General features: G+C 53.4%; 52 protein-coding genes and 1 tRNA gene (1 of these 53 running past the window's edge). 19 read left to right on the top strand and 34 right to left on the bottom strand.

Features of this window, described 5'->3' with window-relative positions; all coding sequences use genetic code 11:
• Window positions 1–606 precede the first annotated feature (606 nt).
• From Q1L85_RS06700 to Q1L85_RS06750, 11 genes are all read right to left on the bottom strand, one after another.
• A complete protein-coding gene (locus Q1L85_RS06700; protein WP_300432660.1) occupies window positions 607–897 on the bottom strand; it encodes a hypothetical protein in 291 nt (96 codons plus the stop codon).
• Window positions 894–1,994, bottom strand: a complete 1,101-nt coding sequence (locus Q1L85_RS06705) for a flagellar basal body P-ring protein FlgI (RefSeq protein WP_300432662.1) — start codon at window positions 1,992–1,994, stop codon at window positions 894–896. Before Q1L85_RS06705 ends, Q1L85_RS06700 begins: the two co-directional genes overlap by 4 nt.
• A gap of 334 nt (window positions 1,995–2,328) precedes the next feature.
• The gene (gene flgH / locus Q1L85_RS06710; protein ID WP_300432664.1) at window positions 2,329–3,012 is read right to left on the bottom strand and encodes a flagellar basal body L-ring protein FlgH; all 684 of its coding nucleotides are present in this window, start codon (window positions 3,010–3,012) and stop codon (window positions 2,329–2,331) included.
• Window positions 3,013–3,024: 12 nt separating this feature from the next.
• A complete protein-coding gene (flgG, locus tag Q1L85_RS06715; protein WP_300432666.1) occupies window positions 3,025–3,810 on the bottom strand; it encodes a flagellar basal-body rod protein FlgG in 786 nt (261 codons plus the stop codon).
• 14 nt (window positions 3,811–3,824) lie between these two features.
• Window positions 3,825–4,571 (bottom strand): flagellar basal body rod protein FlgF, encoded by a 747-nt coding sequence (locus Q1L85_RS06720; protein WP_300432668.1) that lies wholly within the window; start codon window positions 4,569–4,571, stop codon window positions 3,825–3,827.
• Between the two features lie 269 nt (window positions 4,572–4,840).
• Window positions 4,841–8,464, bottom strand: a complete 3,624-nt coding sequence (locus Q1L85_RS06725; RefSeq protein WP_300432670.1) for a flagellar hook-basal body complex protein — start codon at window positions 8,462–8,464, stop codon at window positions 4,841–4,843.
• A 20-nt stretch (window positions 8,465–8,484) separates the two neighbouring features.
• Entirely contained in the window at window positions 8,485–9,270 is a 786-nt protein-coding gene (locus tag Q1L85_RS06730) for a flagellar hook assembly protein FlgD (protein ID WP_300432672.1), read from the bottom strand.
• 11 nt (window positions 9,271–9,281) lie between these two features.
• Complete coding sequence (flgC, locus tag Q1L85_RS06735) at window positions 9,282–9,731, bottom strand: flagellar basal body rod protein FlgC (RefSeq protein ID WP_300432673.1); 450 nt, start codon at window positions 9,729–9,731, stop codon at window positions 9,282–9,284.
• A 2-nt stretch (window positions 9,732–9,733) separates the two neighbouring features.
• The gene (gene flgB, locus Q1L85_RS06740; RefSeq protein WP_300432674.1) at window positions 9,734–10,144 is read right to left on the bottom strand and encodes a flagellar basal body rod protein FlgB; all 411 of its coding nucleotides are present in this window, start codon (window positions 10,142–10,144) and stop codon (window positions 9,734–9,736) included.
• A gap of 160 nt (window positions 10,145–10,304) precedes the next feature.
• Entirely contained in the window at window positions 10,305–11,147 is an 843-nt protein-coding gene (locus tag Q1L85_RS06745) for a protein-glutamate O-methyltransferase CheR (RefSeq protein ID WP_300432676.1), read from the bottom strand.
• Between the two features lie 10 nt (window positions 11,148–11,157).
• Entirely contained in the window at window positions 11,158–12,081 is a 924-nt protein-coding gene (locus tag Q1L85_RS06750) for a chemotaxis protein CheV (protein ID WP_300426019.1), read from the bottom strand.
• A 159-nt stretch (window positions 12,082–12,240) separates the two neighbouring features.
• On the opposite strand from Q1L85_RS06750, the gene flgA reads away from it, so the two are divergent.
• The 5 genes from flgA (at window position 12,241) to Q1L85_RS06775 (ending at window position 14,642) form a co-directional block, all read left to right on the top strand.
• Window positions 12,241–12,888, top strand: coding sequence for a flagellar basal body P-ring formation chaperone FlgA (gene flgA / locus Q1L85_RS06755; protein ID WP_300426020.1), 648 nt, complete (start codon window positions 12,241–12,243; stop codon window positions 12,886–12,888).
• A gap of 62 nt (window positions 12,889–12,950) precedes the next feature.
• Complete coding sequence (gene flgM, locus Q1L85_RS06760; RefSeq protein ID WP_300426021.1) at window positions 12,951–13,280, top strand: flagellar biosynthesis anti-sigma factor FlgM; 330 nt, start codon at window positions 12,951–12,953, stop codon at window positions 13,278–13,280.
• Between the two features lie 11 nt (window positions 13,281–13,291).
• Window positions 13,292–13,762, top strand: coding sequence for a flagella synthesis protein FlgN (locus tag Q1L85_RS06765; RefSeq protein ID WP_300426022.1), 471 nt, complete (start codon window positions 13,292–13,294; stop codon window positions 13,760–13,762).
• 13 nt (window positions 13,763–13,775) lie between these two features.
• Entirely contained in the window at window positions 13,776–14,516 is a 741-nt protein-coding gene (locus Q1L85_RS06770) for a flagellar brake protein (RefSeq protein ID WP_300426023.1), read from the top strand.
• Between the two features lie 50 nt (window positions 14,517–14,566).
• Window positions 14,567–14,642 (top strand) — tRNA-Arg (locus Q1L85_RS06775).
• Window positions 14,643–14,805: 163 nt separating this feature from the next.
• Here Q1L85_RS06775 and Q1L85_RS06780 read toward each other — a convergent pair.
• From Q1L85_RS06780 to Q1L85_RS06790, 3 genes are all read right to left on the bottom strand, one after another.
• Window positions 14,806–15,468 (bottom strand): hypothetical protein, encoded by a 663-nt coding sequence (locus Q1L85_RS06780; protein ID WP_300426024.1) that lies wholly within the window; start codon window positions 15,466–15,468, stop codon window positions 14,806–14,808.
• Window positions 15,469–15,643: 175 nt separating this feature from the next.
• Window positions 15,644–17,683, bottom strand: coding sequence for a carboxylesterase family protein (locus Q1L85_RS06785; protein WP_300426025.1), 2,040 nt, complete (start codon window positions 17,681–17,683; stop codon window positions 15,644–15,646).
• Between the two features lie 31 nt (window positions 17,684–17,714).
• A complete protein-coding gene (locus tag Q1L85_RS06790) occupies window positions 17,715–18,362 on the bottom strand; it encodes a TetR/AcrR family transcriptional regulator (RefSeq protein ID WP_300432681.1) in 648 nt (215 codons plus the stop codon).
• A 198-nt stretch (window positions 18,363–18,560) separates the two neighbouring features.
• Here Q1L85_RS06790 and Q1L85_RS06795 point away from each other — a divergent pair, with 198 nt between their 5' ends.
• Complete coding sequence (locus Q1L85_RS06795) at window positions 18,561–19,445, top strand: alpha/beta hydrolase (protein WP_289143547.1); 885 nt, start codon at window positions 18,561–18,563, stop codon at window positions 19,443–19,445.
• Between the two features lie 4 nt (window positions 19,446–19,449).
• Here the strand turns inward: Q1L85_RS06795 and Q1L85_RS06800 are convergent, their stop codons facing one another.
• Window positions 19,450–21,627: a membrane dipeptidase gene (locus tag Q1L85_RS06800; RefSeq protein WP_300426029.1), complete on the bottom strand. Its 2,178-nt coding sequence runs from the start codon at window positions 21,625–21,627 to the stop codon at window positions 19,450–19,452.
• Between the two features lie 192 nt (window positions 21,628–21,819).
• Between Q1L85_RS06800 and Q1L85_RS06805 the strand changes: the two genes are divergently transcribed.
• On the top strand, window positions 21,820–22,677 hold the full coding sequence (locus Q1L85_RS06805) for an LEA type 2 family protein (RefSeq protein WP_300426030.1): 858 nt from the start codon (window positions 21,820–21,822) through the stop codon (window positions 22,675–22,677).
• On the opposite strand, the gene Q1L85_RS06810 is transcribed toward Q1L85_RS06805, so the two are convergent.
• Genes Q1L85_RS06810 through Q1L85_RS06820 form a run of 3 tightly spaced genes read right to left on the bottom strand, consistent with a single transcriptional unit; the run spans window position 22,667 to window position 25,088 of the window.
• Window positions 22,667–23,131 (bottom strand): hypothetical protein, encoded by a 465-nt coding sequence (locus Q1L85_RS06810; protein ID WP_300426031.1) that lies wholly within the window; start codon window positions 23,129–23,131, stop codon window positions 22,667–22,669. The two genes, Q1L85_RS06805 and Q1L85_RS06810, sit on opposite strands and share 11 nt — an antisense overlap.
• Window positions 23,131–23,847 (bottom strand): OmpA family protein, encoded by a 717-nt coding sequence (locus tag Q1L85_RS06815; protein WP_300426032.1) that lies wholly within the window; start codon window positions 23,845–23,847, stop codon window positions 23,131–23,133. The genes Q1L85_RS06810 and Q1L85_RS06815 overlap by 1 nt, the downstream gene beginning before the upstream one ends.
• The gene (locus tag Q1L85_RS06820; protein ID WP_300426033.1) at window positions 23,847–25,088 is read right to left on the bottom strand and encodes a hypothetical protein; all 1,242 of its coding nucleotides are present in this window, start codon (window positions 25,086–25,088) and stop codon (window positions 23,847–23,849) included. The genes Q1L85_RS06815 and Q1L85_RS06820 overlap by 1 nt, the downstream gene beginning before the upstream one ends.
• 341 nt (window positions 25,089–25,429) lie before the next feature.
• Between Q1L85_RS06820 and Q1L85_RS06825 the strand changes: the two genes are divergently transcribed.
• From Q1L85_RS06825 to Q1L85_RS06840, 4 genes are all read left to right on the top strand, one after another.
• Entirely contained in the window at window positions 25,430–27,937 is a 2,508-nt protein-coding gene (locus Q1L85_RS06825; protein ID WP_300432685.1) for an acyl-CoA dehydrogenase, read from the top strand.
• Window positions 27,938–28,025: 88 nt separating this feature from the next.
• Window positions 28,026–28,346 (top strand): YbjQ family protein, encoded by a 321-nt coding sequence (locus Q1L85_RS06830; RefSeq protein ID WP_300426036.1) that lies wholly within the window; start codon window positions 28,026–28,028, stop codon window positions 28,344–28,346.
• The gene (locus tag Q1L85_RS06835) at window positions 28,346–28,792 is read left to right on the top strand and encodes a YbjQ family protein (RefSeq protein ID WP_300426037.1); all 447 of its coding nucleotides are present in this window, start codon (window positions 28,346–28,348) and stop codon (window positions 28,790–28,792) included. The genes Q1L85_RS06830 and Q1L85_RS06835 overlap by 1 nt, the downstream gene beginning before the upstream one ends.
• Window positions 28,793–28,817: 25 nt before the next feature.
• On the top strand, window positions 28,818–29,648 hold the full coding sequence (locus tag Q1L85_RS06840) for a M48 family metallopeptidase (RefSeq protein ID WP_300426038.1): 831 nt from the start codon (window positions 28,818–28,820) through the stop codon (window positions 29,646–29,648).
• 30 nt (window positions 29,649–29,678) lie between these two features.
• Here the strand turns inward: Q1L85_RS06840 and trxB are convergent, their stop codons facing one another.
• Window positions 29,679–30,632 carry a thioredoxin-disulfide reductase gene (gene trxB / locus Q1L85_RS06845; protein ID WP_300426039.1) on the bottom strand — a complete coding sequence of 318 codons (954 nt, stop codon included), beginning with the start codon at window positions 30,630–30,632 and terminating at the stop codon, window positions 29,679–29,681.
• Between the two features lie 407 nt (window positions 30,633–31,039).
• Between trxB and Q1L85_RS06850 the strand changes: the two genes are divergently transcribed.
• Both Q1L85_RS06850 and Q1L85_RS06855 read left to right on the top strand, forming a co-directional pair.
• Window positions 31,040–31,753, top strand: a complete 714-nt coding sequence (locus Q1L85_RS06850) for a hypothetical protein (protein ID WP_300426040.1) — start codon at window positions 31,040–31,042, stop codon at window positions 31,751–31,753.
• A 249-nt stretch (window positions 31,754–32,002) separates the two neighbouring features.
• Window positions 32,003–32,551: a hypothetical protein gene (locus tag Q1L85_RS06855; protein ID WP_300426041.1), complete on the top strand. Its 549-nt coding sequence runs from the start codon at window positions 32,003–32,005 to the stop codon at window positions 32,549–32,551.
• A gap of 45 nt (window positions 32,552–32,596) precedes the next feature.
• Here the strand turns inward: Q1L85_RS06855 and Q1L85_RS06860 are convergent, their stop codons facing one another.
• The 3 genes from Q1L85_RS06860 to Q1L85_RS06870 form a co-directional block, all read right to left on the bottom strand.
• Window positions 32,597–34,726, bottom strand: coding sequence for a TRAP transporter large permease subunit (locus tag Q1L85_RS06860; protein ID WP_300426042.1), 2,130 nt, complete (start codon window positions 34,724–34,726; stop codon window positions 32,597–32,599).
• Window positions 34,727–34,843: 117 nt separating this feature from the next.
• On the bottom strand, window positions 34,844–35,833 hold the full coding sequence (locus Q1L85_RS06865) for a putative solute-binding protein (RefSeq protein WP_300426043.1): 990 nt from the start codon (window positions 35,831–35,833) through the stop codon (window positions 34,844–34,846).
• A gap of 9 nt (window positions 35,834–35,842) precedes the next feature.
• Window positions 35,843–36,853, bottom strand: a complete 1,011-nt coding sequence (locus Q1L85_RS06870) for a hypothetical protein (protein ID WP_300426044.1) — start codon at window positions 36,851–36,853, stop codon at window positions 35,843–35,845.
• Between the two features lie 797 nt (window positions 36,854–37,650).
• On the opposite strand from Q1L85_RS06870, the gene Q1L85_RS06875 reads away from it, so the two are divergent.
• Together Q1L85_RS06875 and Q1L85_RS06880 are read left to right on the top strand one after the other, a co-directional pair.
• Window positions 37,651–39,030, top strand: a complete 1,380-nt coding sequence (locus Q1L85_RS06875) for a PhoH family protein (RefSeq protein ID WP_300426045.1) — start codon at window positions 37,651–37,653, stop codon at window positions 39,028–39,030.
• A gap of 88 nt (window positions 39,031–39,118) precedes the next feature.
• A complete protein-coding gene (locus Q1L85_RS06880) occupies window positions 39,119–39,529 on the top strand; it encodes a hypothetical protein (protein ID WP_300426046.1) in 411 nt (136 codons plus the stop codon).
• On the opposite strand, the gene Q1L85_RS06885 is transcribed toward Q1L85_RS06880, so the two are convergent.
• Together Q1L85_RS06885 and Q1L85_RS06890 are read right to left on the bottom strand one after the other, a co-directional pair.
• Complete coding sequence (locus Q1L85_RS06885) at window positions 39,530–41,098, bottom strand: cation:proton antiporter family protein (RefSeq protein WP_300426047.1); 1,569 nt, start codon at window positions 41,096–41,098, stop codon at window positions 39,530–39,532.
• 17 nt (window positions 41,099–41,115) lie between these two features.
• The gene (locus Q1L85_RS06890; protein WP_300432690.1) at window positions 41,116–43,896 is read right to left on the bottom strand and encodes a hypothetical protein; all 2,781 of its coding nucleotides are present in this window, start codon (window positions 43,894–43,896) and stop codon (window positions 41,116–41,118) included.
• Between the two features lie 123 nt (window positions 43,897–44,019).
• Between Q1L85_RS06890 and Q1L85_RS06895 the strand changes: the two genes are divergently transcribed.
• Window positions 44,020–44,829, top strand: a complete 810-nt coding sequence (locus Q1L85_RS06895; RefSeq protein WP_300428502.1) for a pseudouridine synthase — start codon at window positions 44,020–44,022, stop codon at window positions 44,827–44,829.
• 806 nt (window positions 44,830–45,635) lie between these two features.
• On the opposite strand, the gene Q1L85_RS06900 is transcribed toward Q1L85_RS06895, so the two are convergent.
• From Q1L85_RS06900 to rpsP, 5 genes are all read right to left on the bottom strand, one after another.
• Window positions 45,636–46,490 carry a DsbC family protein gene (locus tag Q1L85_RS06900; RefSeq protein WP_300428503.1) on the bottom strand — a complete coding sequence of 285 codons (855 nt, stop codon included), beginning with the start codon at window positions 46,488–46,490 and terminating at the stop codon, window positions 45,636–45,638.
• Window positions 46,491–46,607: 117 nt separating this feature from the next.
• Window positions 46,608–46,961 (bottom strand): 50S ribosomal protein L19, encoded by a 354-nt coding sequence (gene rplS / locus Q1L85_RS06905; RefSeq protein ID WP_300432693.1) that lies wholly within the window; start codon window positions 46,959–46,961, stop codon window positions 46,608–46,610.
• Between the two features lie 10 nt (window positions 46,962–46,971).
• Window positions 46,972–47,727: a tRNA (guanosine(37)-N1)-methyltransferase TrmD gene (gene trmD, locus Q1L85_RS06910; RefSeq protein WP_300432695.1), complete on the bottom strand. Its 756-nt coding sequence runs from the start codon at window positions 47,725–47,727 to the stop codon at window positions 46,972–46,974.
• A gap of 36 nt (window positions 47,728–47,763) precedes the next feature.
• On the bottom strand, window positions 47,764–48,288 hold the full coding sequence (gene rimM / locus Q1L85_RS06915; RefSeq protein WP_300428633.1) for a ribosome maturation factor RimM: 525 nt from the start codon (window positions 48,286–48,288) through the stop codon (window positions 47,764–47,766).
• 24 nt (window positions 48,289–48,312) lie between these two features.
• The gene (gene rpsP / locus Q1L85_RS06920; RefSeq protein ID WP_300428632.1) at window positions 48,313–48,564 is read right to left on the bottom strand and encodes a 30S ribosomal protein S16; all 252 of its coding nucleotides are present in this window, start codon (window positions 48,562–48,564) and stop codon (window positions 48,313–48,315) included.
• Window positions 48,565–48,865: 301 nt separating this feature from the next.
• On the opposite strand from rpsP, the gene Q1L85_RS06925 reads away from it, so the two are divergent.
• Together Q1L85_RS06925 and Q1L85_RS06930 are read left to right on the top strand one after the other, a co-directional pair.
• Window positions 48,866–50,419 carry a HAMP domain-containing sensor histidine kinase gene (locus Q1L85_RS06925; RefSeq protein ID WP_300424460.1) on the top strand — a complete coding sequence of 518 codons (1,554 nt, stop codon included), beginning with the start codon at window positions 48,866–48,868 and terminating at the stop codon, window positions 50,417–50,419.
• Window positions 50,416–51,102, top strand: a complete 687-nt coding sequence (locus tag Q1L85_RS06930; protein ID WP_300432698.1) for a response regulator transcription factor — start codon at window positions 50,416–50,418, stop codon at window positions 51,100–51,102. Before Q1L85_RS06925 ends, Q1L85_RS06930 begins: the two co-directional genes overlap by 4 nt.
• A 23-nt stretch (window positions 51,103–51,125) precedes the next feature.
• Here the strand turns inward: Q1L85_RS06930 and Q1L85_RS06935 are convergent, their stop codons facing one another.
• Window positions 51,126–51,977: a delta-class carbonic anhydrase gene (locus tag Q1L85_RS06935; protein WP_300424464.1), complete on the bottom strand. Its 852-nt coding sequence runs from the start codon at window positions 51,975–51,977 to the stop codon at window positions 51,126–51,128.
• A gap of 139 nt (window positions 51,978–52,116) precedes the next feature.
• A complete protein-coding gene (locus Q1L85_RS06940) occupies window positions 52,117–53,145 on the bottom strand; it encodes a helix-turn-helix transcriptional regulator (RefSeq protein ID WP_300424466.1) in 1,029 nt (342 codons plus the stop codon).
• A gap of 113 nt (window positions 53,146–53,258) precedes the next feature.
• Here Q1L85_RS06940 and Q1L85_RS06945 point away from each other — a divergent pair, with 113 nt between their 5' ends.
• Window positions 53,259–55,358, top strand: a complete 2,100-nt coding sequence (locus tag Q1L85_RS06945) for a TonB-dependent receptor plug domain-containing protein (protein ID WP_300424467.1) — start codon at window positions 53,259–53,261, stop codon at window positions 55,356–55,358.
• A 46-nt stretch (window positions 55,359–55,404) separates the two neighbouring features.
• On the opposite strand, the gene Q1L85_RS06950 is transcribed toward Q1L85_RS06945, so the two are convergent.
• The 3 genes in view from Q1L85_RS06950 to Q1L85_RS06960 are tightly spaced (each overlapping or abutting the next) and all read right to left on the bottom strand, a layout consistent with a single transcriptional unit that may run on beyond the window.
• A complete protein-coding gene (locus tag Q1L85_RS06950) occupies window positions 55,405–56,235 on the bottom strand; it encodes a heme ABC transporter ATP-binding protein (RefSeq protein ID WP_300424469.1) in 831 nt (276 codons plus the stop codon).
• Complete coding sequence (locus Q1L85_RS06955; RefSeq protein ID WP_300424471.1) at window positions 56,232–57,305, bottom strand: iron ABC transporter permease; 1,074 nt, start codon at window positions 57,303–57,305, stop codon at window positions 56,232–56,234. Before Q1L85_RS06955 ends, Q1L85_RS06950 begins: the two co-directional genes overlap by 4 nt.
• A protein-coding gene (locus Q1L85_RS06960; protein WP_300424473.1) for a hemin ABC transporter substrate-binding protein crosses the window boundary here: on the bottom strand, window positions 57,302–57,671 show its 3' end. 476 nt of this gene lie beyond the right edge of the window; 370 of the gene's 846 nt are visible here — the last part of the coding sequence; the start codon falls outside the window, past its right edge; the stop codon is at window positions 57,302–57,304. The genes Q1L85_RS06955 and Q1L85_RS06960 overlap by 4 nt, the downstream gene beginning before the upstream one ends.

Genomic DNA, 57,671 nt, shown 5'->3' on the forward strand with positions numbered 1-57,671 from the left:
ATCCTCGCGCATGCGGGGATCCATACTGAAGTTATTACAGGGCGCTGGATCTCCACGTTCGTGGAGATGACAAATATGCAGTGGAGATGACATCGTATCTGTCATCTTCGCGCATGCGGGGATCCATGCTGAAGTTATTACAGGGCGCTGGATCTCCACGTTCGTGGAGATGACAAATATGCAGTGGAGATGACATCGTATCTGTCATCCTCGCGCATGCGGGGATCCATACTGAAGTTATTACAGAACGCTGGATCTCCACGTTCGTGGAGATGACAGATATACAGTGGCGATGACAGAGCTCCTGTAGAGGAGACATCTCATATGTCATCCTCGCGCATGCGGGGATCCATACTGAAGTTATTACAGGGCGCTGGATCTCCACGTTCGTGGAGATGACAGATATGGAGTGGTGATGACAAATATGCAATGGAGATGACATCGTATCTGTCATCCTCGCGCATGCGGGGATCCATACTGAAGTTATTACAGGGCGCTGGATCTCCACGTTCGTGGAGATGACAAATATCCAGTGGAGATGACAGATAGGAGATTGAGGTGACAAATATGAAGCGCCGACGACTGAGTTAAGCGCGAGCCCAGAACTCAGATCAGATATTTTTTCACGTTCTGCTGACCGCGCTGCTGACCGGCAATACCGTTCTGCTCATTCTGTAGCTGCTCGAGTAATGCCTGCTCTTCCTGCAGCAGGTTTTCGAGAAATTGTTGTTGGTCATTGGTCAGGCTGATCAAGTCAGATACCTGCGAAAACCAGGCCTGCATGACTTCGTTGCGTTTCTGAATGCGCTCTTCCACCCCTTCACGCACACCCTGCCGGATGAGGGAGCGGATTTCTTCTGACAGGTTTTTTACTTCAGTAAACAGGTCATTATTCATATTACGATCAGTTCCGCTTTTAGCGCTCCAGCTTGTTTCATTGCTTCAAGTATCGCCATCAGATCGCCAGGCGCTGCGCCGACTTCATTTACTGCTTTCACGATATCGTCGAGAGTTACGCCGGGACCAAATTTAAACATCCGGCTGTCTCCGCCGTCGTCCACATTAATATTCGTCTGTGGCACGACAACGGTTTCTCCTTCTGCCAGCGCATTGGGCTGCGCTACCTGAAAATCTTCGTTAATGGTGACTGTGAGGCTGCCGTGGGTAACGGCCACAGGCTCGATCATCACGTTCTGCCCCATAACAATGGTGCCAGTGCGTGAGTTAATAATGACTTTTGCCCGCTCTTTTCCGGTCTCAATCTCGAGATTTTCTATCAGAGAAAGATAGGCCACCCGCTGACTGGTGTCCCGTGGCGCACTGACGCGAATGCTGGTTGCATCCAGCGCTTCTGCCGTATTTGGCCCGAGAAGGTCGTTTATTTTTTCTGTCATCGCACGTGCGGTAGTGAAATCAGGCTGATCAAGGTTGAATATCAGGCTGTCACCACGACCGAAGGTGCTGGGCACAGAGGCTTCGACACTCGCCCCATTAGGTATTCTTCCCACGCTGGGAACATTGACCGTAATGCTGGAGCCATCGTTGCCTTCTGCACCGAAGCCACCTACGACCAGGTTACCCTGAGCAACGGCGTAGATATTGCCATCTGCGCCTTTCATTGGGGTGAACAGCAGAGAACCACCACGAAGACTTTTGGCATTACCCAAAGACGAGACCGTGACATCAACCCGCTGCCCGGGCTTGGCAAACGGAGGAAGCTCGGCGGTGACAGATACCGCGGCGACATTTTTCAGCTTAGGGTCGGTTCCCGCCGGCAAGGTGATTCCGAACTCGTTCATCATGTTACGGAAGGTCTGAGTGGTGAACGGCGCTTTATCACCGGTGCCATCCAGGCCTACGACCAGACCGTAACCAATCAGCTGGTTACTGCGGACGCCCGCAATGCTGGTGATGTCTTTTATGCGCTCTGCATATGCGGCGGTTGTCAGGCCGCCGAACAGCACAATGACAAGTAATTGACGCCAGATTTTCATCATTTTTGCCTGTTTTACACAGTTTCTGCGAAATATAGAGAGGGTAATGCAGGGGGTGTGCCAAGAGCTGCGGTCTGAAGTACAAGCAGGACGCTGGATCTCCACATTCGTGGAGATGACATCCCACCTGTCATCCTCGCGTATGCGGGGATCCATTCTGAAGCACAAGTAGGACGCTGGATCTCCACGTTCGTGGAGATGACATCCCAGCTGTCATCCTCGCGTATGCGGGGATCCATTCTGAAATATAAGCAGGACGCTGGGTCTCCACGTTCGTGAAGATGACATCCCAGCTGTCATCCTCGCGAACGCGGGGATCCACTAGAAACTGACGTCAGAACGGCCACCAGGGGGACATAAAGATACGGTCAGCCCAGCCCTGCTTCGTGCTGTTGTTGAGGTTGCCACGGCCACCAAAAGATATACGCGCATCAGCGACTTTGCTGGACGCCACTGTGTTGTCAGGAGTGATGTCCTGCGGGCGAACCAGACCACTGATGCGGATGTACTCGTCGCCCTCACTGAGGGTGAGCCACTTTTCGCCGCGAATGCGCAGAATCCCGTTGGGAAGAATATCAGCCACCGTGACACTGATCTGACCACTCAGGCTATTGGAGCGGTCGGCCTCACCTTTGCCGCTGAATTGCCGGTCGTTGGCCGTCTCGCTGTCGAGTGTCAGGTTTTTCCAGCCAGGGATCGTGCCCATTACGCTCGGGGCTGACAGGCTGTTGTTCGAAGATTTATCCGCACTGGTTTCTGCCGATTTCGACGATTGATATTCTTCATCGAAGATGACCGTAATAATGTCTCCGACCCGGGTGGCCTGTTGATCTGTGTATAAGCCGAAGCTGTAGCGTGGCTGAAACAGAGATCCATCGTTACTCGGGGGTGCCTGCAGACTCTGAGCCGAGACCGGGGCAAACGCCGGGTCGTCAGGAAACACATTGCGCTCTGGGTCGATTGTTGCGCAGGATGCAGTCACGAATGCAAAAATCACAGCGATGCTAAGACGTATCATCTTACACCTCCATCAAGTGTTCTGAGTCAGGAACTGCAGCATCTGATCGGCAGCAGAGACGACTTTAGAGTTCATTTCGTAGGCGCGCTGAACGGTAATCATCTTCACCAGTTCTTCCACCACCTCAACATTGGAGTTTTCCAGTGCGCCCTGGATGACTGGACCGAAGCCGTCTTCTCCGGGAACACCCGCATTAGGTGCCCCACTGGCTGCGGTTTCGAGGAAGATGTTTCCCCCTGCAGCCTGAAGCCCTGCCGGGTTAATAAAGTCGATGGTTTCAATCTGGCCGAGCTGCTGCGGGTTCGGATCGCCGAACATAGTAGCCTGCACAATGCCGTCCTGACTGATGGTCAGCTGATTGGTCAGCTCAGGGATGGTGATCTGAGGCTCCAGCGGATAGCCATTAACGTTAACCACCACGCCTTCATTGTTGATGTGGAACGTACCGTCCCGGGTGTAACCGATGTTGCCGTCAGGCAGAACAATCTGAAAGAAACCACGACCATTCACTGCAATGTCGAGTGGTTGGTCTGTGATTTCCAGCGAGCCGGTGGTGAACACCTTCTGGGTTCCGGCGGTACGAACGCCTGTTCCCAATTGCAGACCTGATGGCAGACGGCTGTCTGCAGAGCTGTTCGCCCCCGGCTGTCGCTGGATCTGGTAGATCAGGTCTTCAAATACCGGACGGTCTTTTTTGAAGCCTGTTGTGGCCACGTTGGCCAGGTTATTCGATACGGTGGTCAGTGCCAGGTCCTGTGCTTCGAGTCCTGTTTTACTGACCCAGAGTGCGTTCATCATAATTCAGACTCCTGTTACTGATTCGACATGATCTGTGTGGTGGCGGACGCCAGCTCATCCACACGCTTCATCATTTTCACCTGCATTTCATACTGACGATTCAGCTGAATCAGGCTGGTAAGTTCGGTGACTGCATTAACATTGCTGCCTTCTGTGAAGCCGCCGATAACGCTGATGGCTGGATCTGGCTGTGCCGGCGGAGTGCCAGCCTCGCGGAAGCGGAAAAGACCGTCTTCTCCTTTCTCCAGTGTTTCAGGGTCCGGGTTTACCAGTTTCAGCTGCACAGGCTCGGCCACTTCTGCCGGGACTTCACCTTTCGGGCGGATAGTAATGATGCCGGCCTTGCTGATATCGATCTGCTCGTATTCCGGTAACGTCACCGGACCACCATCTCCGATCAATTGCAGACCACTGCCGTTAACTACACGGCCCAGTGCATCCACACTGAGGTCACCCCGGCGGGTATAAGCTTCCTGACCGTCCGGGCCGACGACCGCAAACCAGCCGTCGCCTTCGATAGAGAGATCCAGATTGTTGCCGGTCTGAACCAGCGGCCCCATGCTCATGTCACTGGCTGGGCGCTCGGTCATCGCGTATGCACGAGTAGGAAAATGCTCGCCAAATACGCCCTGAGCACGGCTCTGGGTGTAGTCGGAGCGGAAACCCGTGGTGGCAACGTTAGCGAGGTTGTTGGCGTGTGCTGCCTGCCCCCAGGTGTTCTGTTTGGCGCCAGACATGGCAATGTAGAGTGCGCGGTCCATAACGGATACCTTTGCAATTCGTTCAGTTAGTCAGAACATTGCGAAGGGTGTGCCAACTATTGAAAATCTATATTTTTCAATAACTTATGGATTTATATCGCCAAAGTTAGGCGGCAAGCCGCTATGCCGCCAACGGATGGCGGCAACGGCTTGCCGGTAAAAAAGGATCTGTCATCCGTACTGTGACCTGTCATCTCCGCGAATGCGGAGATCCAGCGCTGTTCTGATCATGGACTCCCGCGTTCGCGGGAGTGACAAATTCGCCATCATCAGATATTCAGAATCGTCTGTGTCACCTGATCGACGGTTTCAATCGTCTTCGCACTCGCCTGGAAGTTCCGCTGCGCGATGATCAGCCCCACCAGCTCTTCAGACAGGTCGACGTTAGAGTCTTCCAGTGCTGATGACCTGATCTGCCCGAACGACGCGGTTCGTGGCGAGCCAACGGTCGGGATGCCAGACTCGAACGATTCTGCCCAGGCCGTATCACCCACCGGGGTCAGTCCTTCAGGGTTACGGAAGTTCGCCAGAGCGACCTGTCCCAGTGTCTGCGCCTGTCCGTTGGTGAATCGGGCGAAGATAATCCCCTCCTCATCCACTTCCAGACCTGTCAGACGACCTGTGGCATACCCGTTCTGATTGAGCTCGTTGACCGAGAACTCACTGCCAAACTGGGTGGAGCCCGCCAGACTGATCTGGAAGTTTGAGTTAGTTGGTGGATCAGTCAGAGGCAGACCACCTTCCAGCACGTTCACTGATGTCTGAGCACCGGTGGCATCGCCATTCTCATCCACCGGATCCCAGTTGGTGATAAAGATGTCTCCGGTGGCGATGTCGTCCAGCGTACCGTCCTGGTTAAAGAAGAGTTCATAGCGCGCTGCTGTTGGCTCCAGGTTTTCCGGGAATGGCAGAGCCGGATCCGGATCACCGACGTTATTGCCGTCGATAAGCACATACATGGCCCAGACGTTCTGCTCGTTCGGGCGGGTCGGATCCAGTGGCTCTTTGACGAAGTACTGGGTCATAACGTGAGCGTTACCCAGGCTGTCGTAAATGGTGGTTGAGGTCGCGTGGTTGTAGGTCTCCTGGTTGTCCGGGTCGAAGGAATTGAGGACGTAGTCCGTATACTCATCGTCCGTCAGCGCCCCGAAAATACCGGAGACAACAGGCTGTGGATCGCGCAGCACGTAGCCTTCATTGAAAATGAAGTTCACGGTTCCCCCCACAGCCGCGGCAACATCGGCAGCCGTTGTACCACCAAGGACGACGGGGCCGGTCCCTTCAACACCCTGAACGACCAGAGAGTCTGTCACCACAGGGCTGTTGATAGACACTTTGATGTCGCGGCCGATTTCATTGGTGATCAACAGGTCACCATCACTGGTCAGGGACGCGCGGAAGCCTGGCAGAGTGGTCGCCCGGAAGGCGTTAATTTCATCCACCATTTCTTCGAGACTGGTGGATTCCAGCACCTGTCCGTTAATGGTCAACGTCATGTCATTACCCGGGCTGTTATACCCGGATGCAGGCAACGTCATTACGGTTTCGGCAGAGGCCGTTACACCGGGCTGCTGGTTGAATATCGAAACAATTTCATTCGCCTCAGCATGTTCAGGGATAACAATTTCAGTCTCTTCACCATCCGGGTCAATCAGAGTAACCCGTTGCTCTGGGTATTCGTTGGTTACGCCTTCAATACCTGTGGTCAGTAAGGAGCCGTCGTCCGGATTCACCTGCAGAATCCCGAACAGCTCTGCCTCGCTGACATCCTGACCACTTGCGGAGATGTTTGTAATAGAGATGATTGAGGCCTCACCCGCTTCTACCGCAGAGAGCTGGAGCTTGTACTGAGGAGGCACAACGCGTGGCTCAATTTCTACTGCAGATGCCTGCACACCGATGTAGCTGTCAGCGTCCTGACTGTTCAGCTGCCGGTTAATACTTGCCGCCAGCTGCTGTACAGACCGGTACTCTTCATCAAGGGTGACAACAACTGAACCGCTGCGTCCGTCAGCGTCAGGGGCAGGTACCGTCAGGTTAATACGGAAGCTGTTGGTACGGTCCACTTCATCCTGACCCGTAACCACGAACATACTGTCAAAGCCCAGTTCGTTAACAGCCTGAGGTTCCGTCGCTGTTGGCGTGATCGAAATGCCCTCGCCTGCGCCTACCAGGCTGTTGGTGAATACCAGTTGTCCGCCGACGGCATCCACTTCGACTTTACCGGCCAGACCACCAGCACCGATGTAAATATCAATCTGCTGCTGGATCGCCACGGCGACAGCTTCGAGGTTTGCGTAGTTTGCCGGTGGTATGGTGATGGTGAACGGACCACCCCCATTGCCGGTGGTACTTGTCACTTCCAGATCAAACTCGTTGTTAGCAAGTACCGGCTCGACCCCGGTATCCAGACGGTTATTGCTCAGGAAGCCCAGATTAATCAGGTCGTAACCGATGGAGCTTACTGAGTTGTCCGCGATCTGAACGAAGTCACCACGGGATGCCGGCGCCTGCACCTGGAATTCGATACGGCCAGCATTGTTGATGGCCAGTACCTGCTCGTTACCGGCACCTGCTGTCGCGGTTATCTGAGCATTGATCTCTGCAACGACTTCAGCGGTACTGACACTGGCGTAGTTGCCCGGAGCCGCGCCAACCCAGGCGGCTTCACTCAGGTTAATCGGGTACAGATCGCCCGCCTCGGTGGCAATACGGAAGGCCAGAACGTTACCGTTTGCCGTGCTGACGTCGAGCGCGCTGTAGGTGTTGTTTGCAGTGAGTACAGCAAACTCACCTGGGTCACTTGCCACGATATTGAGCGGTGGTGACGCGGTGGTCCGGGTGGTGGTCTGTGTACCAGGAATCGACTGGAAGTCTGCAGTCACCGGGCTCGCACCAACAAACAGAGTCGTACCGGCCGTTCCAGCGGCTACTGTTGCGGTTCCGGGAGTATCAAAAATTGCGTCCCAGCCCGGTGTTGTCGCAATTGAGAAGGAGGTACCGTTCGTTGCGTTATATCCTGCTCTCTGAACCAGTAACTGGCCTGTCGCAGGGTCTTCTGAAGCACGCAGTTGCTGTGATCCGAAGACAGCATCCAGTGCCGCCTGAACATCGTTAATCACTTCCTGGTTGGTTGCACCAGCGGCAACACCAGTGAGCGTAATGGTCTGAAGGCCGTTACCATCACCGATATCGAAGTCCATAGAGATCGCACCGTAACCAGTAGCTGCTGCTGATGCGACGGTCTCATTAAAGAGCACCTGAGCTGCAACGCCTGCTGTCGTCGGTTGCCCTGCTGACGCCAGTATGGTTTTGGTTGATTCTACGATACCCGCATCCGCGGCACCGATGGACAGACCATTAGAGACCAGCTGCAGACCCTGCTCCTGCAGGACTCCTTCACCGGCATCCAGGTTGAGGATGGCCGAAGTCAGTGTGGTCAACCGTGGTGGCTGGTTTGCTACCTGAATATTGATGTCACCCAGAACACCATTCACCACCCCATTGGCATTGGCGGCATAGCCCTGCAGGCGCGAACCGTTGTTTGCCACGACGTAGCCATCTTTATCCAGTGAGAATATGCCCGAGCGGGTATAGGTCACACTGCCACGATCGTTGAGAACGAAGAACCCGTTACCGTCGATTGCCATATCGAGCGCATTTTCGGTTCCGCTGATGTTCCCCTGCGAGAACTCCTGACGGACGTTATCCACCATGACACCACTACCGACCGGCTTCAGACCTGTGCCCAGCAACGTCGTGGTATATACGTCAGCAAACTCTGCACGCGACTCCTTAAAGCCGATTGTGCTGGCGTTTGCCACGTTATTACCCGTTACTTCCAGGTCGGTTGAGGCTGCGCGGATACCACTTAAACCAATATTAAAAGCCATATCGTCTCTCCACTGCCGGGTCAGGCATCAAGAATTTGTTTGATCTGATCCATCGTGGCGCGCTGGCCACCAGTCAGATTCAGTGTCACGGTGCCGGTGGCGCTCATGGTCACGCTATCGACCCGAGAGCTCATCTGCATATCAAGTTGTTCGGTATCACCACCGATGCTGCCGGTCAGCTCGAATTCGTACTGGCCCGGTGGGTAAACACGTTCAATCGGGTTGCCGTCGTCATCCAGCATGATGTCGCCGTTGTCGTCGTAGACGTACTGCTCAAGATTCAGCTGGCTACGGTCCAGCTCAATAATTTCGCCGTCGACCATCAGGTTGTATCCATCCCAGCGCACAGACATCGCACCCTGAGCGTGGTTACCAACCGGGATCTGCTCAAGCAGCTGACCGTTTGCGCTCTTAATGTTGAGCATCATGTTGCTTGCGCTGGCTGGCACGTCGACATAGCCACTGACTACACCACCACTGGTAAGCAGACCGGTATCATTCCCCTCAACAATCACAGACTGGCCAACCAGACTGGATGCCTGCAATGCGGCATTTGAGGTGAACTGCGACATCATCGAATCGGCAGAGTCATTCAGGTTGTCGATGCCTTCGACCGTGGAGAACTGTGCGAGCTGTGCGACAAACGCCTGGTTATCGGTTGGCTCCAGCGGGTTCTGGTTGTTCAGCTGCGCAACCATTAACTCGAGGAAGGCATTACGGCCCAGTTCGTTCTCTTTCTCAGGAGTCGATGTGTTCGTCCGGTACTGGTCGAGAACACTGTTACTGCTGACTTCATTAATTGACATCAGACTCCTCCTTATTGACCCAGAGTCAGCGTGCGCTGCAGCATCTGCTTGGCGGTCTTGAGTACTTCAACGTTCATCTGGTAACTGCGCGAAGACGACATCATGTCTGTCATTTCTTCCACCACATTCACGTTCGGGTAATAGACATAGCCGTCGTCGTTTGCCATGGGATGATCTGGCTGAAAACGCGCCTGCAGCGGTGCGTCTTTTTCAACGATACCGCGCACCTGAACACCCGCGCCCATCGCAGCATCCGTTTCCATAAAACCGTTAACGTCGGTCGCTTTCGCGCTGATTTCTTTTTCCAGAACCGAAAACCAGGGCTTGCGTGCACGGTAGGTTTCATCAACCGAGCTGGAAGCACTTTCGGCGTTGGCAATGTTACTGGCGGTCGTGTTCAGACGGATGGACTGTGCAGTCATCCCGGTTCCGGCAATATTAAGTACGCTGGTCAGTGACATAATTATTCTCCGCGGATCGCGCCTTTCATGCCTTTGAACTTACCATTCAGAAATTCAAAGCTGGCGTTGTAATCAAGACTGTTACGAGCAAACAGGGCCTGTTCGGTCTGAGAATCTACCGTGTTGCCGTCAATAGAAGGCTGCAGTGGATTGCGATACAGAAGATCACCGTCAGCACCGCCGCCGGATTCAGCTGTTCCTGCAATGTGACCGCTGTGAGTGCGCGACATTCCAAGAGCTTCGTCTTTGCGGGTTTCGTTCGCAAGAATGGCCTGAAAGTCGAAATCGCGGGCCTTGTATCCCGGGGTGTCAGAGTTGGCGAGGTTGTTGGCCAGGACTTCTGCACGACGTGCACGCAACATCATTGCGTTGTCGTGAATGCCGAGTGCGTTGTTGAAGTTGATTGAGCCCATGTCCTGCTCCGGTCTGTTTGCTGTTGTGATCAATACAGCAAGAGCCGGGCCAGTTTTAAAAATTCAATACTTTCAATGGGTTAAGTAAAATCAGAGGTGGCAAAACAGCGGTAACGGCAGGCAATTACCGGCCGGTGGCAATGCTTGGCTGACGACACGGTCAGCGCGCTTTAGCCCGATATAAGATGCCTGGATGGCAGGCAATCATTTCGTAGTATTCGCCCAACTGCGTCATCGCCTCGGAAGCACCCAGAAACAGGTATCCGCCCGGCGGCAGCAGCTCGTGCATGCGGATAAGGATGTCGCGCTTGCGCTCGTTGGAGAAATAAATAAGAACGTTGCGGCAGAAGATCACATCAAACTTACCGAGTGAGCTGTAACTGCTCTGCAGATTAAACTCCCGGTACTCGATGCCGGATTTCAGCTCCGTACGAATCCGCCAGCTGTCTTCGCCCTCGCGGGTAAAGTAGCGCTCCAGGTATTCCTCTGGCATTCCCCGGCGGATAGCCAACCATGGATAGGCACCCTGGCGGGCAGTCAGAAGCGCCGAGGTGGATATGTCGGTCGCCAGAATCCGCATAGACCCCCTAAGCTTACCGGGAAAACGACGGTTAAACTCAGCTTCCTCCATTTTCAGGGAATAGGGTTCCTGCCCTGTCGAACAGGCTGCGGACCAGACGCGTATCTGCCCGGTTTTTTCAGCGAGTTCGGGGAGGATCTTTTCGCGGAAGATTTTATAGGGGTGAGAATCGCGGAACCACAGAGTCTCATTGGTCGTCATGGCGTCAATCACCAGACTGGACAGCTGGCGGTCACGATCCATGCAGTACAGTAGTTCGGTGATGTTTGGCAGATTCCGCTGCGCCATCAGTCGGCGCAGGCGGCTGACGACAAGATACTCTTTGCCATCACCCAACAGTATTCCGGATGACGTTTCAAGGTGTCGACGGAACTGCGAGTATTCATCCGCCGAAACCACAAGAGACTGAGAAGAATCTGTCATCCTGCCACGCTTATCCCAGATTCAGTCGTTGTACAAGGTGATCGGCAAGGACATCCGGATCGAACTTAGCAATAAAGTCATCCGCCCCCACTTTTTCAACCATGGCTTTATTAAACACCCCACTCAATGACGAGTGCAGCACAACGTAGAATCCTTCCATTGCCGGCTCCGATCGGATCCGGGTCACCAGCGTGTAACCGTCCATCTCGGGCATCTCAATATCCGAAATCAGCATCATGTAGTGATCCTGAACCCGCTCTCCGCTTTCGTGGATACCATAGAGGTGTTCCCACGCCTGACGGCCATCTTCAAGAGCCACGACTTCAAGTCCAATGTTCTGAAGACAACGGGTAATCTGCTTACGCGCTATCTTCGAATCATCGACAATCAGTATCTTACGGCTCTGCGCCTGATTGCGGATATCGTCGTTGAGAATGCCATCGCTGATTTCTTCGCGTATCGGAGACACCTCAGCGAGGATCTTCTCTACGTCGATGATTTCCACCAGCTTGTTCTCAATTTCGGTTACGGCAGTCAGGTAGTGTTCCCGGCCAGTCCCCTTCGGTGGTGGATGGATCGACTCCCAGTTCATGTTAATGATCTTGTCCACCGACGAGACCAGGAAGCCCTGCGTCTTACCGTTGTATTCGGTGATAATGACAAAGGCTTTCTCTACGTCAGGTAACGGAGCACTGCCCGTCGCCATGCTCATATCCATGATGGGGATAGTCCCCGAACGGATATGGACCACCCCCCTGACCACAGGATTACTCCCGGGCAGAAGAGTCAGCTTGGGACACTGAATGATCTCTTTTACCTTAAATACGTTTATGCCGTAGAGCTGTGCCCCTTTGACACGAAAAAGCAGCAGCTCCAGCCGGTTTTCACCGACCAGTTTCGTCCGCTGGTTGACCGATTCAAGAACACCTGCCATCTGTGCCTCTCTGCTAGGTATATCCGGCACGACCTTTGCTCAACTCACTGAAAGTGTCGTTTTATCAATGGAAACGCCGGATTCATGACGTCTTTTACGCTGTATTCAATGAGCATAGTAGAGAACTGCCGAAGCGCTTGGATTTTTGCAGCACTTTGTGTGGGACTCACCTGTCCCGCGGTGCAGGCCGCGGACTGGCGCCCTCTGGTCAGTGACAACCTGTTACAGCGCTGGCACCAGATCGGTGGTGATGACCACCGCAGTAGTGTCAGTTTTCCGACCCTGAGTGCAAGTTATCAGTTCCCGGATTGCGTTCAGATCCCCGAAGTGAACCTGATCCGTACACTCCAGCCTGGACGCAACGGCGTCGAACTGCGCTGCCACCAGCCCTTCTGGACTCAGACTCTGGCGGTTGACCTAGAGGTCTATCAGGAGGTCGTGGTACTGACTGAAGATGCCGTCCGCGACCAGCCTGTCAGCGCGGCCCAGGTGACATTGGTTGAAATGAACACCGCAGATCTGTCGCAGGGCTACATGACTAGCCCGGAAGAAATAGACGGCATGATGCTCAAGCGCAGCCTTCGTGCCGGTACACCGCTGAATCCGGATATGCTGGAACCCGCTGACATAGTTGAACGCGGCCAGCCAGTCACCATACGCCTGAACCGCCCGGGCATACGCATAGAGATGAAAGGCTCTGCCCTCTCGGCAGGACATCTTGGCGAACGCATCAGAGTGCGCAACGAACAGACCGACAAAACCCTCTATGCAGAGGTTGTGGCCGACGGTTTAGTACAGGTCAGGTAACAATTCAAAAAAATATTAAAGTAATGAAAAAGGCTGCCGATAACTACAATGCAGGAGTGTAAATGAAGCTCGGAGATATGATGATGAACATCAACAAATTCACTAACGGCCTCGACAGCAGCCGCAGTCGCAGCAACGAGCCCGTTAAGCCAACCACCAGTCAGGGTGCGGACAGCAAGGCTAAGGAGTCAGCCGGATTTACCGATCAGGTGAAGCTCAGCGCCAGCAGCAAAAGCATCCAGCAGATAGAAGCTGAGATAAAAGACATGCAGGATGTCGACGACGCCACTGTGGAACGTATCCGCAGCGCTATCCAGAATGGCGAATATAAGATCGACTACGAAAAGCTGGCAGGAAAAATGCTTGATTTCGAGGACCGTCTCGACTCTTGAGGTCCTGGCTTATGCCACTGGATACTGCACACTTCGTACGGCTGCTGTCTTCCGAGCTGGACACAGCCACCCGTCTCCATGACCTGCTCAGCCAGGAACTGGACACTCTGAACACTGGTGATTCAGCCGCCCTGCAGGCTCTGAACCCAGCCAAACAGGAGCTTCTGATGCTGCTCCGGCAACAGGCTTCCGAGCGCCTGAACTGGATGACTGCGTCGCAACTCCCCCACTCAGCTGAATGCCTCGAAGCGCCTGACATTGCCACCGAACCCGATATCATCGACCTGTGGCAGCATCTTGCCGCTCGCTACGAAACCAACCGCGATCTTTCCGCCCGCTTAGGCGATGTGGTTCTTGCAATGCGGTTCCGTACTCAACAGAAACTTAAAATCTTGCACGCTCAGCAGAATGATCCACACTTATATAATCAACAAGGTCAAGCCAGTGGTGTCAGCCGCGGTTTCAGAAGTATTGAGGCATAACAGGAAAATCGTCATGCCAGACGAGAATAATCAGGAGTATCAGCTCAATACCCCCGAGGACGTCTACGGCGCGCTGCGCAAGATCGTTCTGATGGGTAGCCCGGTGATCATCCGCATTGATGGTGATGACAGTGAGTACCGCTCTGCCATTACACACACCAGCTTTAAAACGCGCAGCTTCTTCATGGACAAAGTCATTCCCCTGCAGGGCAATGACCTGATTCGCAGTGGCAAGCGTTTTTCTATCGAATGCGACAGCCAGGGAGTGCGGATTGAATTCCGTATGACCGGGCGCCTGCGATATCAACCCGAGAAAGAGCAGTATCGCTGCGAATTCCCTGACGAAGTCCTGTACCTTCAGCGCCGGACGGCGTACCGCGTACTCGTTCCGCCCGCTCATCAGATACTGATAAAACTGCGCTTCAACCATGAAGACGAAGGCGTTCAGGGCCGTCTGATTGATATGTCATCCAGTGGTTTCAAAGCCCGCTTTGACAGCGATATCAGCGAACTTCTGCGTGAAAACAAAGAAATCTCGATGGCGCGTGTCCGGTTTAACCGGGAAAACACCATCGACTGCAGCCTGGAAGCACGCCACATCGTGAACGACGAAGACGGGAACACACAGTGCGGTTTTTCCTATCTGTCGATCTCGCCTCAGGCCCAACGTTACATCGACCGTCTGATCACAGAATTTCAGTGGGAAGAACGACGCCTGAAGGAACAGCAGAAAGGCGAGCTCGACGACCTGTGAGCCTGTCTTTGCTGACAGGCCGCCTCTCAACCGTTAGAATGCCCCGCAATCTCCCTATAGCTCAACAGGATAGAGCAGTCGCCTCCTAAGCGACCGATCGGGGTTCGAGTCCCTGTGGGGAGGCCACACCTCCTTTCAAAGCCTTCCGTTTGATGTTTCCTTGCTGTTTTTCACTCAGATGCCGGTAGTTGTTGCCAATTCTCGTCTTCAAGGCAAATAAAAACCCCCGTCAGACTTCCCAGTGAAAGCATAACGGGGGTATTTATGGGGGTATCGGACAAACCCGCTATCAGTAGTGCATGTTGGCACCGACGGTAAATACCCGGAAGTCATCACCGAGGTCAGTGGTCAGCTCGCCGTAGATTTCCATGACGTCGTACAGATGGAACGATGCTGTTCCCACCCCATAAGTACGGGTTTCGTCTTCGTTGGTGACGGTGAGTATGCGTGGGCTGATTTCCAGAGAGCGGCTTGGTTCAATAAAGAGGCGGATACCGGCGCTCAGACGCAGAGAGCCTTCCGAGCCTTCTTCATAAATGTCGGTAGCTCCCTCATCCTCAACTCGCAGATGAAACTCGTTGTCTTTGTGGTTGTACGCGAGCGCTGCGTTTGCAACCAGGTCTGCCTGACTGCCAAGCGGATAGTATGTCCCGAAACCAAGATTCAGATTGTATTCGTTGATATCAACCCGCAGCTGATCGTCGCCGGAGTATATGGAGTCTTCAGAAAACGTCTTGTCGATGTGAAAGGTGTATACGAGGCGGTCACTGATCTCTTCGGCGTAGTCCGCAGCAAAAACATGGCCAGCGACTTCATCGCTGAAGCCATCGAAACCAATCCGCTGCATTCCGTAGGAAAAACCGAAGTAGTTGTAATCAAAGCTGCTTTCGGCTGCGCTGGCCCCCGCGGTAAGAGAAGCCATCAGGATCGCCAGTGAGATTTTGTTTCGCATGCGTAATTCCATTTGTTATGTATTCGGTTCAGGACAGTTAACGTGAGTCTACAGGGGGCGTAATTCGACATACAACTGTCTTTTACGCCATTCATGTCGCAGATCATGATACGGAGGAAAGGCGGTCGTCATCCGTGACGACCTGGGTGCTGCACGATTCAGAGGTCATTGCCGCTCACTGACATAGCAGTGGCAGATCCGCAGTTCCAAACACTTCGCTATAGAGGTTGCAGTAGCGGGATTCTGAGTCGAAACCGGTTTCTGTCAGCAACTCCTGCTTGAGCGAGTTCATATAGTCGCTGGCGACCTGCATTCCGGTGCCCTGATCTTCCTGGGTATCGAAGACCATCAGCCGGCTTGCGTCACTGTCAGGGCTCCAGTCTGTCCAGGCCGGGAGGCTACCGTCGCTACCTGAACCCGGCTGACCATCACGTGCGAGGCTCGCCCAATAGGACGACATCGTCGAAGCAAGGTAGTCACGGCCTGGCTTATTCTTCTCAGTGAAGAGCGCAAACGTCAGTGAAGGTGTCACGGCGAGATCCGGATTATTCATGGTGTAGCCGATTTCCAGTCCATGGGCTGCCCCCAGGACCTCTGCCATGTCCAGTGCAACCAGATCTGGCTCTTCATCCCAGTCAAACCGGTAGACGTATACATTTTCCTGATGCGCCGACATGGCGTCGGCCAGCTGATACATACTGGTAATGCCCCATGCGCGCGAGTAATAGCCAGCAGCAAGCTGGTAATCACCCGAGTTCTGAATCAGCGGCAAGGTATCCGCGACTTCGGTGGTGTAGTCATCGCGTGACAGAAGAAAGAGCTTATATTCATCACGGTTGGTTCCCAGAATCACTGGCACTTTGTGGTAATGACCTCCTGCGAAGACCTCCTCAACACTCATGTCTGGCATAACCGTGCCGTCCTGAATAATGGTCGGCATATCAAAGAAAGCGCCCAGCTTAGTGTCATACAGACTGATCAGTGACTCGGGCGACAGGCTTCTGAGATATCCTGACATCAGCGAGGGCGGCATGGTATTCAACAGATGAATGGCTGAGTCTCTGCTTGCCGCCAGGCCGTCGCGCTGAAAAGCCTGAAGCAGAATTTCGCGGCTACTGGAGACATACCCCGGAACGGCATCCGTCACCAGATTTTCTGCTACATCGCGGCTTTGCCAGATCGAGTGATCGGTGATCCACCCCAGTGCCGCACTCTGTACCGCAGCCTTGTGAAACAGCCCTTCAGTTAACGGAGACGCCATCATCGCCAGTGTCGCCGACGCACCCGCAGATTCACCGAAGACCATGACATTGTCCGGGTCACCGCCAAATGCAGAAATATGGCGGTTAACCCAGCGCAGCGCATTCACCTGATCCAGGGTGCCATAGTTACCCGAACGGGTTTCAGCTGATTCGCTGCCAGCATGCATTTCAGGCAAAGAGAACCAGCCAAGCGGGCCTGTGCGGTAGTTAAAGTTCACGACGATGACACCGTACGTGTCCGCCAGATATTTACCGGTATAGGTACTGCTTTCGCCCAATGAGTTGCCGCCACCATAGATCCAGAGCATCACTGGTCGCTTCTCACCTTCGGCTACGCCCGCCGGCTTCCAGATGTTGAGATAGAGACAATCTTCACTCCCCAACATTTCGCCGTACAGCGAAGTGGGTGCGCTGTTGAGCTTATCGCCAAGCTGTATACACATATCCCCCGGAGCCACGGCAAGAATGTTTTCATCGGACTCTGGCATCAGTTCGGGTGCTGTCCAGCGGCGTGGACCGACAGGGGGAACTGCCGCCCGGATGCCCTGATAACTGACAACACCATTGTCTTCTGTGAAGCCATAAAAACGCCCTTGTGCGGTATCAACCTGCGTGCTGGTATCAATGCGGAAGTCCACGTCACTGACAGAGCTGGTATCACTACTTTTGAAAATACGTCTGCCCGGTGTGCCGGTAAATCCTTGCGGCGCTTCGATTTCGACGTAATAACTGCCAGCGGGCAGTTCAAACTCGTAGTATCCATTCCTGTCGGTTACCGTCGACAGACTATCCGCGCCCTGAGTCACCATGACTGTGATGCCGGCAAGCGGAAGCCCGTCTTGCTCGACGGTTCCGTCGACCTGACACCCCGCAAGCAGAAACGCAGGAAGCATGGCCGCAAGGGCTCTGCGCAGCCCTCGCTGGATAGGGAGATTCGTGCTTTGAATGTGCATGTCTGATCCTTTGTTATTGTTATGTTCTGATTTAATTGTCGGACTGAAACAGGCTCTGAAAACCTGCCGAGACAAAGCTCTCCGCATCCCGGAACGCCTTGTCATAATGTTCAGTCAGTGTCCCCCCGGCGGGCTCCAGTGGCCCACCTACCCGGAAGTCGTCGGTAAAAATGCTGAAGTAGGTCACCAGAGCAAAATGCCAGAAACGCTCTAGACGTTGCGTTGATACGTTGCTGTAGAGTTTGCCAATGCGACTCAGAAACAGGTTGGAAACCGGGGTATAGAAGTCGGCTACGAGTACCAGAATCGGTGCCTTCTGGCGCATCATCTGAGGCACCAGACGCAGGTAATTCCGCCACCCTTCCCCGTCACTGCTCACCGCGAGCAGTGGTTCATAAAAAGCCGCCATAATGTGGCAGAACTGTTCGTCTCTGCTCTGAGTGGTGTCGACTCTGGACAGGCGCTCACAACGCATCAGGTTAATCACGGTTGCGCGACGATTGATCACCTCGTAGAAGAGTTTCTCCTTACTGCCAAAGAGATCGTTTACTTCCGCAACGCGCACGCCGGCTTTACGGGTAATGTCTCTGACGGTGACCAGGTAAAACCCCTGTGTAGAAAAGAGCGCCTCTGCAGCATCGAGCAGAGCCTCGCGGTTATTTGTCTGTCGTTGGCTCATCATCCACCTGTGTCATTAATCGCCACAACCTTGGAACACACGTTCCATATGCATTGATATTTCCATACAAAATGACCAGCAACACGGAAAATGTGGCCAAATTGATAAAAATTACGGACGAGACGCGGACTATCCTGACTCCGCCGATGTTGCTAACCTTCGGCAGCAATTTACTGGGAATAACAGAGGCACCTTTGAATGATGCGTACCGAGATAAGCTTTACATCTGGATCAGACACCTGTGCCGCCTGGCTGTATCTGCCAGAGGGTGACTCCCCGGCCCCTGTCATTGTGATGGCTCATGGTCTGGGCGCCGTCCGCAGTATGCGCCTTGATGCCTTTGCAGAACGCTATTGCCAACAGGGCTATGCATGTCTCGTCTTCGACTACCGCCATTTTGGTGACAGCACCGGCGAGCCCCGCCAACTATTAAGCATCGGCCGCCAGTTAGAAGATTGGGCAAATGCCGTCCGCTTTGCGCAGCAGGATGACCGGGTAGACGGGCGGCGCGTGATCGTCTGGGGAAGTTCCTTCAGCGGTGGGCATGTGCTTAAAACCGCCGCAACGGTTACCGGAATCGCAGGGGTGATGTCACAGTGTCCTTTTACTAACGGCATTGCGTCTACCCTGGCACTGCACCCACTCAGTTCCCTGAAAGTCAGTGCTCTGGCAATCGCCGATATACTGACGATGCCCCTCAGAAAAACTCCGGTTATGGTCGATCTGGCCGGGAATCCCGGAGACGCTGCGCTGATGACAGCGCATGATGTGATGGAAGGCTACAACGGTATTAAACCTGAGGGCTCAGAGATTCCCGGATATGTCGCGGCACGCTTCGGATTTGCGATCGGTCAGTATTTCCCGGGGAGCTGTATGGCCAGAATTGACGTCCCCGTACTCTTACTTGCCTGCCTGAACGATACCGTGGCGCCGGTAAAACCAACCTTAAAATACGCTAAGGCACTGAAAAACGGCACAGTCCACGAGCTGCACACCGGCCATTTTGATATTTACCGCGGTGAGTGGTTCGACAAGGTAGTGGACCTGCAGCTTGACTGGCTGAAGGCCCACTTCCCTGTGTGACGGGTCAGAGGCTGTAATCTAACCCAGCGGGCTCATAGTGGTCGGTGACGCCCGCCTGGTACGTACGCTCCCAGGTCTGTAAGTAGGCTTCTGCCGAATTCATCACCGCTTCATAGGTACGCGCTGGCGCCCGCTGACGCAGATCTTCGATGAAGTCAGGCAACAGGCCATAGTGCGCGATACCATCGGTGTTCAGATCGAAAACACGGTTGCCCGATGTCTGGCGGTCAAATCGGATTCCGAATTCTGACACAAATGGATATTCTAACGGCCGTTCAGTTGCATCGCTGCGTGGGCCTGGCTGGCCACCCAATCCGCTCATATCCGTTCCGATACCCACACCACGCCAATAGGGGGTCAGCTCGACCAGATCAAGATAGCGGCCCACACGGTGCTGCATATCGTTGGCATCGCTGTTGTATGGAGCGGTAAATCCACCCGCTTCGATCAGGCGCTGCGTGTTGTAATGCACAGCCCCATCCTTGCCCTTGAGCATCCAGCTGTGGGTCGATAAGACGCCGCTGTAGCCACGTGCTTCTGCAATATCCATCACGGCGGTCGCCGTGTGGTTACTCATATGATCCAGCTCAACCATCATTTTGAGATCAATCATGCGGTTTACGAGATAGCTACCGAGTGGGCTTAATCCGTGCTGGTTGCAGTGTCCGATACTCTCGTCATATTCCGGATTGAGATGCACGGCGTCGAGAATTTCACGGATACCGTCAATATCACCAATCAACGGGAAGCCGTCGGTCATATGGCGGCCCGTTGTCTCATCGTCGCACTCTTCTGTTTCGAAAAAGCGCCCGGTGGAGAGCAACTCACCGACGTTGATAAAGCCTCCCTCGACGACTGATCCCGCCAACTGATTATCAAACTTATGCGTCGGATAGAGCGAGCGTACGCCAAGGTCGTACACTTCCTGGAGCAGAGTCTCGATTGTCTCGCGGGTACAGTAATCATTGAGACCACAGTTAAAGGTCTCGGAGGCTTCGATGCCCATCACCACGGCAAGACGCCCGGCAGCAATCGTTTCACGCGCTTCCTGTGGTGAAGTCACAACATGGAAGAAGCCCTTCCCCGGCCCTCCTGCCTGCGCGTCGATATACTCTTCCAGCTCCCGCAACCGCTGTGCCTGGAGACGGATAGAATCCATCACGTTACAGCTGTTCGGATTAATCCATGACGCCGGGTTAATGTTGCTCTGTGCCCAGCACAACACTTCGTTTTCGACCAGGTTGGTGACGATAATCCGCAGGCCTGACTGATACGCGCGCTCCATCCACTTGTAGTAATACCCCATGTGGCTCATCTGTTGATGATTCGGCCACCAGGGAAAGTCCGGCCAGCCTCGGGTATCGTAGCGATGTGAAATATCGTCGAAGGTGTATAAGTTGCCGATGATATCGAGAGCACCATCTTTACCGTGAAGCTCTTTGGAGTCTTTCAGTGCTTCTTCAACACCAAAGCGGTTAAAGGGCTCTCCGGCCATAAATTTGCCGCCCATAAATTCATAAGACGTGATGTGCGCATGGGCATCAATGTAACCGCGTACCGGTTCAGACACTTCACCGCGCAGAGCTTCCATATTGCCCTGCGAGTTAAGCGTGACTTCAGGAAACTCCGCACAACCATCCGTAGCCACGAAGTTGAGCCGCGTTTCGCGGTCATAGCGCAGCAGATCAAGCGCCCCGGTGTAATAGAAATCGCCTTTGTCCGTATGGTGCGCCAACTGCAGGTGACTTGCGGCGTTCCGGAATTCAAAACCGGAGTCAGCGGACGTGACTGACCACTCACTCCGGTCTTCTGCCTTGTCGACGGCGCGTATCGCGCTGGCACTGCCGCCACTCAGGTAGCGTCCGTCGATGTCTCTGAACAGAAAGTGATCCTGACGACTGGGCTTGAGATAAAAGCGACTGGCGAGCGCCTCTGACTCTGCCGAGACGGAATACGCGGGTTTTCCATCAGTGATCCCACTGTTTGGCTCGTACTGAACAAACAGGCCTGATGCGGGAGACTGCAAAACAAAACAGCCCTGCGCCAGACCAGACGCTGGCCCGGTATAATGTTCTTCCAGCTGAGGAGCCGGTGCGGATGACATTGCCGCCACCTGGGGGATAACAGCGCAGGCTGCACCGAGCGAGAGCAGATAAGCTGCCCCACGGGAGAGAGACTTCATAGATCACCTGTTATTATTTTTGTTATTCCCCACAAATCTACGCTGTTTATACAGATAACAGCCAGAGCGGACGGACAGGTTGTCCTCAAGTCACACAAGTTTGGCCTCAGAAGACCGCTACGCCTCAAAGCTGGCCTGTCAGGTGCCATAGCGCTAAAGTACGCCCTGAGTTTTTCTGAAAGGATACCCGACGTGCTCTCTTCCCCCGTGATCCGTACTTCTGCCGTTATTCTTGCCGTGATATTTCTGCAGGCCTGTGCCGCGATTAAACAAATCGTTGATGTGCAGAAGCCTACCGCCAACGTGACGGGGGTATCGCTCCAGAATGTTGACCTTGAACAGGCAACACTGTTGGTGGATGTTGAAGTGGCCAACCCGAATGGATTTGCTCTCAAAGCAGCCGCCTTCGATCTCGACCTGGATATCGCTGAGTCTTCGGTTGCCCGCGTATCCCAACAGGATGCTGAGCTGAATATCGCCGCGAACGATAAAGCCGTTGTGCAGCTGCCACTCTCGCTGAAGTTCGAGGATATTGCATCGGCGCTCGGGTCTCTGGATGACTATCAGGCCGTTCCCTATGCGGTTCTCGGCTCGGTGACCATGAACTTGCCCGTACTGGGAAGCATCAGTCTGCCAGTCGAGCATAAAGACACACTCCCTGTGCCAAGAATGCCCGCCATCAGCTTTGTTGACGCCAGTCTGAAGTCCGTCGACTGGAGCGGTGCTGAATTTGCTCTCGTTCTGGATGTGAATAACCCGAACGCGTTTGATCTGAATCTGAAATCGCTCTCCTACGCTTTGTCCTCTGACGGAAAAGCGCTGGGCGGGGGTGATATGAAAGAAGTTGCCATCTCTCAGGGCGAGACGCGACGCCTAGAAATTCCTCTGGATGTCAGTCTGACCAACCTGGGTATCAGCCTGTTCCGTATGCTCTCAGGCACTGATGATGTGACCCTGGGTCTGGATGCGACAGCAGATCTGGTCCCGGAACTGGGAATCTGGAAGCCTGAACCATTGAGCTACAAAGCAGAGCGTCGACTCAGCCGCTGACCGGGTAAAACGGATAGTCTTCTCGGAAGGCATCCATCGAGAACAGCTCATCCAGCTGATCTGACAGGCGACGGCTTTTACGGCCGTCCAACCCCTGATACTTGAGTTCGGCCAGACACTCCGGGCAGATATGAAGTGTTTTCTCGGGGTTGCGCGTACTGACCAACAGACGCTGATCATGACGCAGCTGCGCCAGCTCGGGACAATGTGCGATATGAATCCGCTCGCGGGCTTCAACCCAGACTCGTGAGTTTTTTAACGCAATCGTCCGGTCCCGGAGCATACGTATTTCTCCGGCTCCGACTTCCAGTGATCCTGATGAAAGTGCTTCCCGCTCTCCGTAGGTCAGCTGATGAGCGGGGTCAAATTCAACAAAGTGACCTGCGTCTTCGGCCCCCATCGCCCGTTTCAGGCGATTAAACTCTTCACTCTGACGAAAGTCATAGAGCTTCATCACTGCACCTTGTCGAGAATGGTAGCAATGCGCCCTTCGGCGTCCGTGCGGACACGGAACTCAACCCGCCGCGAACGCTCTCCGACCTCGTCACCACTGGCATTACGGACCACTTTGGCCGATGACAGTCCGTTTGCGGTCAGGTGGCGTTTGAGCCACTCTTTGTCACGGTGAACATCGTTCAGGCCCAGGACATACGCGAGGGTCGAGCGCGTCCTCTCCTGCGAAAGATCCATGTTGCGGATGTAGGCGTCATCCTCATTCCGTGCGCCGAACCACCCACTCGACGTGTGCCCTTCGATCCGTACCTCGAGGATGTCGTCCCGGTATTCCGGCTGGGTAATGATCCTCACATAGCGTGGGAAGAAGTCATTAAGAATGGCCCTGAACTCTGGCTTCAGTTCCGCTTCACCGCGATCAAACAGAACATCGCTGTTGTTGAACCGGAAGGCCAGGTCCTCATCAAGTTCTGCTCCCCAGCGTGGCATATCATCCGCAAATTCTTCCTGAAGGTCCCGATACAGCTGAGTGCGCAGCTGATCATACAGAATGGCAACGTCCCGGATCTTGTCACGCTCCGTTTCGACGTTGATCATAAAAACGACGGACACCAGCATAAACACCATCATAAGGCCCGCCATCAGATCGGAGACAGCAACCCAGTGTCCTTCTTCTTCGCGCTTCCCGCCAAGGCCTGACTGATTGTCGAGCATCATCAGTCTCCCGTTTCACGGGCCAGACTGACGACTTCACGCAGCTTGTCTGTCAGCGGTGCATAGTCAGAAACAAACTTTTCAGACAGCGCCGTGAGCTGCAGACCAAACGCACGCAATGCTTTGTTCAGCTCTTCTTCCATGCTGTGATCCAGCTGCGTCACCTGGCGCTCGAGGCGCTCACCCAGCTTCTGCATATGCTGCATGGACTGTTGCTGCTGGCCCTTCAGGGCATCGTTGCTTTCTGCCATCTGCTGGCGCAACTGCTGAGTCAGCTCGATCTGCATTCTGGAGAGTTCTTCAAGTGCCCAGCGCTGCTGAGACTGAACAGCGTCGCTGATGCCTGTAGTCAGCACTGCAATGCGCTCTTCAAGGTGCGGCAGTCCTTCTGCGGCGTGGTTCACCATATCCGCAAGGCTACCCAGCTGCGACTGAATATTAGATCGCTGCAGCTCCAACCCGCTCAGTAACTCCTGCAATGACTCCGAGATACCGTTAAAGGCGCTGGCGTTTCTGACCATGTACTCAAACGAATCTGCCGCCTCTTTCATCAGGCCCGAAGAGCGCTCCTGCTCGGTGATCAGCTCGTCCAGTTGTTTCTTGTAGGTCTTCTGCCAATCCAGCATGGCCACCACCGATTCGTTCAGCTGCCGGAAGTTCTCACCATACTGCTCGTTTATCTTGGTATTGAATTCATTCATCACCGTGCGAATCGCTTCGACCAGTGCTTTTGCGTTGGCGTCGGCCATCCGTTGCTGGTAATGAGTCAGAACGTCAACGACCTGATCGAAACGGCCGAGTGTTTCGCTATGCTGGCGTGCAAACTGCCCACGAAGGCTCTGTTCGTCACTGCCTTTCAGCTGCTGTACCAGTGACTGCAGTGAACTGTCCAGATCATCTACGGTTGCCGCCCTGTGCTGAGTCGCATCGCGTCGGCCTGCCTGCTCCACCGCAGCACGGATTTTCAAAGTCAACGCGGCGAACAGTCCGGCAATGGACGACCAGAATGCCGTTTTAAGACCATCCATCAGTTTGGGCACTGATCCCTGGATGTCGTTGGTATTGAACTCCCAAAGCCCGATAGCGACCCCAAGAAAGGTACCGAAAATACCAATACTGGTCAGAATCGTGGGGGCAACTTCAGCGGTATGAGAGGAATAGCGGAATATATGAAAGAACAGGCCAAGGCCCAGCACTGACGTTATCAGAATCAAAGTCCATGCTGAGAACTGCTCCAGAACCATGTTAAGACCTGCTTAGTAAATAAAAGTGAACCATAAGAGTCAGTTTAGTCGCTATTTTCGCTTTCGCCGTACCGGCTTGCGATGTCACAAATACTCCCTTGCATGGCAAAAACGTCACAAAAAAGACATACAAGCAAAGACGCACCTGCGTTTCAGCGAAATTATTGAATTTTAAGAAAAAATGAGCCGTTAACCGATTTACATTCGGAGTTTGCGATTCATAGAAAATACTGGTTAGAATGCCCGCCTCACGTGCGAGTGAGTAACCGCCTCGCGCGTTGGAAATATGAAATTAGAGCAAAAATAACGGCCATTACGGCCACCTTCTCTGAGGTACTGATATGACTACTACAATCTGGAGCCTGCTCCTCGTTGGTGTGTTGGTCGCTCTGACATACAAGCGTAGTTCTCTGAAAGTTGCTGCCGGCGCGATGGCTGCTTTCACTGTGGCTGCATTCGTATTCGGCGCATCAACTGCTGTTTCTGTAATCGCACTGATTGTTGCTGCGGCACTGGGTGTACTGAGCCTTGACGGTTTCCGTACTAACACTGTGACCAAGCCAATCTTCAACTTCTACAAGAAGATCCTGCCACAGATGTCCGAAACCGAGCGTACTGCTCTGGAAGCCGGTACAGTCTGGTGGGACGGCGAACTGTTCTCCGGTAAGCCTAACTGGCAGATGCTGCTGAACCACCCGAACCCAACTATTCCACAGCGCGAACAGGACTTCCTGGACAACCAGGTTAAGACTCTGTGCTCTATGGTTGACGAGTGGGAAATCAGCCAGAACGGTGACCTCGCGAAGGAAATCTGGGAATACATCAAGAAAGAACGTTTCTTCTCTATGATTATCCCTGAGTCATACGGCGGCCTGGGCTTCTCTGCTCAGACTCAGTCTGCAGTACTGCAGGCACTGACCGTCTCTGGCGCGACTTTCTCTACTGTTGGTGTACCTAACTCTCTCGGCCCTGGTGAGCTGCTGCTGAAGTACGGTACTCAGGAACAGAAAGACCACTACCTGCCACGTCTGGCAGATGGTCGTGAGATCCCATGTTTCGGTCTGACCGGCCCACGCGCTGGTTCTGACGCAACTTCTCTTCCAGATGTTGGTGTTGTATGTAAAGGCACCTGGGAAGGTAAAGAAGTTCTGGGTCTGAAACTGAACTTTGAAAAGCGTTACATCACTCTGGCACCAGTTGCGACTGTTGTTGGTCTGGCGTTCCGTATGTTTGACCCTGAAAACCTGCTGGGCGACAAGAAAGACGTTGGTATCACCGTTGCACTGCTGCCACGTCACCTGGAAGGTATGGACATCGGTAACCGTCACAAGCCTATCGGTTCTCCGTTCATGAACGGCCCGATCTTCGGTAAAGACGTGTTCATCCCACTGGACTTCATCATCGGTGGTGCCGAGATGGCTGGTCAGGGCTGGCGCATGCTGGTTGAGTGTCTGTCTGTTGGCCGTTGTATTACTCTGCCTAGCTCTGGTGCTGGCGGTGGTAAGTACTCTATCGCGGCAACTGGCGCTTACGCTCGTATCCGTCGTCAGTTCAACGTGCCGATTGCTAAGCTGGAAGGTGTTCAGGAGCGTGTTGCACGTATCGCTGGTAACACCTACACCGCTGGCGCTGCTGCACGCGTAACTGCGATTGCGATTGACGAAGGTCACAAGCCTTCTGTTCCTTCTGCGATCCTGAAGTACAACCTGACTGAAATCGCTCGTCAGGTAGCTGTAGACACAATGGACGTTCACGGTGGTAAAGCCATTATCCGTGGTCCTAAGAACTACGTTGAGTCTGGTTACTCTTCTGTACCGGTTGCGATCACTGTAGAGGGTGCAAACATTCTGACCCGCTCTATGATCACCTTCGGTCAGGGTGCAATCCGTTGTCATCCATTCGTTCTGCCAGAGATGGAAACTGCGAAGGCAAACGACCTGAAAGGCTTCGATAAGGCGCTGTTCGGTCACTTCGGTTTCATCTTCTCTAACATGAGCCGTGCCATGGTTCTGAACCTGACCAACGCTGCCTTCACTGGTGTGCCTGTGTCTGGTCCTACCAAGTCTTACTACAAGCAGCTGAACAAGTACGCCGCTTCTTTCGCTATCTGTGTCGACATCGCTATGTCTACCCTGGGTGGTGAGCTGAAGTTCCGCGAACTGATCTCTGCACGTCTGGCTGACATGGTTTCTAAGATGTACCTGGCTTCTATGGTACTGAAGCACTGGGCTGACCAGGGTTCTAACAAAGAAGACCTGCCACTGGTTCAGTACTCTATCGAGAAACTGTTCTACGAGTTCGAAGAAGCACACGATGGCTTCCTGAAGAACCTGCCAGCACGTCCTGCTGCATGGCTGCTGCGTGCACTGACTATGCCTTTCGGCCGTCGTGCACAGGCTCCAAGCGACAAACTGGTTGCTAAAGTTGTTGACCTGGTGTCTTACCACACCGACACCCGTGAGCGTCTGATTCAGGGTGTTTACCGTGACGAAACTTACGGTACTGCGTACAACAACAAGATGCGTAACCCACTGGCCGTTTACGACAGCCTGCTGGATCGCGTTGAGAAAGCTGAAGGTATCTACAAGAAGATCGGTGAAGCGCTTAAAGCTGGTAAGTACGACGAGGCTGCTCTGTCCATCGAAGGCCGTATCAAAGACGGCGTGAGCATGGGTGTACTGACTGCTGAAGAAGGCGAGTTCATGCTGGACTTCGAAAAAGATGTTCTGGAAATGGTTCATGTTGACCACTTCCCACTGGAACACTTCGGTCCTGTGGCTGAAAACCACGACAAAGATGTTGCTAAAAAGACTTCTTCCAAGAAGAAGAGTGACGAAGCTTCTGCTTAATCACTGACATCTGAAAAAGCCCCGCTCTGCGGGGCTTTTTTATGCCTGAAAACCGGGTAGAATCAGGTCATCACACAAGGAACAGAGTATGCTGATCAGTAATATGGAAGTCGTCCCGGGTAAACGTATCGTGCGCCACCTGGGTATGGTACAGGGCAGCACAGTTCGTGCTAAACACGCCGGCAGGGATATCATGGCCAGCTTTAAGAACATCTTTGGCGGTGAACTGAAAGGCTACACCGAGCTGCTGAATGAATCCCGGAACGAAGCAATCGACCGACTGAAACGTCAGGCGGAAGCACTGGGAGCAAATGCGGTCCTTAACGTGCGTTTCAGCACTTCTTCAATCGCCGCCGGCGCATCAGAAATCTTCGTATACGGTACTGCAGTGGAAGTGGAAGACCGCTGATGGGGTTTCTCTACTTTCTGGCACTGCTGATTATCGGCTACCTGTTCGGTAAGTGGGCAGAAAAGCGCCATTATCGAAGTATCCACGAACGCGAGGACTCCCTTCGTGATCTGCTGGTATTGCCAGTGCGCGTTCCGGAGCCACAGCACCTCAGCCACGATTCCACCCTGGTGACCGGCAGTGTCGTGATTTCAGTCGACTACTTCAAAACCGTCGCCGCCAGCCTGAGAAACCTCTTTGGTGGACGCGTAGGCGCCTATGAAACTCTCATCGACCGGGCCCGCCGTGAAGCCACCTTGCGAATGCAGGAAGATGCGCAACTGAAAGGCGCAGAGCTGATCTACAACGTCAAATACGAAACGTCCCGCATTGGCGACAACGCAGGAAAGGGCTTGGGGTCTGTAGAAGTGCTGGCCTATGGCACCGCACTGATTCCAACCCGCTGAGCGTTACCGACGGGATGCCGACAATATGACACACCTGCCTGGTTCGAATCCTCGCCTGCCAGACGACATCAACAACAGCCACACCTCTCCACTGGCAGATTTCGCCTTTATGGCGGCAGGTCTGCTGTTACTGATCGTAGGCTTGTCACTGGCAATCGGCTGGAGCGCAACCTGGCTAGGCCCCCACATTCCTCTGTCGTGGGAGCCCCAGATCGTGATTGGAAAGACAGAAGAGAAGAGCGATCACCATCAGAAGATTGAGCGCTACCTGCAGAACCTGACAACCTCTCTGGCCAGTGAGACCGGCAAGTCAGCCATTCCGGTAACTCTTCACTATCTACCGGACGTTGACCTGCCAAATGCATTCGCTACTTCCGGGCAGAATATTCACGTGACCGCTGGCTTGTTGAATAAAGTCAGTTCTGAAAACGCCTTGGCCATGATACTTGCCCATGAATACGCCCACATCGAATACCGCCACCCTGCCATTCTGATGCTGGAACAACTCGCTCACACTCTGTTATTCGCCATGCTCGGCCTTAATGAGGATGGTGCCGGGGCCATTGCCGGAAACACCGGCCTGGCGACCCTGATGAGCTTCAGCCGGAAGATGGAACATGCCTCTGATATCAGAGCGCTGGAACTCTTACTGCTCAGGTATGGACACACACAAGGAGCAGCCGAATTCTTTAACGCAATGATGCTGGAGGAGGACTATGAAGAAACAGGCGGCGTGCTGTCACTGTTTGCCAGTCATCCTGACACAAACGAGCGATTGCAGAGAATTGCTGGCTATACCACTGATGGAGAGCTGACGCCCCTGCCAGACTGGCTGACATCTGCCACGGAAGAGTAACAGGAGCCCCTGACGGGGCCCCTATGGTTATTATTCCTGGTTATCCAGGAATCGCTCTGCATCGAGAGCCGCCATACAGCCAGTACCCGCAGAAGTAATCGCCTGACGGTAGATGTGATCAGAGACATCGCCCGCTGCAAAAACGCCTTCAACACTGGTCTGGGTTGCATTACCGTTCAGACCGCTCTGAACAACGATGTAACCGTCTTTCATCTCCAGCTGGCCTTCGAAAATAGACGTATTTGGCGAGTGACCGATCGCTACGAAGATACCCTCGAGATCAAGATCTTCGGTTTCTCCGGTGTCACGATTCTTGATGCGCATACCTGTCACACCCATGTCATCACCCAGAACTTCATCCAGTTCGCTGTTCCAGCGGATGGTTACATTGCCGTTCTGAGCTTTGTCGAGCAGCTTATCAGCGAGAATCTTTTCACTGCGGAAGCTATCACGGCGGTGAACAACGACGACTTCTGACGCGATGTTTGACAGGTACAGCGCTTCTTCAACCGCCGTGTTACCACCACCAATCACAGCAACGCGCTTTTTGCGATAAAAGAATCCATCACAGGTCGCACAGGCGGAAACACCCTTGCCTTTAAAGGCTTCTTCACTTTCGAGGCCCAGGTATTTGGCACTGGCGCCGGTAGCAATCACGAGTGCATCACAGGTGTACTCGCCGCTGTCGCCCTTCAGATAGAAAGGACGCTTACTCAGGTCAACCGCAGAAATCTGATCGAATACCACTTCGGTTTCAAAACGCTCTGCGTGAGCCTTCATACGCTCCATCAGCTCAGGCCCCTGAACGCCCATCGCATCGCCAGGCCAGTTGTCCACTTCGGTTGTCGTTGTCAGCTGACCTCCCATCTGCATCCCTGTGATCACAACTGGATTCAGGTTAGCGCGCGCGCCGTATACCGCTGCTGTATAGCCTGCAGGACCTGAACCGAGGATCAGGAGTTTAATGTGACGTGGACTGGTCATCCGGAAATCTCCGCTTTTGAACTAAAAATTAAACTGGGGCCAATTATAGGGAATTCACCCCTTTGGCGTAAGGAAGTTGGCGTCACGGAACGAAATATCCCAAAAAACCAGACCGTATGCGCCACCAAAGGGTGTTTGTGGTTATAAGGACAGGGCAATATCGACATATTCCCCGTTTGGCCCGTAAGCTCATAAGCGCCATACAGCCCCCAACGTATACTTCTTGACCGACGGAAATTACAACAATTAACAATCTTGGCTTACGTTGTGAATTCGCTTTGGATTCAAATACTTAGAACGTTTGTTCAGAGTTTAAGTTGCTTTCGTCAAAGAACGCTCGTTGTCGATATCGGTAGCGTGGTGCAGGATTACTTCCGTCACCCCGCATTCCTTAGGAAGGTTCCGATATGAGTAAACAACAGGAAATTCAGCAAAAGTCACGCCTCGGTACTTTGCTCCTGCACAAAGGACTGATTAACCGCAGGCAACTGGATGAAGCATTGAAGCTTCAGGCCAGCAGCAAACTGATGTTGGGGGAAGTTATGATACAACAAGGATGGTTAACAGAGCGCCAGCTCAAACAGGTTCTCAAGAACCAGTCGCGCTACCGTCTGGTAGCCGCAGTCGGCGCTGTGTTACTCGGACCGTTGCAGCCATTTATGGCAACGGCAAACGCAAGTATTGAACAGACTCAGATGGCGAGCCAGGCGGAACTCGAAAAGCGTGTCGGAATGAAGTCACTGGATGAGATGGACATGGGCGATATTACCGCTCAGGGCCTTCAGGACAACGTGGCCTACCTTACCGACGTGATCAACGGTGATGCGAGCGACGAAAATGCAACTGAGTCGGCCACCATGGCTATGTTCGAAAGCGTACTGCCAGGCCTGAACCTGCTGACCGACTATGAGATTTCGGGCGTCGAGTATTATGAAGATGGTCCGGTTACGACCCTCAATGCCGATGGTTCTCTGAGTGTTCAGGTGCCTAAGCGCATTGCTGAGATCGCTTTCCGCGATATCAATGTCCGTGGCAGTAACGGCCCGGCAATGGGAGATCTGATCATCAAAGATCTGCGAATGACCCCCGAGTCATCGATTACCCTCAGACTCCACCAGTAATAGCCATTCAGAGACGGGAGCTTCGGCTCCCGTTTTTATGTCTTAATTCCCCTTAATCCCCTAAACGGCGTGACCTGACTGCCTCTTCGCGCCCGAATGTTTCACCCTGCATTTTTAGTCCGGACATCCTCCGCCTAACGTCGATTAAACCCATAAAATCCTGAACCCCTGCTCCGTCATATTGCCAGAATAGACCCGGCATTTTTGCCTCACCGAACCCATAACAAAAGCAATGACAAGGAAGCACAGGTGAAACAACTTAATTCTCATCCATTGACCCATAGACGCATGCTGCTGCCGTTCTTTCTCACCGGCATGTTGATTCTGAATACTACCGCCGACGCCAATGCAGGCGCTCATGATGAACTCCTGAGCAAAGATGAGCTGTATAACCGCATGCATATGGCCCCGCTCGAAAATGACACCATGGACAGCGTTTCTGCACAGGGTCTACGTGATAACGCCGATTATCTGATTGATATGACCAACAACGGAGGCCCGGATGACGAAGCGGGAGAGCGGACGTTTATGTTCTTTCTTGAGAGTCTGTTGGCGGGCCTGGAATTGATGACTGACTACGAAATCTCGGATATCAGCTACGACGACCCGGACGCACAGATCATCACTCAGAACGACGATGGATCGATCACAGTCCTGTTACCGTCACGTATTGGTGAAATTGCGTATCGCGACCTTTCGGTAAAGGGCTATGAAGACTCGCCCCTCGGTGATCTGTTCTTCCGCGATATCCGGACAGCACCTGGTTCAAACGTTGTTCTGATTCCGCGACCAGAATAAAAAAACGGGAGCCGAAGCTCCCGTTCCTGTTTCCTCTGCCTACCTTCAGTAAGCGACGAGGAGCGGCACGAAGGCAACCAGTATAAGAGCTGTAGCCATCGTAGCCAGCGGAAGAAGTATCTTCTCGTGGCGATAATAGAAATTCTCGCCCTTCACTTCTTCTTTAGACAGGCGCACTTCCTCTTCTCCAACCACCTGCCTGGTCAGGAGATGATTCAGAGCCACCGGCGGACTGAGATAACCCAATTCGAAGGCTACCAGGGTCACCATCCAGAAGTGAACCGGATTAATACCACTGTCGTAAGCCACGGAGGCAATGGTTGCACTCACCAGAATCACCGCACCGTATGGGTCCATGAACATACCCACGATTACGAGTACGACAACCAGAAGTGCCATCGCCAGCCAGATCGAACTGAATTCGGTCGGGAACATAGCCATGACTTCAGCACGTTCAATCACACCACCGATACTGACGGACATGCCCATCAGCATCAGCAGAGCACCAATATGACCCGTTGTTTCGGTCGTCGCTTCACGGAGGGTTTTCTCCATGGAATCACGGCCAGTGCGCAGATCATCCCACGATTCTTCGAGACGGTGCTCTACGTAGTCAATATTCAGGTTTTCACGCTTAAGTACGTCCTTCTCCTGAGACAGACGCTCATAGATCAGGATAACCAGAAGGAGAACCGGCAGAATGATCGGAGCAGAGAACTCGTCTAGGTACGCATTCAACAGGATTGCGTAAACAAGCAGTGTCACACTGATCAGGATCACGTAAGGAATCAGTGGCTTCAGAGATTCTTTGAACTCAGGCCATACATCGCCTTCAGGGCGGTTCAGCATTTCACCCGGCTCTTTACGCGTAATCAGCGCGAAGAAGGCAAACAACACCGTGGTCAGGAAGAATACTTTTACACCCCAGCCGAAGAGCTGATCAGTCGTTACTTCGTTATTCAGAGCAGCAACGATCACCACGAGCAGACACGGACGCAGAACAACACCAAGAGACCCCGACATCGCTGTAGCTGCCAGCGCCAGCTGACGACGGGCACCCGCACGACGCAGCTCCATAAAGATCAGACCACCAACGGCAATCACGAAAATACCGGAACCACCCGTGTACGCAGTCGGCACTGCTGCAAGTGCAACCACGGCAACCGCCAGCATTTCAGGAGGCAGGCGCAGAGGACGGAAAATATTGAATACTTTCTGTGACATCTCAGTACGCTTCAGCAGCATACCAATCCACACGTACAGGCCTACATTCAGGAACAACTGTGACAGTTCCATCATCTGATTAAGATAAATACCGATACCCGCCGGATGGTCCGCCGAGATGAAGTAAATCCCTGAGACAATACACATGGTCGCATACAGCGGAACTGCCAGCTGAGCCGTGAGGAAGTTACCTCCCGGTTTCGCATCTTTCGGTATCACCACCATCTGATACAGAGTAATCAGTAACGGGGCGCCGAAACCAAAGATCCATAAATAGTGGAGAACCGCATGCTCGGTACTGACCTCAATCCCCGCGGAGAACGCGATTTCTTTGAAGCTGTATACAGAATAGAAGAGGATACTGAACGCAATAAACTGAGCCCCCGCAGCAACGCGGTAGTCCATTGCGGTCACCATAGGACGCAGAGAAATGTGATGACGACGAACCAGCGCAGTACCACCACAGATAAGTACCAGGATCGCCAGCATCACCCTTTGCGTGGCCATGCCCAGCTCACCGAACTTAGCTACGCCCAGCTCGACAGAGCGGAATAACTGAACGGCTGGAGTGATACGATCTTTGGTCGCATCGTACTGGTCATACTTGATCTGACACTGCTCTTTCGCGGCGGTGAGAGATTTACGCATGATCGCCGGATCGACGGGCTCAGGCGCAAACAGATCAAATTCATCGACAGGCTGGCTGTTACGCTCCTGTATCAGGCGGTTGAGCTCAACATCAATATCCATATTGAGGTTACAGCTTGGTTCCACCGGATCATGACGTAGCAGGAAGTAGCCTTCCCAGACGCTTTCCCCCAGTTGCAGCAACTGCGCATGCATTGTGTGGCTGGTATTCAGAATAATTACGAATACCAGTACCAGAAATGCAGGAAGCGCAGCGAGCCATTCGTATATCGTGCGGTGCCCCACACGTACGCTCTGCTCCATTTAAAACACCTCTTCTGATTAAAAAGAACCGAAGCCGGATGGCTTCGGTTCTGCTCCCCCTCTCCGGCCTGCCGGAGGAATTACCTGGCAGACGGAGTTTGTTTCACCTGTAGTTATTTATTCGAGGTTCTCAACACACTCTGCAGCAGCCGGATCCGACTTACAGCGGAGTTTCTTGAGCAGACGCAGCATAGTGCCGTCGTATACACCCTCGTCACGCAGAGTGATGCGCACCTGGCGCAGCATCTCGTTGTACTTCTTCACATCTTCATCTGGCAGATCCATCCAGTAGTGGGCTTCAATCTCATCGGTATGATGCTTGATTGATTTCACCGCACGGTCGAACAGGGTGGATACAAACTGACGCGACTTCTGGCCGAACTCTTCACCAAAGCTCTCGCGGTGCATGACCAGCTGGAAATCAAGGTACGCAAGGTTGTAGCGCATAATACCGCCCTTCTCACCCAGGCCTTTGTACATTTCCAGAGGCTTGTAAGCAATCGCAGGGGCGTACGCAACGTCCACGCTGCCGTTGTTAAACTTACCTGAGAAGTTTGCCGAGTTAGACGGTACTACCGCAGCGCCTACGTGGTTAACCATTTTGATGGATGGCTGATCGTAATCGAGTGTCGCAATGCGCTTACCCGACAACTCTTCAACGGTGTCGATCGAGCGATCATTCACGAACAGGTACACAGCACCTGCTGGAATAACACCACCAACTTCGTAGCGCTCGGTCTTCATGTACTTCGCGGCGCCCGGTGCGGAAATGGTCATCACGACATCGCGCATTACGTCATCATTAGGTACAGCACCAATCGCTTCGATTGTTGAAGCGAACTTGCTGAATGGACGGGCGCGGGCACCCGTCATAACTACTGCATCACACTGCTCTGCCTTGAAATCGTCGGAAGCGATTTTCTCATCAGTGTAGGCATGCAGTTTCATGTTATAGCCTTCCACGAGTGCAAACTCGCGGTAATCTTTCATCAGACCGAACATCGGCCCACTGCTTCCCAGTGGGTCATAAATACATACGTTACGGTCTTCAACAGCACCTGCAAGAGGTGCCAGGGTCATCGCTGCGATGGCCAGTAATTTACGCATAACTATTCCTTAATCTAACAGGTCGTCGATATCCATCACGGGCGCAGCACTTTCGTCTACGTCATCCCAGAAGGTGCCAAATTCACCTACTGGGGTCCGCGAGCCGGTAGCTTCCGTCCACATACGATCAGACACAGCACGGATCTGACGACTTGCTACGACATCCAGCAGGCGGTAATCGCGATGGCTTGGATTAGTTTTAAGGGATGCAGCGTGACGACGGATAGCGTCCTTAACACGGTCAGTGTGACCGCCACCGTCAGCAACAATAATTTCTACAGCATGAGCAAGACGGACACCGCTTTCGGTCGCACCACGCGCAGCGGCTTCCAGTTCTACCCACGGATCTGTACCTTCCGGAGCAGTATCCGGCATCAGAATCCAGAGACCCGCCTGAGCTGCAAGTGGCAGACCCCAGTACTCGTCGTTATCCAGACACTGCAGGCCACGTACAGACTTCATGGCGATATCTTTAGGCACGTTCACAACGCTCTGTGCTTTCAGGTCGTTGAGTACAGACTGAAGGCCAGCGAGGTTACCCAGCGCCCAGTAAACACCCTCGTCGTAGTTCAGGCTCGGGCATTTCTCACCCGGCTCACCAAACTCGTCGACCATGTGCTGGTATGCACGGTACTGACGGGTAGCCGCAATCGCGAATTCACGCTTTTCGCGGATACGGGAATCTTTCGCTTCGTTAATGTTCTGGTTTTTAAATGCGCGGATATAAGTGAGGCTCTCTTCAATTGCCTCCTCTTCGGCACAGGCACCCGCCATCATGTTCATCATGAGGCCGGCAAGATCATCCGTTGAAGTTACACGGGTGAATGCCATCACCAGAGGCTGAAGGCCCTGAGTCGTTGCACAGGCAACGTCAACGTCATCAATCGACATTGTATAAGGCGTAACATGACGATCAGTCAGGTCATAAACAACCCAACCCATCTGCATGTAGATGATGCTGCAGCCAGACAGCGATAACAGTGTCACTACAGTGAGTGCAATACGAGAGAGAAACGACATGACGCCCCCATCAGAATCAGTGTTTTTTTTATTATTCTCCGGGTGCAGTGCACTCCGGATAGGTTCGCACATGGAGGATATCCCAACGCGAACCGAATACCAACGTAAAACTACCAAATCGGTACGTGCAGGCCAAGGTATTGGAATTATCACGCCAAATAAAGGTTAGATGGAGCCAAGGGCCTCTTGCGAGTCATGCAAAAAACCGAGCGTAATACGCCATGAATCCAGCGTTATTACATAACGCTGACGAAATCACCGGGGGTGATAGCCTGCCAATAGTGTCATTATGCGACATTTTTAAGGGTTTTATTATGCCATAGCGACCCCATAACACCTGTATATCATGGCACCTTTGCACTCGCCACCATGCTCTTTATCAGACAGACACCGCAGTTTGTCTGATAAAAAATCAGGTGAGAATTGAAGGGCAGCATTGAGGACAAAGTCACATCACTCAAAATCAGCCGTTGCATTCATCTGCATTCGCGGCATAGTGAAATAGTACGTCACGGACTCAGGAGGAGCGTTTCTGAACGATCACCTCAGCACTCTGCCAGGAACTGGCAGCGGTTACAGACCGGCAGCAGATTTGCTCTGCTGTGGCCCGATACCAAAGACGCTGGACTCAGGTTGCATCGTCGCTCCCCCTTCCGCTCTCGATTTTCCCACACCCCAGGACGCCGAACGTCCATTTCACCAGACAGACAACTGCATTCTCTTCACGAGACGCCTGACGCCTGTCCGGGATCTGAACCTCTGGGCTCCGCACTCTGACCTGATCAGGAGATGCAGCTATGGCCGCGCGTAAATCTGACACCAAACTGTATGTGATCGACACCAACGTTCTGATTCATGATCCGACCGCGATCCTGAATTTCGAAGAACATCAGGTTGTCATTCCAATGACCGTACTGGAGGAGCTGGACAAGCTTAAAATGGGTAAGGCTGCCATTGCCACCGATTGCCGGGAAGCTATACGACAGATAGACAGGATTATAGGAGATGCCTCTCCGACTGAAATCGCCAAGGGCATCCCCATAGAACGGGCCGATGGAGGGTTCCAGGGACATTTTTCCATCCTGCTGGATACCTTCGACTCTCCCAGCCGCGCCCTGCCCAACGATCTTAACGACAACAAAATCATCAACAGTCTCGTAACACTTCAGGAAAAGTATCCGAACCGCGAAACCATACTGATCACCAAAGACATCAACATGCGTCTTAAAGCCCGGGGCTGCGGCGTTGGGGCTCAGGACTATCAGAACGATCAGTTGTTGTCTGACGTCTCACTCCTGGAGACAGGTTTTCATCGCATCCCCGATTCCTTCTGGGAAACCCAGTCTTCTGTTGAAACATTTCACGATGAAACCGGCACCTACCACAAAATCCCTCTGGCCAACCTGCCGGAAGAAGTGTTCGTCAACCGCTTCATCATTGATGAGAAAGGCTTCGTAGGTAAAGTCGACCGCATTGGGGAGGAGTACGCGCTGATACGTGACCTGCCAGCCGAACAGCTGATGCAGACCTCTGCCTGGGGACTCACCCCCCGGGATATGCCGCAGGCACTGGCCCTGAATCTGCTGCTCGATCCGGACGTGCACCTGGTCACTCTCACCGGTCAGGCAGGCTCGGGGAAAACAATCCTGGCGCTCGCCGCCGCGATCGAAATGACACTCGCTACCAAGCAGTTCAAGCGTATTATTGCCACCCGGAGTACCCGCGGTCTGGATGAAGATATTGGCTATCTGCCTGGCACCGAGGCAGAAAAAATGGAGCCTTGGCTCGGCGCAATCACCGACAACCTGGAAGCACTTCACAACGACGATGAGCACTCGAAGAGCAGCGTCGACTACATCCTGCAGAAAGTGCCTCTGCAATTTAAATCACTTAACTATATCCGCGGACGCAGTTTTCAGCAGAGTCTGATTCTGATCGATGAGTGCCAGAACCTGACGCCGCACCAGATGAAAACCATCATCACCCGGGCCGGGGCTGGCAGTAAGGTCATCTGCCTTGGCAACCTCGCTCAGATAGACACCCCTTATCTCAATCCGGTCAGTTCAGGTCTGACCTATCTGATCGAGCGCTTCAAGCATTTCACCAGTGGCGGAACCATTCATCTGGAAGGCTCTCCACGTTCCATTCTTGCGGAGTATGCAGAGACGCATCTTTGACGCCCTGCTGTCTGTGAACTATATAAAGTGAAGGCGCTTCGGCGTCTTCACTTTTTTATTCACCATCCTCTCTACCACGGAAGGGATTATGAAACAGGCAATTTTTGCGTTTTTGATGCTCTGGATTCTGCCAGCATCAGCAGAAGAAAAGATTTACGAACTGGAATACGAGACCGACTCAAACTGGGCGAGTATTGAAATACGGGATGATGCCGTATTCGTTAACGCCCCGGCCGACTCGACCATGAGTATTACTGCGAAAGATGGATTGCGGGCCTACACCATCTCTCCGAAGAAGGTGTACCTGCGGGCTAAATCCCGGGGAGTGGTCAATATGAATCTGTTTGTGAAATCCACGAACAACGTATTGGGTATCACCTTGTGCAAGGGCTCCCGCAACAGCTACGCGTGGCTCAAATCAGACCAGTCAAAACAGAAGAACGACCTGCAGGAACAGGATCACTGCGAGCAACACGCTCTGGTGCTGAACCTGTTCTGATCAGTCCTCGGCGTTCACAAGCAGGTGCCGGCATTCCTCAGCGAATCCGGCACCGACTTCGGCATAGTAGTTGAACGCCACATCGACACCTTTTGCTAACAGCTCCTGGCGCTCATCTTCATAGCGGGCGACCGCAGCAACACGTCCCTCATAACCCGCCAGCGTCATCATCTGAAGTGTTGCGCGCATTTCTTCCTGTGATGGCAGCGCAAGCATCACCAGCCGTACCTCACAACGGGAGGCCTGCTGCCAGAACTCAAGATCATCGGCATCTCCGGCGATCACATTGAATCCCTCACCCTTAAGGGATTTCACACGATCATTGTCAGACTCCAACCCGCAGACATCCGCGACTCCGTCTTTCTCTAACGACTGATAGGCACCCTTCCCTACACGCCCCATACCAATGATCAGGGCATCGACCTTTGCCGGTATTCTGACAAACTGATGCGCGCCCCGGCGCTCGAAACGGTTAATCTGGCGGTGGAACCGTGCGTATATATAGTGGGCTTTACGATAGAGCACCGTACTGATAAGAAACGACACGGACATGGCCAGCGCAATCATGACCAACCACTCATCACTCAGCCAGCCAATATCTACGCCCATGTCCGCCACAATCAGACCAAATTCGCTGTAATTGCTCAGCGCCAGAGACGTCAGGTACGCCGCCCGGCCAGACAACCCGAACAGGATAAACGTGAAATAAAAGAGGACGAATTTAAGTACCAGCAGCAGGGTCAGCCCTACCATCACCGGCAACATATCTATGTGCGGCAGCGCGGTGAATCCGATAGACAGAAAGAACCCGATCAGGAACAGGTCTTTGAAATTCATCAGCGTTTTATACAACTCCGAAGCCTTACTGTGGCCGGCAATCATAATCCCCATCACAAGAGCGCCGAGATCGCCTTTGACGCCTAACGCAGAGAAGGCCTCGTATCCCCCAAGCGCAAGAAAAAGCCCCATCAAAGGCAGCAACTCCCCGTGTCCGGCCTGGTTTGTCATCCAGTAAAAGACTGGCCGTAACAGTGGCAATCCCAGCAGAACGATCGCCCATTCCGAAGGCACCTTCCCTGTTGCCGCCACCAGGAAGATCACTGCAATAACATCCTGAACGATGAGAATACCGAGAGCCAGACGACCATGACGCACCTTCAGCTCTGACGCTTCTTCCAGCATTTTTACAACAGCAACGGTTGAAGAAAAGCTGAGCGCAAACGCCACCAGAGCCGCGGTACGCAGATCAACCGCAAAAGCCTCACTCAACCCCAGCCAGGTAGGCACCGGCAACGCAGCAATACCAAGCAGGACCCAGCTACTGCTCTGCACCAGCGTACTGCCCCAGACCTCACGTCTGATAAGTGCCTTAAGATCGAGCTTCAGACCGATGGTGAACAACATCAGCGTAATCCCCAGATTTGCCAGCTCATCGAGCATCGCTGTCGGCTCAAAGCCCGCGGCATTGAGTGCAAACCCAGCAACCAGATATCCGATCAGAGGCGGAAGCGTCAGCTGTCTGGCCACCAGGCCGAAGACAAAAGCAATAAGAATCCAGAGAAAATCCATAAATGTGTACTGTCAGTTCAGAATGTCGCTGTTAAACCCGAGTATACCTGCACATCTCCCAGGTTCTCGTCAAAACCGTAGGCAACGCCCAACACCAGAGGGACAGGTATCCGATAACCTGCCAGAAGCGTCAGGCGCAGATCGAATCCCATACCTGCAACGGCTCCTTGTTCAGCCTGATCGTAATCACTGTCCCAGGCCCGGCCACGTTCAAGATACAGACTTACCTGCAGATCATCAGCTCCAACCGGCCAGTATGACCAGTTGGAGTTAAACGCCTTGACCTGAGTACGGTACGTCAATCGCTGTCGTTCGTAATAGCGCCCCCTGAATGCAGCATCGTCGTAGCCTCTGAGGCTTAACTGATCACGGCCAAAGAGGGCTTCATCCTCCTGAGGAGGCAGCCCCCCAACCTGCCACTCTGGCGCGTCTTCGCCGGCATAACCGCCTTTAATATCGACCACCAGAGACTGACGTCCAGCGAGATCAAACCCGTAATTCCACCCTAACTGTGCGTGAAGGCCAGCATAATAATCACCAGAAAGTCCGAAATCTTCGATCACAAGCTGTGAGTAGCTTCCCCAGGGAAGGGGTGAATTCAACGCAGTCTTCTGCAGGTTAACCACACCTGCGAGGCCCAGCGACGTTGACTGAAAGGCACGTTCCCCAAGTAACGTCACTCCTGGTTCAACATCGACGACTTCGGAGCGTTGATGCACCAGACCCGCGTGTATACCAACCCGGTCCCGCCATCCTCTGAGAAGCCACAGCCTCGCCAGTGTGGCCTGATCTTCTTCCAGGATCGTCCGACCTTCCACTGACTCCAGCAACTCGAAAAAACTGTGGGTCCGTTCATACCTCAGCTCCCAGCGCTCAAACTGATACTGCAGATTCCAGTTAGGCGCCGCCTCTTCAGATCCATAGGTCAGCTGCAACTGATAAAGATGACGGCCAAGAGCATCTGTCCCTCCGGTCACCAGCCCCGCTTCTGTGCGACCGGAACTGGCGGCCAGATATGGAAGCCAGAAGTAAGGCCGCAGGGTACGCCATGGAGAATACGGCGCTGGTGACGTGGTCTCTGCCGCTTTCAGTTGCACAGGGCCATGAGTCTCCTCTCCACGCCCCGTTAAATAAGCAGTGGCCAGCGAAGGCTCCATATCTTGAGCGGCTTCAAGACTGACACTCCTGAACCGGAATCCGCCTGCGGTATATTCCTGATACCAAACTCCACCCTGCAAAGGTTCCGGTGATACCGCTGCCGAGTCAGAAGCGGCCACCAATTTCCCGTCAAGCGCCCGTATCTGAAAACGACCATCAATATCAGAGACAAAAATCACTGCGCCCTCTGAGGTGAAACGGGGGGACATTTCTGACGCAACCGAATCAGTCAGCCTTTCCCATTGGCGCCCTTTCATCGTGAAAGAGGCAATGTCCCAGGAAAGTCCCGACTCCTTATAGGCTGCAACAATCGTCTGGCCGTCAGGCGAAACATCAAAATCGCCGACAAGCTCACCGTATTCTCCCTGCCACAGCAGGCTTACTTCCCCTGCCCTGCTGATCAACAACAGACGGCTGAGACCCTGATCAAAACTGGTCGCGACCCATCCTGACGCGTCAGGCAGCCAACGCACATCAGCGAGACGCTCGTTTTCAGTCACCCAGCGCCAGCGGCCCTCACTGAAGTAGGCCAGATCACCCGTGTTGCGCCCGCTCGCGTACATATTCCGCCGGATCCCCACCAACTCGTCATCTGCTGAAGCAGCGAGGGCGACAATATCGTCGGCATCACCCAGCTTCCGACAATCCGGAAACTGATGACATTTAAGTAAGGCCGGACGGTCTTCATCATTACGCTCAATCAGATACAGGAAGTGAGACGACGCGGTACTTACCTGTTCGCGGTAAGTGTCCTGTGGCCCTGACCAGACAACGGCCTCTTCACTGCCGAAACGCTTGACCATGGCAAAATAAAATTCAGACCAGAGCTGTCCAAAACTTCTGCCAAAGGCAAGATAGGCAGAATCGTTCATTGAGACCCAGGGAATGATTTCGTTACTGTATAGCTGCAGCCAACGCTTCAATGCGTCTTCGCCATACGTCTTCGCCAGGTATTCGATAAAGAACGCGCCGTACAGATAATATTGCCCGTAAGGCCAGTCTTTGGCAGCGACTGCTGCGTTCCCCAGGGAGGCAAAGCGCCCTGCCCTTACTTCTTCCTGCATCTGCATCAGGTACCAGGAAGAAGCCAGACGCCCCGTGCCCTGCTCGTAATCTGTCTCGAGATACACGGCAAGCCCCTCAATCAGCATCGGTGTCGTCAGGCTGTGCGGGAAGAACAAAGGCATCCGGCCAAACAGATCACGTCCGAGTGCGGGGACAGGACCCGCCATTTCCATGTGGAGTACATGCACATATTCATGCCTGACGAGAATATTCAGCCAGTCCTGATTATCTTCAAGCCCTGAAAGCTCGTGAGGGGGTGTCAGATAGAGGCGTATCTGCGGAAACGGAAAAAACGTTGCCCAGCCGTTGGCGTCATCCTGATCATCAGACAACACCAGCTGAGTCCGGTGCACGGGGGGCTGCCCAAAGAAAGGAACCAGATCCCGGTGGGCCTGCTCAGCAACCGCCAGCGCTCTGCGTGCATGCGATTCGTAGACGTCTCCCACCGGATAATGGGCCTGAAAGTGATCGGACGTTAACGTTAACCAGCCATTCCGACCGGGACCGTCCCAGGCAACAGGCTCGGATAACGCAGGAAGAGCGAGAAGAAGCAGGCACACAAAGCGCAGAAGCATGAGTCAGTCCATGAATCCAAATCAAGGATGATAGCGACCTGGAGTGACACTTAAAAGCGCCGGATGGGTTCAAAAACCCACCTCCACAGAGTAGAGTCGCGGCTCCGCTAACAGGGCCATCGTATGGAACTTGATATCATTTATCAGGACGAGTATCTCGTCGCAATCAATAAGCCAAGCGGGCTACTTGTGCACCGCAGTGAAATCGACCGCCATGAGACCCGTTTCGCTCTGCAGCTGGTCCGTAACCAGATCGGGCAACGGGTTTACCCGGTACACCGGCTAGATAAACCCACCTCGGGAGTTCTGCTATTCGCCCGGCAGCCAGAAATTGCCAGCCAACTGGTTGAGCAGTGGCGTCAACGCGATGTTGAGAAGCACTATCTGGCCATCGTTCGGGGCTATATGCCCGAGTTCACCCATCTCGACTACGCGATGTCTCCACCGGTTGATAAGTACGCGAAGCACGAAAGAGTTAAACCGCCCCAGGAAGCCATCACCGACTTCATGTGTCTCGCGACGACCGAGATACCGGTAGAAATCGACAAATATCCACAGTCACGGTATTCGCTGCTCGACTGTCGGCCTTTTACCGGTCGAAAACACCAGCTACGCCGGCACCTCAAACATCTGAGTCATCCTATCATCGGAGATGCCCGGTACGGCAAAGGGAAACACAGCCGCTACTTCCGCGACCATCTGAATGCCCCCCGCCTGCTTCTGCATGCATGGAGCCTGAGTATGGAGCATCCGGTGAGTGGCGTATCAATGACATTGATAGCTTCGCCCGACCGGGTGTTCCGGCAGCTCCTGGAGAGATTCGACTGGCTTAATGCATTGCCTCCCGCCCTGTCTGAGACATTGAAAGAAGCCCCGCATCCGTCCATGGATGAATGGCTATACCCGGACGAAGATACCGGGGATCTGTCCTGAAGCCCCGAAATCCGGGGCTCCGCCAGTCTTACCCACAATATCTGTGGATAACTCTCTGAATAAGTTTTTGAAATGTTGCTGTAACCCGCATGAAACAAGGGCTCAGCTTAATCTGGTGAAAAATGTAACAGAAAATTTTTCTTTATATTTCAATAGGTTGCAAAACCATGGCCAGTATTGACAGTTTTATGACTAACGCCTGACGCACATACAGTCAAGCATTTGTCGATGTGAATAACGCAATTCGAAGTGAAGTAATTCTGTCAATACGGGTGACCTGTTTTTTTGTTGATTAACTGCAATTTTGTCGGACTTTGTCCAGTTCGAGTTTCCCACAAAATCTGTGGATAACTTTGTGTATAATAATTTAAAAAGTGCCACAATCCCCGTAAATATGGGCCCCCGATACAGATTGCTCAATTTTTAACCTAACAAAAAACCTATATTTTTCAATGACTTATAAAAATCAATAGGATGTTTCATGAAATCTACGCCAAATTGACACATTTTTTCGGCCAATTAAACAGGTGTGTATAAGCCAGCACCAATTTTGTTCTGGGTGCACCTCAAGTGCCCTTTTTTTGCAAGATTTAAGTGAATTTAATTTCGACGGGTTAAGAAAGGACATATGTGGGCACAATCAGCCCTGTGGACAACTCTGTGAACTGTCCAGTGATAACTCCCCATAGCGCCCACCCTGCGTAGAATCAGTTTTATGCACAGCGCAGAATGACAGTCTGCTGTGCACTTTTTAATGACATAAAAAAACCCGCCGGAGCGGGTCATTTTCTGTGCACAGGATCGTATCAGTTAATACCAAGACGTGCGGCAAGTGCCTGAGCTTCCATATAGCCCGGTATCAGTGCACCATTTTCAGTCACTATGGCAGGCGTCCCACTGACGCCGATATTTTTCCCCAGGGTGTACTGAGCAGCGACCGGTGAATCACACTGATCAGAGCTTGTCATTTTGGCGATCCTGGTCTGCAGGCGATCAAACTCTGCGATGGCCTGCTCGCGGGCTTTCGGATTCTGAGATGACCTTGCACGGCTATACGCCTGTGACAGCTCCCCCTGAGCCGTCTTAACATCTGTCATCGCCTGCGCCCGATCATCGACACACCAGACATGATTAATCTTCGCAAATGAATCGGTCGGTTGCCCCTGTTCATCCAGAATCCCGGCTCGTGGGAATGCCAGGTACCGGACCGTAATCCCCAGTGTATTCAGCTCTTCAACTTCACGATGCAGCTTCTGGCAGTATCCGCAGTCAATGTCGGTAAATACGTTAATCACCGCCTTCTGCTCACCTTTCGCTTTGAAGAGCACGGTGTCTTTATCCGGAATACCCGCCATTTCCTGAGCCCGTAAGGTATCCATGCGGGAGTTGGTGACGTTCACTGCACCGCCCGGAGTCACCTGATAGAGCTGATTGTCATAAACAAAATAGCCCAGATCAGGCGTCATATGGAGAAGACCACCGTCTGTCATCTGTACTTCCAGTATCTGGCCTTCACCCAACGGATACACCGCAGTCACCTGAGCAGCTGGCCCAAGCACGGATTTAAGCTGGTTTTCTGCCTGGCTTCGCAGATCGGTTTCTGCCAGAGCTGAAGCGCTGATCATGGCGCCGGCTAAGGCGGCCAACAGAGTCTTTTTCATAGTCGTCTTCTGTTCAGGTATCGGTGTCTGATGCGATTTACATCAGCATAATGTCTCTACTTTGCCTGAATATGGCAAAAAAAAACGGGCCAGAGGCCCGTTTTTCGTAAAGAAGAGTTAGATCTTCTCTTTGATACGTGCAGACTTACCGCTACGCTCACGCAGGTAGTACAGCTTAGCCTGACGAACGTCACCACGACGTTTAACTGCAATGCTGTCAACCAGTGGGCTGTGAGTCTGGAAAGTACGCTCAACGCCAACACCGTGAGAAATCTTACGTACGGTGAAAGCAGAGTTCAGGCCACGGTTACGCTTACCGATAACCACACCTTCGAACGCCTGCAGACGCTCACGGGTACCTTCTTTAACTTTTACCTGAACGACAACAGTGTCACCAGGGCCAAAAGCTGGGATCGCGTCTTTCAGCTGCGCGTTTTCAATCTGCTGAATGATTGGGTTCTTGTTGCTCATTGTTCGCTCCTTAACAGTCTGACGGGCTCTCAGCGTGCTCGTTCAGATATTCTGTCAATAACTTTTGTTGCTCGTTAGTCAGTTCCAGTTCTGCCAATAAGTCGGGTCTGCGTTGCCAGGTTCGACCCAACGCCTGCTTGAGGCGCCACTGACGGATTTTCTCGTGATTTCCACTCAACAGTACCTCTGGCACTGTCTGACCTTCGTAAACTTCAGGTCGGGTGTAATGCGGACAATCCAGCAAGCCATCCATAAAGGAGTCCTGCTGCGCTGACAGTTCGTGTCCCAGCACGCCGGGCACCAACCGGATCACGGCATCCATTAACGTCATAGCTGGCAGTTCCCCACCACTGAGTACGAAATCTCCGACAGACCATTCTTCGTCAACTTCGCGCTCAATCAGACGTTCATCAATACCTTCGTATCGCCCGGCAACCAGAATCAGTTTGTCGTGCTGAGCAAGCTCAAGTACGCCCTGCTGATCCAGCTTACGGCCCTGGGGTGACATATAGATCACCTTCGCGCCGTCACCAGCTGCTGCTTTCGCAGCATGGATGGCATCGCGCAGAGGCTGAATTTTCATCAACATGCCCGGGCCACCGCCATACGGTCGATCGTCCACTGTCTGGTAGTTGTCGTAGGCGTAATCCCGTGGATTCCAGCAGGTTACACTTACTTTATCCTGTTTGACGGCACGTCCGCTGACCCCTTGTCCGGTCAACGCCTGAATCATGTCAGGAAACAGAGTTACAACACCAAACCACACCGGTCTTCACTCCTCTCTGGCCCTGTTGGCCAGGGGTTAAAAATCCGGGTCCCAGTCTACCTGGATCATACCGCCGTCCAGATCGACTTCGAGAACGTATTGATCCACAAAAGGAAGCAGTCTCTGTTGCTGATCAACGCTGCCTTCGCAAGGCTGCACTGTCATCACCTGATTACCGCCACCGGAATCAAAAAGTTCTTTTACCTGGCCCAGTACCACGCCTTCAGTGTTAACCACTTTCAGGCCGATCAGCTGGAACCAATAATGTTCATCTTCGTCCAGTTCAGGAAGCTGCTCTTCGGGGATCCCGATGTCGCACTGATGTAAAGACAGTGCCAGATCGCGATCGTTTATTCCCTGCAGGCAGGCTACTAAACCTTTCCCCTGGGTCTTACCCTGCAATACCTTGAACTCTTTCCACTGGCCATCTTTACGGATGTACCAGATCGGGTATTCCAGAATATTGCTCATCGGATCTGTGTAGGAATACACCTTCACCCATCCTTTGATACCGAACGCAGTGCTGATTTTTCCGAGAACGTGGATGTTCTGGTCTGACACTGTGCTCTCCCCGGGGTTTACCAATTAAGCCTGAGCTTTCTTGGCGTCTTTGATCAGCTTAGCTACACGATCAGTAGGCTGTGCGCCTTTCGCCAGCCAGTATTCAACACGCTCGAGATCGAGACGGGTTGGCTCTTCCTGGCCACGAGCAACTGGGTTGAAGAACCCTACACGCTCGATAAAGCGACCGTCGCGTGGTGCGCGCGCGTCAGCTACGTTGATGTGATAAAAAGGACGTTTCTTAGAGCCACCACGGGCCAAACGAATAACTACCATAAAGTCGATACACTCCGGTCGTTTTATCAAGTGGCAAGTTTTGAGATCGCCTGCCGTTAATCATCCCACCTGTTTCGAGTCACGCTCAGCGTGTCTTCAGACAGACGGGGCCTATTAAAAGGGCGCGTAGTTTAAGTCAGCGGGCGTACAGAATCAAGACTTCCAGACGCAAGGCCCCCCGCGCCAGGCCAGACGGATAAATATCACCCAGAGCAATTGTAAAGCCCTGCTCTCAAGGTAGTATGCGCTTCACGAGTCTACTTCCTACCAAGGTCCATCAAAGCCACAAAAGGACAGTGATATGTACAAACACAAGCTTTACCTGTTCGGCTTTATCTCTGCCGCCGTGCTGATTATCGCTCTGGCTGGGGTCGCTGTTTCAGCACAGATCACCAAAGAGAACCTGCGACAGAGTGTCACTGCCCAGACCCTGTTATCGGAACACCAGATGCTCTCCAGTATCTCGTACCGACTGTTTAAGCAACTCACGGACGAACTCATCTTTGGTCGCAACGCTAACCAGGCGCTGGTCCGCAACAAACGACAGATGATTGAAGAGTCACTGCGTGTCATCCGTGATCTCGAAGTACAGCAGCGCGAAGAGCTGGGTCCGGACGTTACCCAGGGCAGTGTCGAAGATACGGATGAACTGGAAGCACTGATCGGCGAAATTATTACAGAATTCAATGAGGTCATCGCCCTGAATGACCAGACACCCCTCAGCCAGCAGGAGCGCCTGCAACAGCTGCTGGAATACACAATCGACAATAAATTCCGCGAAGCCATCAATGCCGCAGTGTCCCGCCAGAGCCGGATGGTATCTGCGACCAATGCCCGTATCGAAGCTCTTAACAGTGCCATTGTCTGGTTCAGCGTGATTCTCTGTCTGCTCGTCGGACCTTTCATCGTCTTTGGTTGCGTCTGGCTCTTCAACCAGCTCTATCAGCCTCTGACCGTCATCCAGGGCGGTACTCAGGTGATTGCGTCCGGCAACTATAACTTCCGGCTGCCTGAAAACCTTGACCGTGAATTCGATTCTCTTGTTCAGTCCCTTAACCAGATGGCTCAACAACTGGCCGAGCACGCCCAGCAGCAGGACACCATGCGGACCCAGCTACAGTATGAGGTCGATCAACGCACCTCCGAACTGACTGAGGCGAACAAACAGCTGACACTACTGGACGCCCGCCGTAAGCAGTTTATTGCCGATATTTCGCACGAGCTGCGCACCCCACTGACCATCATCCGCGGCGAAGCTCAGGTCACACTGCGTCAGAATAATCCTGTGATTGATGACTACCGTGGCGCGTTACAGACAGTGCTGGACCAGGTGGTCAGCCTCAGTCTGCTGGTCGATGATCTGCTGCTTCTGGCCAGAGCAGAGATCAATCAGCTGCGCCTGTATCCCGACACTATCCGGGTCGACGCGCTGATCGAGAACCAGCTTGATCACTGGCAACGTAAGTTTCCACAGCGTGAATTCCAGTTCACCAGACCGGAGGCCGAAACCCGGATCTACGCCGATGAACAACGCCTGCAGCAGATCCTGACGGTCCTTCTGGATAACGCGACCCGTTACTCACCAGCAGATACTCCGGTCGATGTGACTCTTACTGAAAAAGACAAATGGGTCGAACTGCGGGTCCGGGATTACGGCGAGGGAATCTCCCCTTCTGACGTGCAGTATATTTTTGAGCGGTTTGTGCGTTTCCGTCCGAGAACCGAGGGCTCGGGTCTGGGCCTGTCTATCGCCAGAGTACTGGTCGAAGCACACCACGGTGATATTCAGGTGGAATCTGAGCTGGGGCGCGGCTCGGTCTTTATAGTAAAGCTCCCTCAGGAGGTTGTCGGATGAAAGTACTGATTGCGGACGATGAACTTCCCCTGCTGAGCTTTCTGCGGCGTGGTCTGGAGTCAGAGGGTATTGATGTTATCTGCGAAAGCGATGTTCACAACCTGATCGCGACCATCAGTCACGAAACGCCGGATATTGCGGTTCTCGACCGTATGTTCGGGCATACCGACAGTCTGATGCTGCTGCAGAGTATAAAGCGCTTACCGTCGGCCCCGATGATTCTTCTGTTAACCGCTATGGATGATGTCGCCGACCGGGTGGAAGGGCTGCGTCAGGGCGCCGACGACTACCTCTGCAAACCGTTCGATTTTGAAGAGCTGCTGGCCCGCATTCAGGTACTGGGCCGACGTTCTGTTCCCAACGCAGATTCGTCAGTGACCTCCCTGAGATGTGGGGAGCTTGTATTGTCTGCGGAAGAACGGATTGCCCGCTATCAGGGTGAAGAGATTCCACTGACACGACTGGAGTATGATCTGCTGGAGTTTTTCGTTGAAAATAGCGGCAAAGTGCTCAGTCGTGAGCGTATTCTGCAGAGGGTCTGGCAGGCGGAGAAAGATCCACTCACAAATATTGTGGATGTTTATATCAGTCGGTTGAGACAACGCCTCAGCAGCACTATCGATATCCGTATCGAAACGCTGCGAGGAAATGGCTACCGGTTACTGCAGCAACCGACAGCCTGAGGGTGCTTATTTTTTCATTGGTATTACTTAATCGCCGACAGCAACTGTGGATTCAGAACCAGGTTGCGGACGCCGTGAGCGTGGTCTTCGTCAAAGCGGTTGTCATTACACCACTTGCCGACAGAATTAATGTCAACCACCGCAACTTCAGGACGGACACTCCAGCTCACCTGCAGAGGTGACCCTTTTTCGTTGTATGAAGGACCAGTAGTCGAACCTTCATACTCTACCGGAGTGCCGGTATCTGTTGGAATATTGGCCGCCTGGAAGTAACCATTCTGCTGACTGATCTGAGCCATCTCAACAAAATCGGCTGCGGATGAATCATTCGCCAGAACAATCACCTGAGCTTCCACACGCAGCTGCGGGTTCATGATGTTTTCCTGCAGACAAGCCCCCAGTGTCGGGCCTGGTTCGATCTGCGCAGTGGTGTGAACGAAGTGAACTTCGATTGTGTCGCCCGGTACCAGACCACCACAGATATCTGCTTTCACTGGCTTCAGCTGCTTTTTCTTCAGCTCGCCGTCAAACAGATAACCTGTGCCATGCCCCTGGCCGTCGCCATTACCTGCATACGTTGTGAACTCCCCACCTTTATGCTCGGCACCAATATGAAAGTGGATATTGCAGAGATTCATCTCGCTGCGATCAGGCGCAGTTGAAAACTTATTGCTGTTAGTGCCCGCAGCAACATCGATATCTCGCGGTGACTGCGGGCCAAAGCCTTTACCTTCGGTGTTCACGGCCAGTGCCGCACGTTGCTGTTCGATAACGCTGTCTGCAACATCTGTAATGGCTTCTTTTTTAGCGCCAGCCATTGCTATCGCAGGTGTCAGAATCAGACCCGCCAGCATCGCTGTTTTCATTGTTTTCATTACTCTGCTCTCCGTAGTTTGAGACATGGTGAATTGTCAGGGCACTAAGGTACCGGGAGAGACTGAAAACGGCCTGAAAAGAAGATTAAAAAAAGATTAATAATGCGTATAAAGGCATCAGCATAAGCGGAATATCCGCTCAAAGTTCCACTTTGCTTCCTGATCCGGTAAAGGGACGGAACTGCTCTATACACTGTGCGGGAGTCACGCCAAATTCGCGTCGGAATGCGGTTATAAAATTAGAGCTGTGATTATAGCCGGCCTGATAGGCGACCTCACCGATACTCACACCAGCCACCAAAAGCGCACGACGAGCCTGTTCCAGCTGACGCTTACGGATGTATTTCTGAACCGTCATATTAAACGATGACTTAAAACGTTTCTGTAATGTACTGACACTCATTCGTCCTTCTGCGGCAATCTCTTTTACGCCGGAACCATGTAAGACCGCACGGTCTACCAGACTCAATAACGCAGCGTCAGCGGCAGGAGGGTAAGCATGCTCACCCTCAGGAATAGCACTCAACTCGTGCAGACATTCGCGCACAATCGCAAGAACGAGGTATTCAGCATTCACCTGAGACTGCAGATCTGATCTGTTATCAGTTGTCATCAGTGACGTAACTGCGTCCAGAAGATGAGCAGGCAACGGCCACGCCTTTGAGCACCCATGATGACTGAACAATCTTCTGACGAAATCATCTCCAGATACCGACCGGCGCTCGAACCAGGACTGCGCGAGCGTGATATTTATTTTGCGGACACGGTGACCTGCTTCAAGGTAACGACTGAATATGTCCCGCTGACCGACAACCAGTGTATGCAGTAAAGGTACCCCGCCGTCTTCCACCGACGACGTATGTTTCAGGCTGTGCTTACGTCCACCAAGCGAAAACCTGAGATCAGCCTCGAACACAATATTGATACTCAGCCCGGGGGCGACCTCCGCTGTGCTGATCGCCGCCTGGACCTCGCAACCATCAACGACATGCAGAGAGATGTCATCTGAAATCTGCCTGTGCCAGAAACGCCCCTCCATCAGGTGTTGCCTGCGGTCTTCTGCCGTCAGGTTCTGAAGTCCAGCGCGACCATTCATTGCGCGGATTTCGTCCCCAGACACCCGGGGCGCACTTTGCTCGGCCGCATCAACAGGATCACGTTCCTTCATAACAATCTGCTCTTTTCGCATAGCAACAAACGACTCCCTGAGAGACACCTCAAAGGTAGAATAATAACGATTCTCATTTGAAAATCACGGATTAATATTAAGGAGTCTTCCGTATGTCCGCTAAGATACCTTCCGGTTACAGCGCCCTCGCAGTAGCGATCGGCCTGACTGTCTCTGCCCCTTCGATCGCAGCGCAGGTCACGACCGACGACGAAGCCAAACCACTTCAGCTCGACACTGTCGAAGTCTGGGGAACCGCAGTCATCTCTTCTTCCGTCAACATCGATGAAGACAGCATGCAATTGCGTCAGGCAGACCACATCTCAGATCTGCTACGTACGATTCCGGGTGTCGATGTCGGTGGCGCTCATTCGCTGAACCAGCGCATAACTATCCGCAGCATGGATGACAAAGACATCGACATCACCATTGATGGTGCGCGTCAGAACACTTACATGTTCCACCATATGGGTAACCTGCAGATCCACGCAGATATCCTTGAGTCTGTGGACATACAGGTTGGCAAAAACTCGGTTATCAATGGCGGCCTGGGTGGTACGGTGAAGTTCCGTACCAAGTCAGCAGATAAGTTGCTCCAGAAAAACGCGCAGTTCGGCGGCCGTCTGCAGGCCGGCTACAACAGCAACAAAGGTCACAGCCTTGCCGCAACAGGGTATGGCCAGCTCACGGAGCAGGTCGACGTTCTCGCTTATCACAACCATGTGCAGCGCGGTAACTACACCGTCGGCGGCGGTGAGATCCTGGATTCAAATGGCGATGAACTGGAAGGCACAGATGGCGAAGTTCTGGGTCTTGAAGGTACCCAGAAAGACAGCCTGTTGAAGTTCGGGATCGATCTTGATGCCAACCAGCGTCTGAGTATTGGCTACGAGCGCTATCGCGACAAAGGCGACTACAGCCAGCGCCCGGATATGGGACTCGCCACGGATCTGGCAATCGGAAACTCTCTTGGTATTCCATTAGAATGGCCCACCGAGTTTGACCGCGATACCTACACCATTAATTACGATGCTCAGCTGGGCGCAACGTATATCGAAGCCACACTTTACAACAACGAAAGTACCTTTAACCGGGATGAAACCGGCTACGCAGAAAACCCAGCGTTTGCCGATTCCGCAGGACGGGGAACCGGGATCGCACAACTACGCGGCGTAAACCTGTTGCTTGAAAGCTCGCTCAACGACCACACGCTGACCTATGGTATCGAGCACACCTTGTATGACACCGAGTACAAGTACGTTCTGACCAGCGGTGACACTGAAAGGAATACCGAAGATTCGGCGACCACCAGCCTTTATCTCCAGGATCGCTGGAACATCAAAAATACCGACATCATTATTGGTGGTCGCTATGACACGGTCGAACTGAACACGACACTGACAGACGACAGCTTCAGTGAATTCACTGCCGGTCTGGGCATTGAACAACAAATTACTGATGGCTTAAGCGCCGGCTTGCACAGCACTCAGCTGTTCAAAGCCCCAGAGGTAGCGGAAGTCTATGTTGGCGCTGGTTTATACGATACGCCAAACCCTGATATCGAAGCAGAAACGGGCATCAACCATGAACTGAGCCTGGATTACGCTGATGCAGTACTGGGTGCCGATAAATTCAGTGTTGGCGCAACTGTGTTTCAGACGGAGATCAACGACTACATCTACGACTACGCAGCCCGCGGTTTCAAAGACAACGTGGGTGATCTGACCATTCGTGGCTCTGAACTCTACCTCGGCTATGACATCGCTAACCTGCAAACCATGCTGACATTCTCACGCGCTGCCAGTGATCTGAATGCGACGTCTGAGTACCCACAATTCGATGGCGCACGCATCGACCGCCAACAGGGTAATACGTTGAGCCTGAACCTCGACTACACCCTACCCGCAACGGGAATTACGCTGCACGCTGACGTCCTGAATGTCGACGATCTGGACGATGCTCTGGATATCGATGGCGCTTCATTAGATAAAGCCAAAGACGGCTACACCGTTGTTAACGTCTCCGCACGTTGGGCACCTTCTACGGTCTCAGGTCTGACGGTAACTGCGGGTATCGATAACCTGACTGACGAGTTTTATGCATCGCAGTCAAGCCGAACGGGGGTATCCAATCACCCACGCTTTGGCGAATTGTACTTGTACGACTACGAGCCAGGGCGCAACTACAAACTGACTCTGGCCTACCAGTTCTGAAGAAATAGAAAGGTAGACGGCATCACGCAACGTGCTGCCGTCTGAATTATGCGTAGCTGTATTCGCGGAGACGTTCGGCAGGCGCCGGATTGGCGGGATTACGGATCATCCAGTGACGGTTATTACGCGCATAATCGTTAGCCAACAGACCAGGAAGGTCGTACACCACCTGTAAAATCTGAGGCATGGTGAGTAATTCAACGGGGCCGAAAGCCACCACTTCTCCCTGCTTGAGCAGCAATACCCGGTCTGCCCAGGATGCAGCCAATGCCATGTCATGCATTACCGCCAACACACCTACGCCCGCTCCGGCGAATTCAGAGACTCGGTTCATGATGCTGTGCTGATGCGCTGGGTCAGCGGCAGAAAAGCATTCATCCAGTAACAGGTAATGCCCTTCGCCGCCCTTTTCCCGACAACTCCAGATCTGAACCAGCACCCGCGCCATCTGGGTACGCTGCTGCTCCCCTCCGGACAACCCGGTGTATTCCCGCCCTCGCAGATGCCAGACATCCATCAGCTGCATGGCTTCCTGCTGCCAGTGACGGGTGCGTACTTCATCCATGTGCGGGCTCCGCCCCAGAGCGACAACTTCGTGGACTCTCAGCGGAAAAGACAGAGTGACACTCTGTGGCATCACCGCCAGCCGCCGGGCTCTCTCGGTAGCAGGCATCCTGTGCAGGGCTTGTCCGGCCAGAAGCACATCCCCCTGATCGGCCCTGAGTTCATTCGTCAGGCAACTGAGCAACGTACTCTTGCCTGCGCCATTGGCCCCCAGCACCGCAATACGGTCACCGGACGATACTTCAAGGCTGACATCCGAGAGTATGTGCCGACCGCCAAGGCGAACAGACAGGTGTTTTGCACTGAGCGTCATATCCATTTCCTGCTTTGCTGTACAAGAAGAATCAGAAACACCGGGCCACCGATCAGCGCCATCAACAGGCCGACAGGAAGATCTGCCGGTGCCATCACTGTACGTGCCAGAGTGTCAGCCACCAGCAGGAGCAGCGCTCCAGCAATGGCAGACAGCGGCAGCAGACTCCGATGATCCGGGCCCACAGACAGCCTCAGCAGATGAGGCACCACCAGGCCAATAAAACCAATCATGCCACTGACAGCCACTCCGGCGCCGACCATCAGTGCCGCAGCCCCCAATAACAGACGCTTTTCACGTTGGACGGGAAAGCCGAGATGTCCGGCAACCTGCTCTCCCATCAGCATGGCATTGAGGACCCGCGCGCGCGTACAGACCAGAATCAGAGGCAGACCAATAAGGCAGGCTACCGCACCGATTTCTGTCCAGCGCGCATTTGCGAGACTGCCCATCGACCAGAAGGTCATATCCCGCAGCTGCTGATCATCTGCCATGTAGGTAAGGACACCGGTCGCTGCTCCGGCAAGCACATTGATGGCAATACCGGCCAGCAATAACAGCGCAACCTGAGTTTTGCCCTGACGGGTTCCCAGACGGTAGATTACCAGGGTAACCAGAAGGCCTCCCGCAAACGCAGCCAGTGGCAATGCCCACGGGCCTGTCAGACCCTTCCATCCCTGCAGCCAGGTAGCACTCAGAACGATCACTGACACTGCCGCCAGAGCAGCGCCACTGGAGACACCAATCAAACCGGGGTCAGCAAGGGGGTTACGGAAAACCCCCTGCGTCACACAACCGGCAACCGCCAGCCCCGCGCCGACGAGCATCGCCAGCACCACCCGTGGCAGCCGTAGTTCACGCACGACCCAGTCAGCCGAGCCCGCCAGAGACTCGCCCTGCAGCGTCCTCCAGACGGACGCGAAAATATCGTTCACCTGCAACGTCATGGGTCCCGTCAGTAATGCCCAGACGGCGACCAGAAGCAGCAGTGAACATAAAGCGGTCAGCGCCAGTGTTGCCTTACCCGGTAAGGACGTGCCCGGCGCCGTGCGTAACGCCAGCCCCGTCACTCGCCTGCCACCTCAACCGTTCCGGAAGTGGGGTACAGGAGAGGAATCAGCAATTCGAGCACCTCAGGAAGACGTGGACCAAATCCGAGTACCAGCCCGACATCAACATGATGGATACGCCCTGATGAGGCAGCCGGAGTCATGGCGAGGGTCCGTTCGATCTGATCACCGGCATCGTCTCCGGTATGACCGACAAGCACCACCTGAGGAGCTGCCTGAAGGGCCCCCTCAGCACTGACAGGCTTGTAGCCACGATGCGTAAACACGTTCGAGGCACCCATCATATCGAGCAAAGCCTGAGCACCGGTCTTCTGTCCCGCCGCCATCAGGCCACGGTTACCCGCACCGAGCAGAAACAGGGTGTCT

The sequence above is a fragment of the uncultured Thalassolituus sp. genome (genome assembly GCF_950066645.1).
Taxonomy (GTDB): Bacteria; Pseudomonadota; Gammaproteobacteria; order Pseudomonadales; family Oceanobacteraceae; genus Thalassolituus.

Coding starts and splice junctions, on each gene's coding strand:
- Q1L85_RS06810 (WP_300426031.1), bottom strand. CDS start 23,131: ATGAAGCTCTATGACTTTCGTCAGAGTGAAGAGTTTAATCGCCTGAAA.
- Q1L85_RS06860 (WP_300426042.1), bottom strand. CDS start 34,726: ATGGAGCAGAGCGTACGTGTGGGGCACCGCACGATATACGAATGGCTC.
- Q1L85_RS06705 (WP_300432662.1), bottom strand. CDS start 1,994: ATGAAAATCTGGCGTCAATTACTTGTCATTGTGCTGTTCGGCGGCCTG.
- Q1L85_RS06945 (WP_300424467.1), top strand. CDS start 53,259: ATGTCCGCTAAGATACCTTCCGGTTACAGCGCCCTCGCAGTAGCGATC.
- Q1L85_RS06745 (WP_300432676.1), bottom strand. CDS start 11,147: ATGACAGATTCTTCTCAGTCTCTTGTGGTTTCGGCGGATGAATACTCG.
- Q1L85_RS06890 (WP_300432690.1), bottom strand. CDS start 43,896: ATGCTTCTGCGCTTTGTGTGCCTGCTTCTTCTCGCTCTTCCTGCGTTA.
- Q1L85_RS06790 (WP_300432681.1), bottom strand. CDS start 18,362: ATGAGCCAACGACAGACAAATAACCGCGAGGCTCTGCTCGATGCTGCA.
- Q1L85_RS06940 (WP_300424466.1), bottom strand. CDS start 53,145: ATGAAGGAACGTGATCCTGTTGATGCGGCCGAGCAAAGTGCGCCCCGG.
- Q1L85_RS06785 (WP_300426025.1), bottom strand. CDS start 17,683: ATGCACATTCAAAGCACGAATCTCCCTATCCAGCGAGGGCTGCGCAGA.
- Q1L85_RS06770 (WP_300426023.1), top strand. CDS start 13,776: ATGCCAGACGAGAATAATCAGGAGTATCAGCTCAATACCCCCGAGGAC.
- Q1L85_RS06900 (WP_300428503.1), bottom strand. CDS start 46,490: ATGAAAAAGACTCTGTTGGCCGCCTTAGCCGGCGCCATGATCAGCGCT.
- Q1L85_RS06750 (WP_300426019.1), bottom strand. CDS start 12,081: ATGGCAGGTGTTCTTGAATCGGTCAACCAGCGGACGAAACTGGTCGGT.
- Q1L85_RS06840 (WP_300426038.1), top strand. CDS start 28,818: ATGACACACCTGCCTGGTTCGAATCCTCGCCTGCCAGACGACATCAAC.
- Q1L85_RS06870 (WP_300426044.1), bottom strand. CDS start 36,853: ATGTCGTTTCTCTCTCGTATTGCACTCACTGTAGTGACACTGTTATCG.
- Q1L85_RS06835 (WP_300426037.1), top strand. CDS start 28,346: ATGGGGTTTCTCTACTTTCTGGCACTGCTGATTATCGGCTACCTGTTC.
- Q1L85_RS06865 (WP_300426043.1), bottom strand. CDS start 35,833: ATGCGTAAATTACTGGCCATCGCAGCGATGACCCTGGCACCTCTTGCA.
- flgC (WP_300432673.1), bottom strand. CDS start 9,731: ATGTCACTGACCAGCGTACTTAATATTGCCGGAACCGGGATGACTGCA.
- trxB (WP_300426039.1), bottom strand. CDS start 30,632: ATGACCAGTCCACGTCACATTAAACTCCTGATCCTCGGTTCAGGTCCT.
- Q1L85_RS06725 (WP_300432670.1), bottom strand. CDS start 8,464: ATGGCTTTTAATATTGGTTTAAGTGGTATCCGCGCAGCCTCAACCGAC.
- flgM (WP_300426021.1), top strand. CDS start 12,951: ATGAAGCTCGGAGATATGATGATGAACATCAACAAATTCACTAACGGC.
- Q1L85_RS06765 (WP_300426022.1), top strand. CDS start 13,292: ATGCCACTGGATACTGCACACTTCGTACGGCTGCTGTCTTCCGAGCTG.
- rplS (WP_300432693.1), bottom strand. CDS start 46,961: ATGAGCAACAAGAACCCAATCATTCAGCAGATTGAAAACGCGCAGCTG.
- flgB (WP_300432674.1), bottom strand. CDS start 10,144: ATGGGCTCAATCAACTTCAACAACGCACTCGGCATTCACGACAACGCA.
- Q1L85_RS06700 (WP_300432660.1), bottom strand. CDS start 897: ATGAATAATGACCTGTTTACTGAAGTAAAAAACCTGTCAGAAGAAATC.
- rpsP (WP_300428632.1), bottom strand. CDS start 48,564: ATGGTAGTTATTCGTTTGGCCCGTGGTGGCTCTAAGAAACGTCCTTTT.
- flgG (WP_300432666.1), bottom strand. CDS start 3,810: ATGATGAACGCACTCTGGGTCAGTAAAACAGGACTCGAAGCACAGGAC.
- Q1L85_RS06825 (WP_300432685.1), top strand. CDS start 25,430: ATGACTACTACAATCTGGAGCCTGCTCCTCGTTGGTGTGTTGGTCGCT.
- Q1L85_RS06925 (WP_300424460.1), top strand. CDS start 48,866: ATGTACAAACACAAGCTTTACCTGTTCGGCTTTATCTCTGCCGCCGTG.
- Q1L85_RS06800 (WP_300426029.1), bottom strand. CDS start 21,627: ATGAAGTCTCTCTCCCGTGGGGCAGCTTATCTGCTCTCGCTCGGTGCA.
- Q1L85_RS06885 (WP_300426047.1), bottom strand. CDS start 41,098: ATGGATTTTCTCTGGATTCTTATTGCTTTTGTCTTCGGCCTGGTGGCC.
- Q1L85_RS06720 (WP_300432668.1), bottom strand. CDS start 4,571: ATGGACCGCGCACTCTACATTGCCATGTCTGGCGCCAAACAGAACACC.
- Q1L85_RS06815 (WP_300426032.1), bottom strand. CDS start 23,847: ATGATGCTCGACAATCAGTCAGGCCTTGGCGGGAAGCGCGAAGAAGAA.
- Q1L85_RS06730 (WP_300432672.1), bottom strand. CDS start 9,270: ATGTCAATTAATGAAGTCAGCAGTAACAGTGTTCTCGACCAGTACCGG.
- Q1L85_RS06875 (WP_300426045.1), top strand. CDS start 37,651: ATGGCCGCGCGTAAATCTGACACCAAACTGTATGTGATCGACACCAAC.
- Q1L85_RS06930 (WP_300432698.1), top strand. CDS start 50,416: ATGAAAGTACTGATTGCGGACGATGAACTTCCCCTGCTGAGCTTTCTG.
- Q1L85_RS06880 (WP_300426046.1), top strand. CDS start 39,119: ATGAAACAGGCAATTTTTGCGTTTTTGATGCTCTGGATTCTGCCAGCA.
- Q1L85_RS06950 (WP_300424469.1), bottom strand. CDS start 56,235: ATGACGCTCAGTGCAAAACACCTGTCTGTTCGCCTTGGCGGTCGGCAC.
- Q1L85_RS06820 (WP_300426033.1), bottom strand. CDS start 25,088: ATGGTTCTGGAGCAGTTCTCAGCATGGACTTTGATTCTGATAACGTCA.
- flgH (WP_300432664.1), bottom strand. CDS start 3,012: ATGATACGTCTTAGCATCGCTGTGATTTTTGCATTCGTGACTGCATCC.
- Q1L85_RS06850 (WP_300426040.1), top strand. CDS start 31,040: ATGAGTAAACAACAGGAAATTCAGCAAAAGTCACGCCTCGGTACTTTG.
- Q1L85_RS06795 (WP_289143547.1), top strand. CDS start 18,561: ATGATGCGTACCGAGATAAGCTTTACATCTGGATCAGACACCTGTGCC.
- Q1L85_RS06895 (WP_300428502.1), top strand. CDS start 44,020: ATGGAACTTGATATCATTTATCAGGACGAGTATCTCGTCGCAATCAAT.
- Q1L85_RS06830 (WP_300426036.1), top strand. CDS start 28,026: ATGCTGATCAGTAATATGGAAGTCGTCCCGGGTAAACGTATCGTGCGC.
- Q1L85_RS06780 (WP_300426024.1), bottom strand. CDS start 15,468: ATGCGAAACAAAATCTCACTGGCGATCCTGATGGCTTCTCTTACCGCG.
- Q1L85_RS06935 (WP_300424464.1), bottom strand. CDS start 51,977: ATGAAAACAATGAAAACAGCGATGCTGGCGGGTCTGATTCTGACACCT.